The organism is Isoptericola croceus (genome assembly GCF_029382255.1).
Taxonomy (GTDB): Bacteria; Actinomycetota; Actinomycetes; order Actinomycetales; family Cellulomonadaceae; genus Isoptericola; species Isoptericola croceus.
In genome coordinates, this window is record NZ_JARLLG010000015.1 from 1 (window position 1) to 46,877 (window position 46,877).

A 46,877-nucleotide genomic window follows, 5' to 3' on the forward strand; every position below is an offset into this window, starting at 1 on the left:
GTCCGCCCCTGCCCTCGCAAGCTCGCTCCGGGTCAGCCCTCGGGTCCGATGGTCGGTCCGCCCCTGCCCTCGCAAGCTCGCTCCGGGTCAGCCCTCGGGTCCGATGGTCGGTCCGCCCCTGCCCTCGCAAGCTCGCTCCGGGTCAGCCCTCGGGCCTGATGGTCGGTCCGCCCCTGCCCTCGCAAGCTCGCTCCGGGTCAGCCCTCGGGCCTGATGGTCGGTCCGCCCCTGCCCTCGCAAGCTCGCTCCGGGTCAGCCCTCGGGTCCGTCGGCGTCGGCGGACTCGAGGAGCGCCACCAGCTCGGCGTGCCGTGCGGGCGTCCCGGCGACGGTCATGAGGTCCGTCGCCGGAGCGCCGCGCAGCCCGGTCAGCGCGGCCCCGGCCTCCGTGGCGACCAGCCCGCCGGCGGCGACGTCCCACGGGTTGAGGCCGCGCTCGTAGTACAGGTCGAGCGATCCCTCGGCGAGCAGGCACAGGTCGATGGCGGCAGCACCCAGCCGGCGGATGTCCCGCACCTGGGGCAGCACGCGGGTGAGCACGCGAGCCTGGTGCGTGCGCCGCTCGACCCCGTACCCGAACCCGGTGCCCACCAACGAGGTCGCCAGGGACGTGGCCTCACGCACCCGCAGTGCGCTCCCGTCCCGGTCGGCCCCCTGCCCCCGCCCGGCGGTCCACGTGGTGCCGTCGACGACGGAGTGCACGGAGCCTGCCAGGACGGTCCAGGTCGCCGGGTCTGGCTCCCCTGCCACGACGGCCACCGACACCGCGTACGACGCGATGCCGTACAGATAGTTCACCGTGCCGTCGATCGGGTCGATCACCCACGTCAGCCCGCTGGTGCCGGCGACGTCGTCGCCCTCCTCCCCGAGGATGGCGTCATCCGGTCGCCGGGCGGCCAGCCGACGGCGCAGGAGTTCCTCCGAGGCGCGGTCCATCTCGGTCACGGGGTCCACCTCGCTCGACTTGGTCGCGGCGACCTCGACGCGGGCGGGGCGGCCACCGCGCACCATCGCCCCGGCTTCGAGGGAGAGTGATCGGGCGAGGGCGCGCAGGTCGGCGATCTCGGAGGCGGACGGAAGGCCGGGGAGCGAAGTCACTCCTCCATCTTGCCCGACTGCCGACCCCATCGGCCGGTCCACCCGCCGCCGACGTGCGGTACCACCCATCCGAGCGCGAGCGACAACAACCGGAACCCGAGGACCAGCACCACGACGCACAGCGCGGACCACCACGTCCACCAGCCAGTTTCCCAGAGCACGACGACGGTGGCCGCCCCGAGGATGGCGGGGACGGCGTAGAGCTGGCGGTCGGCGAAGATCAGCGGCACCTCTCCCACGAGCATGTCGCGCAGCACCCCGCCGCCTACCCCGGTGAGCACCCCGACCACGAGGGAGGCGAGGGGCCCGGCGCCGAGGTCCAGCGACTTGCTGGTGCCCTGGACGACGAACAGCGACAGCGCCGCGGCGTCCAGCACGACGACCGAGCGGCGCAACCGGGTCAGGCCCGGGTGCAGCACGAACGTGGCGAGGCCTGCCGCCAGCGCCGCGACGACGAGCTTCCAGCTCGAGATGCCGACCGGTGGGGTGTCTCCGATGAGCAGGTCGCGCAGGATCCCGCCGCCGAGCCCGCAGACCCAGGCCAGCACCAGCACGCCGAACAGGTCGAACCGCTTGCGCACGGCCGCCAGGCCACCGGAGACGGCCGCGACGAAGACCGCCGCGACTTCCAGCACGTTGACTCCGGCCGCCAGGTTCTCCACGCCCGCCATCCTTGCCAGCGCTCGCGCCGCGAGCAACCGAGAATCCACGGCACACCGACGCGCCTGCGCCAGACCGGCCCTCCCGGGTGGCACTCTCGAACGAGCAGGCCCGCCGCGCGGGCGGGCGTGAGGAGGAACCATGGCCGAGCTCGAGCTCGTGACGCTGCACGAGGACGCCGAGCGCCTGGTCCTGCGCGGCCCGGACGGCGTCGAGCACACCTTGACGATCACCGAGGCCCTGCGGGCCGCGGTACGCCGCGACCGGCCGCGGACGGAGGCTCTGCAGGCCGAGTCCGCCGCGACGCTGCGCCCGCGGGAGGTGCAGTCCCGGCTGCGCGCCGGCGCCACGGCGGAAGAGCTCGCCGAGGCGTCCGGCCTGCCGCTGGAGCACGTGCGCCGCTACGAGTGGCCGGTCATCACCGAGCGTGACCACGTCGTCACCCAGGTGCGCAACCACCACGTGGACCCCGAGGGCAAGATCGAGCTCGGACGGCTCGCCGACGCCCGGCTGGCCGCGCGCGGCGTCCCGGAGGGCGAGGCGACCTGGACCGCCCGCCGCGAGGGCAACGGGCCGTGGAAGGTGGAGGTCCGCTTCACCGCCGGCGAGCGCGAGCGCAACGCTCGCTGGTCGTTCGACCCCAAGGGTCGCGTCGTCGTCGCCCTGGACGACGAGGCACGCTGGCTGGGGCAGCCGGACGACCCCGTCCCTCCTGAGACGCTGGGCGTCCCGGGGGTCGTCGACCGGCGCCACCGGCCTTCGTCCCGGCCCGACGCCGCGGCCGAGGCCACAGCACTCCTCCTGGACGACCTCGCCGGACGCCGGGGTCAGCGTCCGCCGCAGCGGCCCCGGCGCGCGGAGCCCGGCCCTCAGGACCAGGAGCTCCCGCTGGATCTCGGGGCACCTGACGACGCGGACGACGGCGCGAGCGTCGTCGATCTCGGTGCGCGGCGTGACGCCCACCGCGTGGCGCAGTCGGCGGACCCGGGATCGAGCGCGGCGGCGGCGGCGGGCACGGGAGACGAGCCCCCGGACGGTGCCGAGCCCGCTGCTCCGGACGACGGCGGCCCCGAGGCCCGCCCTGCGGCCTCGGACGAGGCTCCGCCCGCGACCGACGTGCCCCCGACGGACGCGCCCACGGCCGATGCTGCGCGCGCGGCCGCATCGCCGCCGTCGGACGACGACGGCGGGCAGGACCCGGACGTGTCCCCCCGTCCTGAGCCGGCGACTGCCACACCGGCTTCTGCTCCCTCGGCCGTGCTCGGTGAGGTAGCGCCGCCGGGCAGGGGCAAGAGTGGCCGGCGGTCGCCGCGCAAGGGCCGGGCGCAGGTGCCGAGCTGGGACGAGATCGTGTTCGGCGGCGCGCGCCCCTCGCCCTGAGGCCGGATGCGTCAGCGCACGTCGAGCAGGGCGTCCGTCGACGGCGCGAGGCGGCGCGCGGTGTCCGCCGTCATGCGTCGCATGTGATGGCGGCGGCACAGCACCTCGTAGGCGATCTCACCGGCACCGGAGCTGACGTCGCCCACCACGACCTGGTCGCCCTCGACGACCATCACCCCGTCGATCGTGCGGGCGTTGTGAGTGGCGCGCGCCCCGCACCAGCACAGTGACTGCACCTGCAGCACCTCCATGCGGTCGGCGAGCTCGACCAGGCGGGCCGAACCGGGGAACAGCCGGGTGCGGAAGTCCGCGGTGATGCCGAACGCGAAGACGTCCATCTCGATCTCGTCGACGAGGCGGGCGAGCTGCTCCACCTGCAGCGGGGAGTAGAACTGCGCCTCGTCGCACACGAGGTAGTCGACCACGTGGCCGTGCTGCCGCTCGCTGGCGATGACCTGCCAGAAGTCGGTCTCCTCGGTGACCTCTCGGGCGTCGACCTCGAGCCCCAGCCGGGACGACAGCCGGGCGGCCCCAGCACGGTCGTTGCGTGTGAAGATGATGCCGTGACGGCCGCGGGCGCGGTGGTTGTGGTCGGTTTGCAGGGCCAGCGTCGACTTGCCGCTGTCCATGGTCCCGGAAAAGAAGACGAGCTCGGCCATGCCCAGATCCTGTCAGACGGCGGTGTTCAGTAGGAGACGAGCAGCGGGACGAGCATCTCGGTGGGCGTCAGCGAGCCGTGCACGCCGGGCATGCGCCGCGCGTTCTCGGAGTGCAGCCGGGAGTCGACGACGGTGGCTGTCCCCCGTGTGGCCACCAGCACGTCGCCCACGGCCGGCAGCACGTGGTCGGCCACGGGTCCGAGCCATCCGGCGTCGATCGCGGCGTCGCGCAGCACGACGACGGCGTCGTCGCCGAGGGCGCCGGCCCACCGTGTGGCGATCGCGGCCGGGTCCGCACCGGGCGCGGCGTAGACGTGGGTCATGCGGGGCTCGCCGCCGAGCAGCGCGACGTCGCGGTCGAGCTCTGGCTCGACCGCGACGTCGTGCTGGTGGGTCATGTCGGTCGTGACCTGGCCGTGGTCGGCGGTGACGAGCACGAGCGTTCCCGCCGGGACGCTCGCGACCAGGCGGCGCAGCTCGGCGTCCGTGGACTCCAGGGCGTCGCCCCACTGCCACGAGTCGGGTCCGTGCTTGTGCCCGACGGAGTCGACCTCGCTCTGGTAGAGGTACACCAGCCCGTCCTCGCGCAGGGCCCGCAGGGTGGCGTCGACGCGGTCGGCGAAGCTCTCGGCGACGACGTACCGCGGTCCGCGCAGGGCGGCCCGGGTCATGCCGGAGTCGGCGAACTTGGCCGGGCCGGGCGCCACCACACTCACCCCGGCGCCCAGCGCCTCGAAGACGGTGGGCTCGCGCTGGAGGTCGGCCGGGTCGGTGCGCAGGGGCGCGGACGTCTTGGGGCCGGGCCGGTAGGGGTCCGACTGCTCGTTCCAGGACACCATCGTGGCCAGCCCCCCGGTGGCGGGGTTGCGCTGGGTGTACCCGAGCATGCCAGTGAGGCCGGGCGAGGTACCGGTGGCGAACGTGGCGAGGGCGGTCGCCGTCGTCGACGGGAAGCTGGTGAGCAGCGAGCGCGCGTCGGGCAGGAGCCGGCGCAGGAACGGAGCGTGCCCGCCCCGCTCGGCGAGGTTGTGCATGCCCAGCCCGTCCACGAGGACGACGACGACGCGGCGCGCGCCGGGCAGGCCGAGCGCGGCCGCGCAGTCGATCGAGCGCAGGCCCGTGCTGGTGGTGACGTCGACGCCGAGTGCTCCGGCCGCGGCGGGCAGGACGGCCGCCAGGGAGTCGCTGCCGTAGGACGGCGCGACGAGGTCGTCGGGCAGCGGGACGGGCGTCATCGGGCGGTGCGTCCGCCCACCCCGGTGGCGGCCGAGAGCTCGCGGGCGAACGCGGCGGCACGGCGCACGGCGCCACGCCCCTCGGCGGCGTCGCTGACCCGTACCACGATGTCGTCGGGCGTGATCTGCCCGGTCAGGCCGTGGTCGGCCTCGCAGTTCGGGTCGGGGCACTGCGCGGGTTCCAGGTCGACGCGGGACACCGCGCCCCAGCCGATGGCCAGGGTGAGCTCGGCGGCGCTGTCGCCCGGGCGGTGGTTCGCCGGCTCGGCCACGATGTGGGTCAGCGCGACGGAGCGGACCTCGTTCAGCGGCACCGCCTCGGTGGTCGCCGCCGCGGACGAGGGGTTCGCGACGTCGCCCTCGTGGTCGTCGACGTGCGCGGTGACCAGCCGGGTAGCGGTCAGGGCGAGCACCGTCAGGTGGCGACGGATCTGGCTGTCGAACGTCGTCTCGGCCTGCACGAGGTGCGCGAGGACCGGCTCGTCGGCGAGCGCGACGTCGATGACGTCGTTGACCAGGTCCGGGTAGTACCCGGCCCGGAACACGTGGGCGGTCAGGTCGTCACGAAGGTTCTTGCGAGTGGTCGCGGAAGGCACCGGACCATCTTCCCACTCCTTGCGGCCCGACGGCACCGGCTGGGGATTGCCTTACTCATGGTCAAGGAATCATCCCGGGAGTAAGGTGTTGAGCATGCCCACAGCCACCGTCACCTCCAAGGGACAGATCACGATCCCAGCGGCCGTCCGCCGCGCCCTCGGGCTGCGTACCGGCGACCGCGTCGAGTTCGTCGCGCTACCGGACGGCCACGTGGAGATCGTGCCAGCCACGCGGTCCGTGACGTCGCTCAAGGGCTTCTTCGGCCCGCAGCCTCCGCAGGTCGTCAGCCTCGAGGAGATGGACCGGGCGATCGCGGACGCCGCTGGGCAGGCCGAGGCATGATCGGTCTCGACACAAACGTCCTGGTCCGCTACGTCGTGCGGGACGACGGAGCTCAGGCCCGGCAGGCCGACGGGCTGATCGACGCGTTGACCCCGGACGCCCCCGGATTCGTACCGTTGGTCGTCCTGGTGGAGTGCTGGTGGGTGCTCGACCGCGCCTACTCCTACCCGCTGGACCGCCGGCGCGCCTTCGTCGAGGCGCTGCTGGCCACGCAGGAGCTCCGGGTCGAGCAGGCGGACACCGTCCGCGCCGCCCTGCGCCGGACGGACGACGGTGCCGACCTCGCCGACGCCCTCATCGCCGTCGGCGCTGCCGAGGCCGGGTGCGACACCGTGATGACGTTCGACCGCCGCGCCGCACGCGTCGCCGGGATGACCCTGCTCACCTGATCCGACGTCCCGGGTGGCATCAGCCCGGCAGCGCCCGCCGCAGGGAGTCGGCGCGGCGTCCTGCGGGGCGTAGCCGGACGGTCGCGTGCAGCACCGAGGCACCCTGCTCGGCCACGGTCACCGGGTACAGCTCCAGCGCGGCGAGCTCGGGCAGGTCGTCGGCCATGACGGACACCCGGGCGAGCACGTCCTCGAGCGCGTCGACGTCGGCCGGCGGCGCTCCCCCGTACCCGTACAGCCGGGGCGCGGCCCGCACGGTGCTCACCAGGGCCGAGACGTCCACGTCCGTGAGCGGGGGGATGCCGTGCGCGACGTCGTCGAGCAGGTCGACGGCGTCACCCGCCAGCCCGAACGAGACCATCGGTCCGAACAGCGGGTCCTCGGCGCAGCGCACCACGCAGGACACACCGACCGGTGCCATGGACTGGACCTCGAAGACCGGGTCCTGGCCGCCGAGGACCGTGGCCGCGTTGTCCCGCATCCGGGACACGTCGGCCCGCAACTCGTCGGCGTCGGCGATGTCGAGCCGCACTCCCCCGAGGTCGCTGCGGTGCCGCAGGGCGGGCGAGGCGCTCTTGAGGGCGATGGGCCAGCCCAGCTCGTCCGCGGCCGCGACGGCCTCGTCCGCCGTGCTGACCTGCCGGGCGGGCCACAGCCGCAGCCCGTAGCAGGCGAGCAGCTCGGCCGCCTCGTCGGGCTCGAGGTCGCGGGCGTCGGTGCCGGCGAGCCACTGCGCCACGAGCCGGCGCGCCCGGCGCGCGTCCACGCCGTCGGGCATCACGAAGTGGCCGCGCTCCTCGGCGCGCGAACCGGCGTGCTCGACGACCTTGCCGAGCGCGACGACGGCGTCCTCCGGCGTGGAGAAGGCCGGGATGCGCACGGTGCGGCCGTCGGGGGCCTCGGCGGTGAGCTCGTCCGGCATGCCGTGCAGCCCGAGCATGGAGGCGACGGTGGTGCGCCCGGTGCGGGCGGCCGCCTCGGCCACCGCCCGGGCGATCGCCCCGGTGCGGGGCTGGACCACGGGCACGTCCACGACGACGACGGCGTCGCACGCGCCGGGTGCGTAGAGCGCGTCGACGGTCTGGGCGATCTGAGCCTCGCCGGCGTGCGGCAGCAGGAAGTCGCTGGAGGCGGCGACGGCCAGCCCGGCCGACGCCGCGGCCTCCGCGACGAGGGCCGCGAGCGCCGCCGACGACGCGAGGATCCCCACGCGTCCCCCGGCCGGGAGCGGCTGGTGTGCCAGCACCTGGGCGATGTCCATGAGCTGGTGGGTGTTGGCGGCCTGGATGACGCCGGACTGGCGCAGCAGCTCGTCGAGCAGCCGACGCGGCGCGTGCGTGGCGCGCACGGCGTGTCCCGGTGGGACCACCTGACCCGACCGGCCGGCGGTGGCCACGACGACGGGCTTGACGGCGGACAGCCGCCGGGCGATCCGGGAAAACTTGCGCGGGTTGCCGATGGACTCCAGGTAGAGGCACACGACCTCGGTGGTGTCGTCGTCCTGCCAGTACTGCATGAGGTCGTTGCCGGAGACGTCGGCGCGGTGCCCCGCCGAGACCATCGACGACACCCCGAGCCCGCGCCGTTCGAGGGTGGCCGTCAGTGTGACGGCGGCCGCGGCGGACTGGCAGAACAGCCCGACGACGCCGGCCCGCGGCGGGTGTAGCGCGAGGCTGGCACGCAGGGCGGCGCCCGGCGTGGTGGTGAGCACCCCGTAGGAGACGGGCCCGACGACGCGCATCCCGGCGGCGTGCGCGACGCGCAGCAGGTCGCGGCGCCGTTCCACGCCGTCGGTGCCGGCCTCGGCGTACCCGCCGGACAGCACGACGACCCCGCGCGCGCCGGTGGTGGCGAGCCGTCGCACGGTCTCGACGGCGTCGTCCGGCACGACGGCCAGCAGGGCGAGGTCGACCTGCCCGACGGCGTCCCACCCGGGTGCATGCTCCACGCCGTCGGGCACGTCGCCGGGCGGGTCGAGGACGACGAGCTCGGTGTCACCGGGGTCGTTGCGCTGGGCGTCCAGGACGCGGCGGGCGAGCAGCGCCTCCGGGGCGCCGCCGTCGTCCCCTTGCTCCCCTCGGCCCGGCCCGACCAGGAGGACGCGGCGCGCGGAGAGCAGGCTCGCCATGGAGCGCGCCTCGGCGCGGTGCTCGCGGTCCGCCATGACCGCACGGGAGCGGTCGGTGGGATCGAGGTCGATGCCGACGGAGACGATGCCGTCGTCCAGGTGTTGGCTGATCTCGTAGCCCGCGTCGCGGAAGACGCCGAGCATCGAGCCGTTCTGCGGGAGCACCTCGGCGGTGAAGCGGCGCACGCCGCGCTCGCGCGCGGCCGCGGCGACGTGCTCGAGCAGCACGGAGGCCAGCCCCTTGCCCTGCACGGAGTCGGCGATGTTGAACGCGACCTCTGCCTCGCCGTCGGTGATGACGTCGAAGCGGGCGACGCCGAGGACGTCCTCGCGCTCGGTGCCCTCCTCGTCGTGGCCGGGCCGGACCGCCACCAGCGCGACCCTGGCCTGATGGTCGAGGTTGACCAGGCGGGCGAGCTCACGGTCCGTCAGCCGCTTGATCGGCGCAAAGAACCGGAAGTACGCGGACCGCTCCGACTGCCCCTCCTGGAACCGCTGGATCGCGTCGGCGTCGTCGGGCCGGATCGGGCGCACGTGCATCGTGGTGCCGTCACGCAGCACGACATCGGCCTCCCACTCGACGGGGTAGGGGGCGGGGCGCTGATCCTCCATCCGAGCAGGCTATCCGCTGCGTCCGGGACGCACGGGCGTCTGTGCTGTGCTCCCTGCCTCCGGGGTGTGCGTAGCAGTGGGGGTAGCATCATGAGTATGAAGGTGAGTGTGAGCCTCAGGGAGCAGGACCTGCGCTACCTGGATGCCTACGCCGAGCGGGAGGGGCTGCCGTCACGCTCGGCCACGATCCATGCCGCGATCAAGGCGTTGCAGGCCCGCGACCTCGAGGCGGAGTACGCCGAAGCGATCGAGGAGTGGGCGGACTCGGACGATGCGGAGGCGTGGGACCGGACCGTCGGCGACGGGCTGGACAGCGATGCGTCGCGGTGAGATCTGGCTCGCTGACCTCGACCCGTCGCGGGGCTCCGAGTCCAACAAGGTCCGGCCGGTCGTCATCGTGTCCAACGACGCGCACAACAGGGTAGCGCGGCGGCTCGGACGCGGCGTCCTCACGGTCGTGCCGTTGACGAGCAGTACTCGCCGGGTGCTGACATTTCAGGTGTTGATCGAACGAGAGTCGTCCGGACTACCGCGAGACTCCAAGGCGCAGGCAGAGCAGGTTCGGGCGCTGGACGTCTCACGACTGGTCGAACGTGCGGGTTGCCTCACACGCGAACAGCTCGCGGCCGTCGATGACGCGCTGATGCTGCATCTCGACCTGAACTGACCGCGGCGGGTCAGCGACGCCGCCCTAGCAGGTACCAGCACGGAGACGTGGTCCTCATCGGCCAGTGCAGGCCCGCGGTGTCCGCCGCGTCGACGGAGAGCACCTCTCACCCAGGGAAGGCCTCGACGACCTCGCCGGCCGACACCCCGCCGATCTGCGACCGCCACCGAGTCACGCCGAAGGCCAGGATCAGTACCACCGCGCCCTCGCGAGCCGAGGCCGTCACCCCGTGCCCCATCGCCGCCCTCTGGTCCGCGTCGAGCCCTTGGAAGCACCCGATGTCCAGGAAGAGGTCGAAGGCCCCCAGGTCGGCAGCGCCGAGCGCCGTGACGTCAGCGACCGCGAACTCCGCGATGCCGGCCCGGTCGCGTCGCCGCGCCTCCTCGACCGCCCGGGGCACCAGATCGACCCCGACCGCCTGCCAGCCTCGCCGCGCCAGCTCGAGCGTGTACAAGCCACGCCCACAGCCCAGGTCCAGCGCCCGGCCGCGGGCGCCAGAGCGGGACCCCTCCACCGCGTCGAGGTGCGCATCGATGCTCGTCGCAGCCGCCCGCGGGTACTTCTCCCACGGGCGTATCCCCCACCGGTACATCCACTCGTAACGAGCCACCTACGACCTCCTGCCCGCCGACACCATCATGCCGCGGTCAGACGTGCCCGCAGGTTCGCCCTCGGGCCGAAGAACCGGACATGGCCCGCACGTCACGCCACCGCACCGGAGAACTCACAGGTGTTCGGCAGGTCCGGCCCAGGTGGCCGGCGCACGGTGAACGCAACGGCACGGCACGGGGCTGGGCCGGTGAGGAGGAGGATCATGCGCAGGTGGATCGCACGTGCGGTGGCCATGGCCGGAGCCTTCGGGCTGGTGTCGTTCGGGGCGGGGACGGCGTCCGCCGCGGTGACCACGCAGGAAAGTGCGCGGACGGTCGTCGCGGAGGACGGCCGCGACGTGACGCTGGGCGACTTGGTGCGACTCGATGCTCTCGACTCGTGGGACCTCGCGGGCGCCTCGGGTGCCATCGGGGGCGGCGAGGTGCCAGGCGAGATCATCGACCTGTCCGCCGCCGCTGCGGCTCTCGGGGTGTCGCCCGCCGAGCTCGACGTCGCGCTGCAGCGCGAGGGGGCCACACTCGCCGGCGTGGCCGCCCGGCACGGAGTGGGGTCGCAGGAGCTGGTGGACGCCTTGGTCGCGGATGCCGCCCGGCGGCTCGACGCCGCGGTGCTGACCGGCGGGGTGGACCCCGTCGACGCGGCGGAGCGTCGCAGCGCCCTGGAGGACGTCGTGCGGGACGCCGTCGAGGCCGACCGGTCGGTGCAGGCGGCGTAGCCGGCGGTCACGGGGGACATGCGGAGAACTCAGTCGCCAGTGGCCCTCTCCGTAGCGTCCCCCTCGTCCGCCCGCAGTTTGCGTCGGCCAGGCGTGCCTCGCGAGGCGGGATCAACAAGGAGCCCTGGCCAAGCGAACTCCTGCTCGATCCAGCCCCAGAAGATGAGAACCGCGATGGCCGCACCGGGAACCACCCAGATCCACGGACCGTAGTCCGCATAGCGCGCGCCCAGTAGCCCCATGACGATCAGCCAAAGTCCACCAATCACGAGCACCAGCGAGTACTGAAATCGCGCCCTCATCTCCACACGCGCGCTCAGAGAGTCACCGTTGTGCATGGCAATATGCCATTCGGTCACAGGGTCGCGACCCATGCCAAAAAGTCGACATATCGATCGAACAAGATGCGTTCCGAAGAAGCTTGCAGCAAACATTCCTGCGGCAATGCTTGTGGCCCTTAAGCCCATGCTTGGCGCGAAGCCAGCAACTTCCGTCACCAATTCAACCAACCCTTTCCTGCCAGGCGGCCACTGACCTCCCTGATAGTGCGCTCACCGCGTTACCTCCACATCAGGCGCCGGCTACCCCTCTTCTGGCGATGAGCCCCTAGTAGGTGTCCTCACCAGGCCGGATGAGGTGATCGGCGCGACGACATGCAGGTTCGCAGGGTTTGGCAGCAGCGGGACCCCCGGACCAGAAGATAGTCGCCAAACACACATACCGGACGCCTGGCCCCTGCTTCATCACTTACGCGCCACCCTCGACGTACCTGCTCACACCCTGCACCGTTGCTCTAGGCAATCGGCGTGCTCGCGCGCCGCGCCGCGAGCTGCATCACATCTCTGGCCTTGATAGCCGTTGAGCAAAGTTTACGAGAACTATCGCGCGTCACCGAACAAGCCTACTGCTGTCTGAACTAGACCTATCAGTAGCGCTCCACCACCGACAATCATCATTCTTCTTGGCATGTCGAGCCCAAACGCGGGGTAATTCATGTTCCGGAACGCTTCTTCAGGAAGGTCTTTCCTGGCGACTCGCTCAAACCACTGACCGACCTGCTTATGAAAGGCCATCAATAGAATGCCGGTCAGCGTTGCAGCGACCCCCACTAGAACCAACCCGACAGTCATTCAGATCCTGCCTCCTAGATCCCCTAGCACATCCCTCGCCCCGCATCGGCGCCGTGACCGGTGACCGCCTCGAGCTTGCCCTCAGCATCCCAGCCCGGCTCCTGCGCAGCCCTTCCGGGCCTGGGCGTCGTCGTGGTGTTGCCCGCCTCGTCATGCCTATACATGGCCACGTGCTGGCACCCCCCCCAGACGCTCATCGATACCCACGGCCGCGATCGCATGCGTACCACCCTGCCCCGCGCGCATACTCCGCAGCGATCCCCTGCGCATCCCGCTCCGTCACACCCGTCCGATTACCCAGCTCATCGAACGCGTACGAGTTCCAGTACGCACCCGGACCCCCGAGCGTCACCGAACCAGTCGGCGCATCACCACACGCAGCCACCGACGGCGTCCGCGCCTCCGTCAAACGACGCAACCCGTCATACGCAAAACACTGCGCATCAACGATGCGACCCCCAGGACGACGCATCTACGAGACCACACCGTCGATTGCAATGGAACCCAATCCAATGAGAATGAACCCGACCCCGACCATCGCAGTCGTTCGGCGCATGTCAATGCTGAGAGGCGCCTTCTTCACCGACTCTTCCAATGGGCGAGGCAAGCATCGATCCGAAGGCCAAGCCAATATTCTACTGATTGCACGGCGAAACACCAAACAAGCAAGACCCAACAAGACCATTGCAGAACTGGCGACCAGTACTGTTGTGCTCATATTGCAAACCTACCTCTAGCCCTGAGTCACCCGGTCGTCATCCGCAAGAATCGTGCGGGTTCGCGTCTTGACCATATCCGACTTCAGCATTTCGGATCCTCGCGGCCGGACATCGCGGAACCGTGATTGCACCTTCGCACACGGATCCCGATTGATGGCATCTCGGGGCCCGAGGGCGCAAGGATGCACCCGCTCAGCGACAGAACTGCGATTCTGGTGGCCCGCCCAGATCCCGGTGAGGCTCACGAGGACGGCTGGGCCAGAAAAGGCTCAGTGATATGCACCACCCACTCTCGCCGGGGAGAACGACAGCGGCATGGCGTGGCAACTGCCGAATCCTTCCTGTTTCATGAATGCACTAAGTGCAACCATAAGACGTCTAGTGCTACTCAAGCACGTAGGCGGCCACGAGCATTGCTACTGCACCACCAAAGAAGAGAATGAGTACATTTCGCTTCATTCTGCCCAACTCACCAGCAGTCGGGCCTTCCGTGGGTTCCTCTTCGCCATCAGAAACTTGGGCCTTGTCGGCCTGGACTTCACTAGCCTCTTCGTGAGGTTCTTCCTGATCATAGAATGCGATGAGCGTCGGGTTCAGCCGCGAGCCAATCAGTATCGACAGATTCAGCCAGGACCCTAGCAGCCACCCAATGTCGGGATGATCCTCCAATAGATGGAAACGAAGAGCGCCGAGCTGCGCAAGCGGCACCAGCGTCAGAAACATCCAGATGCGCTCACGATGAGGATCCCCACGCGGTGGCCAAGCAGCGATGACCAACAAAGCCACGAATGTTAGGGCATAGAACCATGGCGTATTGAAGAACACTAGTCGGCGCCTAGCTTGTAGCTTGCGCCATTGACGAGCGCGTTAGATTTCGTGTGCAGAATGGTTCAACACGCCTTTCCGTCGTCGCCCCGGGATGCCTCCGAAGCCCGCACCAGCGCACCATTGACCTTACCAGTATTCCCCACAGTATTGCTGCACGTTTGCGCCGCGCGACCGACAATGGCTAGTGCTTCCTACCGCAGCCTTGCTCGCTACACTCACTTGGCGGTGCCCCTCACTAGCTTAGAGCAGCATTTTGGCTCCGGCATGAACTGACAGGAGGATTCCAACGCCAAGCGCAAGACATCCAACACGGTGAACCTCACGTAGGTCCAGCATGAGATCGGCGTCCGCGTTCCGCATCTTCCGTGACGAGATCCAGACCTCACCAGTTCCGACTGCGATAAGACAGAGGCCAAATATCGCTGGCATCCGTAAGTCCGTTGCTCCAAGGGGAGCAAATCCCGCGATGAGACTGAAGAGCGCGCCCAACCCTCCACCCAATAGCCCGGTGAATGTAATAGCCTCAGCGGCAACTCCCCGGATGACACGAAATCCCACCAGTCGCGCCAGTCGGAGCCCCCTCAATGCAAGCGTGAACGATATAACTGCCAACGACAGGCCGAACAGCATTGATCCAAACCGCAGGAGTTCCACTTTACTGGATCCAATTCGCGTCAGTCGTCGCCATATATCCTGCGCCGAGGTGCCCGCTGAATCGACTTACACTCGTTCCAGCCCGGTGGTTCAGTGCCTTTTCCCAGGTCAGGTTGATCTTCTGGTCTGGATCCCTTACTCTGCGGGCATAGTCCGAGAGAGGGCCGTGCCTCCCTTGGCGCATTATCTGCGTACGACTAATCTCTCTTGCGCCCGGAATTCGCCCAACAGTAAGGTCGATCGCAAAGTTGCCCGCCGCTTGGCCGACCGTCTGATCGCCTCGATAGGCAAGAGTCGCATTGGTTGCAGCTGAAGCACCCAGGGCAACCGCGCCCGCTACAAAGCACGCGCCAGCTGTCGCGACGATACAAGCACCAGCTGCCGCTACGCCTGCAACTGTCCCTGCGATCTTCAGACCCTTGGCAAACTCTTCGGATTTGAGAAAATCATCGGTTGCTTCTAGTGCACCCACGGTCCATTCTTTCGCCTTGGCTAGCCTCTCCTTGAGCGAGGGCTTCTTGGGCGGACTTGGTGTGACCGCGGGTGGTGGTGACGCTGGCGTGACGGTCGGTGGCTTGCCTCCGCCCGAGGCTCCTCCGCTCCCGCCATTGCCACCACTTGAACCTCCGGTGGTCTCCGGCGGCGCTGGCGGCTTGGGAAGTCCAAACATGATCGGATTCACAGGCTTTATCACGAATAGGCCAGTAGGGTCGTCCCAGGTGACCGGGTTGTTGTTCGCGTACGCGTAGCCGTGCCACTGCTGAGGGTCGGTCAGGTCCATGATCGGGTCGACGGAGATGAACCGGCCGAGGAGCTGGTCGTAGTAGCGGGCACCGACCTGCGTCAGCCCCGTGCTCTCGTCGACCACCTTGTTCATCAACCCACGACCCGCCGGCGGCGCCCCACCGCCACGGAGGTTGCCGAACGGATCCGTCAACGTCTTGACCAGCTGGCGAGTGGTGTTGTGCACCCGAGCCAACACCGTGCCGTGATGACCAGTCACCAACGACTCCACACCACCCAGACCACCCTCGGTACGAAGAGCGACCGTCACACCAGCGAACGAGTAGAACCGCGTCGCCTCCACCGTCCCGCCCGTGGTGACCGTCGCCTCCTGCCCACCCGGCAGATACACCGTGGTCTCACCGCCCTCGGTGCGCACCACCCGGTCACCGTCAGCGGTGTAGACGAACTCCGCAGCGGTGCCGTCACCCGTGACTGCTTCGAGCCTGCCCTCGCCGTCCCACGCCAGCGACTGAGCACCGCCGTCCGGGCCCGGGCGCGTCGTGGTGTTCCCCGCCTCGTCATAGTCGTACGACCACGTGCTGGCACCCCCGAGACGTTCGGTCACGTCCACGGCCGCCGCGACCGCATGCGGCCCAAGCCGCCATCCCGGCAACCGCCGTCATCACAAACGCCGACGCGAGGCCAGGCTCAACGCTGGATAAGGGGCTCATCCGCGCACACCTACCGACACCCCGACAAAACACATGTCAATCACCACGCCCTTTTCTCCAACGAGCGGCTTCTCGACAACCGGGCTGAGATCGCATTCGCTTCGGAACCATAAACTTCGGCAGATTGAAATTGATAATCATCCACTCAATCAGTAATCCAGCGAGCAACAGCCCTCCCCCTCCGACGCCGGCGATAACTAGAGCCAACTCGTACTCAGACGACACACCTTGATGATTTCCCAGAGCGCCCGTCAGGCTCGCAATCGTGAGGCCCCAGACCGAAATGCATATCCCAATGGATCCCCGCAGGATCCCAGCTCTTTTATCGTCATCACCCGAAAAGGCCTCGCTGGCTTCCTGCAGAATATGAACGATCCGCTGGTTTCCTCGCCAGAACATTGCGATGAGCCAGGTGAGAACTATGCTCATCACGAGCAATAATAGCGCACATACCAACAGTACGCCGGGAACTTCGTGTAACCTCATTGTTTCCTGCCCCAAATAGCGCCGATACCTCCGTTGACCAAGGATCCAATCTTTGACCCTCCCACCGCACCTATCACCGATCCCAGTCCGGCACCGATGACCGCGCCCGGCACTGCACCGATCCCTCCGAATGCTGCCCCAATGGCCGCCCCGACAATAGCGCCGCCCTTAGCTCCAGCTGCAGCTCCAGCCATGGTCGCGCCGAGATCAATCGCTGCCTGGCCTGCCGCAAGCGTTTCGTTGCCACCATTCTCTACGGCGTAGTCAGCCCAACTTGCGCCATATCCTAGAACAGCGCCTGGGACGCCAGCGCGCCGAACCAACGGGTTTCGTCCGAGTTTCGTGACTTGACGAATAGATTTGCTGTCTTTAATTTGTCGGAGAGTTTTGCGGTCGCGATCTTTTCTGGCGGGGTCTCCACTATTGATTTTTAGCTTGGACTTGAGAGAGAGTTTCTCCTTATATGCGTCATTGACTCCGCCAACGGAATTTCCCGTCGCGTCTACCCAAACTTTTCCTTCCACTAAGGCCTGCACAACGGGCCTCTCGCCAATGGCAGGTGCGGGTCCAGTGCCGCCCCCGCCTGCGGAACTTCCCCCGCTCCCTCCGGTGCCACTACCTCCGCTAGAAGTGGACGTTCCTCCACTTGTGGAGGGTGATGCGGGTTGACGCCTGTGGCTGTCGGCGCGGGCACGCTCGACGTTTGCTTGCACCTGTTCGCGGTGTTGCCAGTCAGTTGGTTGCGGACGACTTGTGCCAGCCTTGGATGCGGCGGGGCTGGCGAACATGCCGTCGATGAGTTGGGGGATGAGCCCGGTGGGGTCGTCCCAGGTGACCGGGTTGTTGTTCGCGTACGCATAGCCGTGCCACTGCTGCGGGTCGGTCAGGTCCATGATCGGATCAACAGAGATGAACCGGCCCAGGAGCTGGTCATAGTAGCGAGCACCAACCTGCGTCAGCCCCGTGGTCTCGTCGACGACCTTGTTCATCAGCCCACGACCTGCCGGCGGCGCTTCGCCGCCACGGAGGTTGCCGAACGGATCCGTCAACGTCTTGACCAGCGCACGAGTGGTGTTGTGCACCCGAGCCAACACCGTGCCGTGATGATCAGCCACCAACGACTCAACACCACCCAGACCACCCTCGGTACGGAGAGCGACGGTCGCACCAGCGAACGAGTAGAACCGCGTCGCCTCAACCGTCCCGCCCGTGGTGACCGTCGCCTCCTGCCCACCCGGCAGATACACCGTGGTCTCACCGCCCTCGGTGCGCACCACCCGGTCACCGTCAGCGGTGTAGACGAACTCCGCAGCGGTGCCGTCACCCGTGACTGCTTCGAGCCTGCCCTCGCCGTCCCACGCCAGCGACTGAGCACCGCCGTCCGGGCCCGGGCGCGTCGTGGTGTTCCCCGCCTCGTCATAGTCGTACGACCACGTGCTGGCACCCCCGAGACGCTCGGTCACGTCCACGGCCGCGACCGCATGCGGACCACCCGCCGCATCGTAGGAGTACGCATACTCCGCAGCGATACCCTGCGCATCCCGCTCCGTCACACCCGTCCGATTACCCAGCTCATCGAACGCGTACGAGTTCCAGTACGCACCCGGACCACCAAGCGTCGTCGACGACGACGGCGCATCACCACACGCAGCCACCGACGGCGTCCACGCCTGGGTCAAACGACGCAACCCGTCATACGCAAAGCACTGCGCATCGAGGGTGCCGATCCCCGGCGCGTCGACCATGGAGGTCACGTTACCCGCGGCGTCATACGAATAGGCCAGATCCACGTCCGAGCCCGACGTGCGCTCCCGACGCAGGCTGATCCCCGCCAGACGCCTGGTCGCCTCCTCATACTCATACGAGACATAGGTGCCGTACGTGTTCCCGACGTCCAACAACTGGGTCTCGCCCATCGGGGTGTACCGCGAGTTCGCGACATACGTCCCCCACCCGAAGCCGCCACCGGCCCACTGCGGCATCGACGCGTCGTCGTAGTACGTCGTGACCGTCTCTCCACGCAAGTTCCCGACCTCGGGCACCTGCTGGGTAGCCACTTGGCCATCCGCCGTGTACGCCACGGCCGTGGTGTAGGTCTCGCCGGCAAGATCGCCGAAGCGGTCATCCTCCGGCAGCGTCAGGTACTCCTCAGTCGCGCGCCCTCGGGAGTCGTACGCGCTGACGCCAGTCCGGATATCGCCCACCGCCTCATCGTGGCGCACGGAGTACGACAACTGACCCGGCCGGACGGTGTCATAGACCCGAGACGTCAACTTCTGGGTCGTCGCACCGTCGACCTCGTACGTGGCAGTCACACGGTCCAGCGCGTCATAGGACGTGCGCACCGTCACCCCACGGGCATCGGTGACCTCAAACAGTTCGCCCGTCGGGGTATACGTCGTCGTGGTGGTCCCAGCATCCGGATCGTCCTCGGAAATCTCACGGCCCAGGATGTCGTAGACATACGTCCACTCGTTGCCCTCGGGGTCGGCGACCTTGGTCAGGTTCCCGGCCCTGTCGTGCGTGTACCGGGTGGTCAGGTCTCCATGGGTGTCCGCTCCGGTGTGCTGCGTCAGGGACACCACCCGGCCCTGAGCATCCTCGACGGTCGTCGACGGCGTACCACCCTCCGGAGGTGTCACCGTCGTCGATACGCCGTCGTACTCGGTGACCGTGGCCCAGCGCAGGTCCTCGGCTTCCAGGAAGGCCTCACGCGTCACCCGACCCGCGCCGTCGTACGTCGTGTCGGTCTGCGACGGGTACGGCGAAGCACCCACGGCGAGGAAGGTGTCACGCACCTGCTCGGTCGAGAACCACGGGCCGGACTTGGTCACGGCCCGTCCGGCCTTGTCGTACCGGGTGTCCGTGGCGACGAGGCCCGGATGCCTGGCCGACTTCGACTCGGCCTGGGCCTGCACCTGACGCCCCAGTCCGTCGAAGATCGCCGACGACGCGTGGTAACCGTCTCCGGCCGCGTTGAGGGTCTTGGACACCACGCCAGAGACCGAAGCCCGCACCCGGTAGGTGTGCTCCATCGACGGCGACTCCGCCGTCGGCCGATCCGGCAGCCACACCTTGCGCAGCCGCCCCATGCCGTCGTAGGAGGCGGTCGTGACACCGCCGGCCACATCGGTGACCTTGGTCGGCACGCCCCACGCCGGGTCGATCCCGGTCGACTGGACGTGCGGGGACAGCTCCCCGCTCCCGTCCGGGTCGGGGCTCGTGACCGTGGTCTTGGTCGCGGCGCCTGTGGCCGGTGTGTAGGCCGTGGTGGTCTTGTTGGCGTTGGTGTCCCACTGCCCGGTCACACGCCCGTACGCGTCATATGCGGTGCGTGTCTCGAGCACCTCGTCCAGACCATGCACCGTGCTCCGCGTCGCCAGACCCTTCGTCGGCGCGGCGCTCAGCGACGAGTTGCCGTCGTAGAAGGTGCGCTCGTCGCCCAGCAGCTCACCGGAACCGTTCGCCTGCGTGCACGACGACGTGCCGCGTTCCAGGACCCGAGAGACCCGGTCCAGCAGATGCTTGGAAGCGTTCTGGGCGTAGGTGTACGTCGTACAGATGTCATCCGTCGACGTCGAGATGTCCCCAGCATCGTGGACACGCTGCACCAGCCCCGACGAGCCGTCGCGCTCAGTCGTAGTACGCGTCGTGTGCACGGGGTCGCCGGAGGCGTCGTACGTCGTGGTCTCCTGCACGCGGGTCGCCGCCAGCGACGCCTTGACGCCGTCGGAGTTCTCGCCGGTCACCGACCGCCAGGGCGTGCTGACCGTCCGGGTGACCGGGGTCTGCCCGTTCAGCTGGGTGACCTCCCGGGCCATCCCCGCGAACCGCTTGCGGTCGGTAACGCCGTCGATGTCGCCGCCCATGCCGCGGAAGTACCTCGTCGACGTCCTCTCCGCCGACGATCCTTCCCCGGTGGTGACGACCACCTCTCCGTAGCCGCGGAAGTCCGCGAACGTGCGCTGCTTGGGCCGCAGCAACGCACCCGACGTCTTCGCCCAGGCTGCGCCGCCCTCGTACGAGTAGGTGGTGCGCACCGCAGGGTCCGGCGTCGTGACGCCCGGGCTCTCGCTGATCGACGTGGTGACGTACTTGTGGAACCAGTCGAAGTCCCCTTCCCCGTCGACGTCGACCGGGAAGCAACGCAACGTGTTGCCGTCCGGCTCGAGGTCCTTCGTGTTCGCGCGGGTGCACTCCGGGTCGGAGTACTTCACGTTGATCACACCACCGAGCTCCGTACGGATCGTCTCGACCCGGTACCGGTTCAGCGGAGGCTTGCCGTGCCCGACATCGATCCGGTTGGCCAGCGGCGTCGCGAACCGGAACTGCACCTGCGGCAGGTTCTCCTCACCGGTGCCAGCACGCTGCTGAACGGAGTTGAGCCACAGCACGGCGTTCGTGGAGTCCTCGTTCTGGGGGAACCTGTGCCTCAGATCCCAGGCATCGACCGCCCGCCACGACGATCCGTCACGCACCTGCGTCGTGACGGTCAGCAGCCGCTTGGTGGTGAAGAACACCGGCGCCTGCACGTCCGCGCACGACGTGTCCGAGCTGCACAGCAGGTCCGTCGGCACGTCCGGCCACTTGTTCGCGTTGTCCTTGCGCTTCCCGGTGCAGTCGAAGGCGTCGTTCGGCAGGCATCGCTCGACCACGTCGAAGAGCACCCTGGCCGGAGCCGCGGCCGAGTTGCCAGTGTTCGTGCCGTACTCGATGCGCTGAAGATACCCGCCGCGGTCGTACGAGATCGTCGAGGAGTTCAGGTTGCGGCCGTACCTGTTGGTCTCTGCGGTGTAGAAGTAGTGGATCTCGTTGCCTGTGGGGTCCACCACCCGGTCGAGATTCCAGCGCCATCCCTGCCGGCTCGACGAGCGCGCGAACGTCTCGTCGTAACCTGGCTCGTCCGGGTGGTTGCCGTACACCGGCACGGTCCAGGCGGAGTCCTGCCCGGCGTCCTCGCGCCCGAAGTAGTAGCGCACGCCGTCGGTGGTCGTCACCTCCCAGTACTCGCCGTCGGCCGTGCCGTTCGACCCGCCGGTCTTGACCTCGATCCGGGTGCCGTCGTCGTCACGAGGCATCCATGCCCCGGTCGCCTCGTCACGGATCAGCTCCGAGGAGAGTCCGCCGAACGAGATGGTCGCGTTCTCCGGGCCCCAGCAGAGGTCGGCGGTCTCGCGAGTGGTGTTGTTCGGCTTCACGCCGTCCTTCGCGCGAGTGTCGTCCACGCACGGCACGTAGGACCGTTCGATGAAGCCGGGCCACATCTCCCAGCCCTCACCGATCCACGACGTCTGGTTGTTCGCGCCCGCCGTGCGACCGTCCACCGAGGCCGCCGAGTACGACAGCGCCAGGTCGGGCTCCAGCCCACCGGGCGCGGGCGGGACCCGCATCGGGTACTGCCACGTGAAGCCCCCGGTCGCACCCGAGACCGCCCACTCGGACGCCGAACCCAGCGAGGTGGCCGACCAGTCGCCGGCGTCGCCGGCCACATCGGCCGTCACAGCGAACCGGTCCCCTCCAGAGGTCGCGGCGGCCGACATCGTCGCCAATGCCGGCTCCTCGGCCAGCCCCTGCATCGACGACAGCTCCGACTCGACCTGCGACTGCTCCGGCTCCGATTCGGCAGCAGCGATCTCGACCGTGGCGGACAGGTGGCGGTCCTCCGTGTCGTTGACCGACTCGACCGGTGCGACCTGGCAGCCGTCGGCCTCCGGCGTGACCTCGAAGCACTCCGGGATGCGCACGAGCTGCAACCGTGAGGCCCAGTCACCACCCGAGGCTGCCGCGAACTCCGTGTAGTCGATGCCGAGCTGCACCGTGCGTGTCTCGCCAGGTTCGCTCGTCAGGGCCAGCGGCTGGAGTTCCCCGGCGCCACCCGCCTCCTCCGGTTCGGAGGCGTCCGCGAGGTCGAGAACCAGCCCCGTCAGGCCGAGCTCCTCCGACTCGCTCTGGTCGGCCAGCGTGACGGTCACCTGCTCGGGAGCGGGGGCGTCAGGGACCGCGGCCACCGACATCGGGACCCCGCCGAGGTCGAACTCGGTCCCGCCGGTCACCACCGGTTCAGCATCGTCACCAGCGAGAGTGCTGGGCTGGGCGGGTGCCGGCGCCACCGGCACCGTCTCCTGGTCCGGATCGGGCAGGGTCGCCGCGACCAGCAGGTCCTCGGCCGGGTCGGCGAGATCCACCTCGTCGGTCGCGGCGGCCGTCACCGCCATCTCGTCGAGCTCCGCCAGGTCGGCCTCAGCTTCTTCGAAGCCCGTCTGGCGGGCCTCCAGGGCATCGCGTTCGGCCTGTGCGGACAGCACGAGCTGTGCGGTCGGCTGCCCGGCGGTGGCGACATCGAGGCCGACGACCAGGGCGAGCGTGCCGGCCAGCAGCATCGTGGCCGCCGAGGCGGCCGCGCTCCGGCCACGCAGGAACATGGTGGTGGTTCGCATCGGTGCTCCCCGGCTCAGTCGTCGATCTCGATGGTCGGGTTCAGCGCACCGTCACCGGTCGCGAAGTCGTGGGCCTCAGCGCCCTGGCAGATCCGACGGATCTTGGCCTCGGCCACGACCTGGCCCTTGAACACCCGCACGTTGTCGAGCTGCCCGTCCCAGAAGTCCTGCTCGTTGCCGGACACCTTGCCGCGACCCACGGTGAACGGCCCCGAGGCCTTCCAGTCGATGGCTCCCACCTGGGTCGGTGCAGCCTTGACCGGCTCGCCGCGGGCAGGGCGATCGGGAGTGCCCGCCTCGCACACCCACAGCTGCGCCTGACCGGTGCCGGCGTCGTACGCCCCCGTCAGGTGCACCCACTGGTCGGTGCGCACCGGGACGTCGGAGTAGACATACGTCGTCCCCGCACCGTCAGAGGTGTTCATGCCGAACAGCCAGCAGCCCGTCGCGTCGGTCGGACAGGCCGCGCTCGGGGGTCGGTACCCCAGCCGGAAGCCACCGGACCTCGTCCCGTCCTGCGACAGGGCTGTCCCCCAGTTGCCGGCCGCGTCGCCGTCGAGGAGCACGTGCGCGCTGATCACGAACGACTCACGGTTGTCGATCACCGGTCCGTCCGACGCCGCCACCGACGACGACCCGTTGCCCTGGAACGCTCGGTCACCGTCCCGCGAACCGAAGGTCTCGTGGGGACCCGACAACGCCCGCTCTGCTCCGCCCGTCAAGGTCAGGTCATCGCGATGACCATCGATGCTCGAGGAGTCCAACGCCTTGCCCGCGACCTCGTCGAACGTCCAGATGCCATCCTCGCGTGCCTCGGCGACGACGATCCGGTGCGAACGGCCGGAGCTCTTCCACCCCGCGCGGTCGACCGCCCGTACGTACAGCGTCAGCGTGCCGGCCTCCGTCGGCGTGTAGGTGATCGTGGCCGATCCGCCTTGCGAGGACGGCGTCGCCGTCTTGTCGTAGGCGGCAGTTCCAAAGCTGTACTCGTACTTCGTCGTGTCCGACGATCCGTTGGCCCCGAACGTGAACCTGCCCGGAACACCGACGCCCCCTGTCTCAGCGTCCATCAGATACTGCGCGTGACCCGCCTGTGGGGTCGTCGCGGTGATCGTCGGGACGTTCGGCTTGACCGTGTCGACCTTGAACGTGCACTCGTAGGCGTCGCCCGCCAGGCCGTACTGGTCCCGTGCTCGCGTCACCCACCGGTACGACCCTCCGTCGGCCAGTACGCCCGAGGGAACATTCACCGTGGTCTTCGACCCCGTCCCCGAGGACAGCAGGCTCTGGTAGCCCGACGCCCAGAGGCGCGTCGAACCCTGGTAGACCGAGAACGCCAGCTCGACCTTCTGTCCGTCAGGATCCGTGGCGTACGCACCTAGCGTCGGGGTCGCCGACCGGTACCAGGCGCCACACGTCATCGCCGGCGACACACCCGAGGCAACCGGCACGTCGGGGGCGTCGTTCACCCGGACCTTGCAGGTTGCCACCGGGCTCGACGCCTTGTAACCCGGCTCGTACGCATAGACCTTCCAGGTATACGTCTTGCCCGTCTTGAGCTTCCCCGCCGGGACGCGCACCACATGCTCCGAACCCGAGGACTTCGCCGACGTCCGTTCCGGGTTCCAGATCCGCGTCGATCCGTCGAACAGCTCGAAGTCGCCCCTGAGCGACTGGCCGTCCGGGTCGGAGAGCTTGGCCCGCAACTGCGGCGTCGCGCCGTTGATCCACGCCGTGCCACCGCACGACCCGGCTGCAGGCGACGGATCTGTCACCCGCAGCCCTGTCGGTGCCGACGGCGCACGGTCGTACTCCACCTCGAGCCGGCCCGCGATACGATAGCGCCGCCACGACGTCATGGAGGTCTCCGTGGCGGCCTTCAACCCGAGGAAGACCCGGCCGTACTCACCGCCGGTCGACTGGCGCACCGCCTTGGTCGCGTCCCAGTACTGGTAGCCCTCCTTCTGCGCGCAGTTGGGCCGATGCGACGGATACTGCGAGTCGGAGCGCTCGAATCCCATGGGCTGGTTGTTCCACGTGGTGCCAGCCGTTAGGCCCTCAGTGAGCTGCCAGAGCTGAAGGCTCCAGCCTGAGCAGTCGTGCGAGTGCACTCCATACAGCCGGAAAGACGCGTTGAGGACCTCAGACTTCTTGAGGTCCTTCAGGACCGGCATCTCGTTGAAGTTCCACAGGATCCGCTGGACGTTGTAGCGCTCGCACGCAGCATCCCAGGTCGGGTCACACATGCCCACGCCCTGATTGCCTGTCACGTTGTAGAGAGCCGACGACGTCGGCCACCCGCTGCGCACCGTCGTCCACTTGTTCCGGTTGCCCACCACCGACGGATCGATGTACACCGGAAACACCGTGTCCGGATCCGCGAGGACCTCCAGATCGGCGCTCACCCGCATCACGGCGCCGTCCACCGATGTCGGCATCTCCGAGACCCGATCCCCCGCCACCGGCGCGACCAGACGATCCGACTCGTCCCACAGATGCTCGAAATCGCCGACACCGTCGGACTCCGGGACCCCGACGAACCACTCTTGCTCCGTAGGGTCCACGACCTCGGCGTGAGCATCAGTCAGTGCCGACGCCTCCCCCACGCTCCGCGGCTCGGCGACCTCTGGTTCGACGTCGCCGGGCTCACCGGGCTGCACCAGCTCACCGGCCGCCGAGTCCCACTGCAACGCCGTCGGGACGACCAGTACAGGGTCCGTAGCATCGGCAGCCATCACGTCGAATCCCGCAGCGTCCTCACGCTCGACGAGATCCAAGCCGTCACCGACCACGATCTCGAACCCGGGCACTGCTGACGCCGCTTCCGCAACGATCTCGGCTGCTGCGTCGGCATCGGCCACCTGCAGCACGGGCGTCAAGCCCGTCGCATCCGGGTGAATCCTCACCACCAGCTCGGCACCAGAAACCGGCACGCCGTCCGCATCCAGCACCGGATACGTCGCGCGGTTCTGCTCGACGCTCGCCGATCCCAGGCCCCACGGCACCGACAGCTCGACCGTCCCGGCTTCGGTGGCGACCTCCGCGAACGGCTCGCCACCGGCCGCGTTCTCGGCCAGCCACATCTCCACCACGGGCGCGGCCACCGTATAGCCGCCCGCCGTGTCGTCGGCCACCAGGGTCGGGTCTACCGGCAACCACTGCCCCGACACGTGCGCACGCACCGCATCCGACGTCGTGGCCACCTTGTAGCGGCCCTGAGCGGTCGCATACGGCGTGTCGTACTCCGTGACCTCATCGGCGATCAGCACGTCGATGTCGCACTCAGCCGCGATCCAGAACGCCTCCGCCGCCGAGGCCGCCTCGTCCACGCACTCCGGTGGCTCCAGCGGCTCGTCCCACTCCTCGGCGTCTTCGTCGACATCGGGCGCGTCGGGCCCCTCGTCCTCCACGTCAGGCAGCACGCCGAGCATTCCTTCGACGACACCGTCGAGGACCTCGCCCACCGAGGAAGAGTCCGACTCGACCCATGGCATGTCCGCGGCCTCCGGCTCCGGGACAGATGCGCTGGCATCGGTGGCGACGAGGGCCAGCACCACCCCGATCGCCGCTCCCTGCCACCATCGCGAACGTGGCATCCGCACCACTTGCCGTGAACCCGCCATGCCGTGCTGCACTGCACACTCCGGTCTTTGTGGACGAAACAGTCACCCCGCTGGGAGGTGAAGGTAACGACTTGACCAGATCACGTCAAGTTTTCGTTCAGGTTCTGCTCGCTTTTCGCCCCGGATGGCGGTGCGGCCGCGCCACACCCCCGATCCGGCCCGCCTGCACGGCGCCACGGTGCGGTGGCGCTACGCTGCACTCGAACGTCCGTACGTGGCCGGTGCGCCGCCGTCGGGCACCAGGAGCCGTACACCACGAGCATTCATTCAGGGAGCCGCACCGCATGGCGCGCAAGAAGGCCGCAGCCGTCGCCGACGAGCCGTTCGACGAGAAGATCGTCGACATCGACGTCGCCTCGGAGATGGAGACGTCGTTCCTCGAGTACGCGTACTCCGTCATCTACTCCCGCGCGCTCCCGGACGCGCGCGACGGGCTCAAGCCGGTGCAGCGCCGCATCCTGTACATGATGTCCGACATGGGGCTCCGCCCCGACCGCGCCTACGTCAAGTCCTCGCGCGTGGTCGGCGAGGTCATGGGCAAGCTCCACCCGCACGGCGACGCCGCGATCTACGACGCGCTCGTGCGCCTCGCCCAGAGCTTCTCGCTGCGCCTGCCGCTGGTGGACGGCCACGGCAACTTCGGTTCGCTCGACGACGGCCCGGCGGCCCCCCGGTACACCGAGGCCCGGCTCGCCGCGCCGTCCATGGCGATGACCGCGGGCCTGGACGAGGACGTCGTCGACTTCATCCCGAACTACGACAACAAGCTCACCCAGCCCGAGGTGCTGCCCTCGGCCGTGCCGAACCTCCTGGTCAACGGGGCGTCCGGCATCGCGGTGGGCATGGCCACGAACATGCCGCCGCACAACCTCGTCGAGGTCGTCGCCGCCGGCCAGCACCTGCTGGCCAACCCCGAGGCGACCCTCGAGGACGTCATGCGGTACGTCCCCGGCCCGGACCTGCCCACGGGCGGCAAGATCGTCGGACTCGACGGCGTCCGGGACGCCTACCGCACCGGCCGCGGTTCGTTCCGCACGCGCGCCACGGCCCGCATCGAGAACGTCACGCCGCGCCGCAAGGGCATCGTCGTCACCGAGCTGCCGTACACGGTGGGCCCGGAGAAGGTGATCGAGAAGATCGCCGACGGCGTCAAGAACAAGAAGATCCAGGGTGTCACCAACGTCCAGGACCTCACGGACCGCTCCCACGGCATGCGGCTGGTCATCGAGGTCAAGACCGGGTTCGACCCGGAGGCCGTCCTGGAGCAGCTCTACCGGACGACGCCGCTCGAGGACTCGTTCGGCATCAACAACGTCTCGCTCGTCGAGGGTCAGCCCCGCACGCTCGGCCTGCTGGAACTGCTGCGGGTATGGGTCGAGCACCGCATCGACGTGGTCCGCCGCCGCTCCACGTTCCGGCTGCGCAAGCGCAAGGACCGCCTGCACCTCGTGGAGGGCCTGCTCGTCGCGATCCTCGACATCGACGAGGTCATCCAGGTCATCCGGACGTCCGACGACGCCGCGACCGCTCGCGAGCGCCTGCAGTCGGTGTTCGACCTGTCCGAGCCGCAGGCCACGTACATCCTGGACCTGCAGCTGCGCCGTCTGACCAAGTTCTCCCGCATCGAGCTCGAGTCCGAGAAGTCCGAGCTCGAGAAGGAGATCGCGGCCCTGGAGGAGATCCTCGGCGACGAGGCCAAGCTGCGCGGCGTCGTCTCGGACGAGATGGGTGAGGTCGCCTCGACGTATGGCACCCCGCGCCGCACGGTGCTGCTCGACTCGGCCGGGGGGACGGCGTCGTCGGCTGCTGCCACCCCGGCCGCCCGCGGGCGCAAGGCTCCCGCGATCGACCTGGAGATCAAGGACGCCCCCACCCGCGTCCTGCTGTCCGCGACCGGGCTGCTGGCCCGCACGTCCGGCGAGGGCGCGGAGGCTCCCGTCGAACGGGCCGGACGGCGGCACGCGCACGACGCGCTGCTCGGCGACGTCGCGGCCACGACCCGTGCCGAGATCGGTCTGGTCACCACGGCGGGCCGGCTGCACAAGATCTCCGTGCTCGAGCTGCCGTCCATCCCGTCGACGGACGGCCCGCCGTCGCTGTCCGGCGGGGTGCCCGTGCGCGAGATGGTCTCGCTGGAACCCGGCGAGGAGGCGCTGGCCGTGGTGTCCCTGGCCGAGGACGCGCCGACGCTCGCCCTGGGCACCCGCCAGGGAGTCGTCAAGCGCCTCGCGGCGGGCGACTCCCCGCGCAACGGGGACGTGTGGGACGTCATCACGCTCAAGGACGGCGACGCCGTGGTCGGCGCGGCACCGTCCGCGGACGACGACGAGCTCGTCTTCGTCTCCTCCGACGCGAGCCTGCTGCACTTCGACGCCTCCGCCGTGCGCCCCCAGGGCCGCTCGGCGGCCGGCATGGCCGGGATCCGGCTCGGGGCCGGCCAGCGGGTCGTGTTCTTCGGGGTCGCGCGGGCGGCCACTCGCGACCTGCACGCCGTCGTGACGATCGCCGGTGCCGCTGACGCCCTGCCGGGCACCGGGGCCGTCTCGGCCAAGGTCACGCCGTACGAGCTCTACCCCGGCAAGGGGCGTGCCACGGGCGGCGTGCGGGCGCACCGTTTCCTCAAGGGCGAGGATTCCCTCGTCCTGGCGTGGGTGGGCGAGGGCCCGGCCCGTGCGGTCGGTTCCGGTGGCCAGCCTGCCGAGCTGCCCGAGGAGAGCGTGCGCCGCGACGGCTCGGGGACACCGCTGGCCGGCCCTGTGGCGGCGATCGGCTGACCTCGCCGAGGCTCGACGTGCCGAAGGATCAGACCGAGATCACAGAGAGCGCGTCAAGCTCGGTCAGGGGCGTGAAGTCGTCGTCCTGCGTGACGACCGCCAAGTCGTTGGCGAGCGCGATGGAAGCGATCCAGAGATCGTTGACGTTGATCCTTCGCCCTGCCTCGGCGAGCCTGACACGGAGACGGGCCCATTGCGATGCGGCGGTCGCATCGACCGGGAGAAGCTCGAGGTGGGCGATCGAGTCCAGCGTCGCAAGCCGGCGGGCGCGGGTCTCGGAGTCCTTGGCTGCCAGGACACCTGCCTGAAGCTCTGCCCGGGTGATGACCGAGACGAACGACTCGTCCGGGAGTGCCGCGCTGTCGAGCGCCCTGCCGGACTCGGAGGCGATGAAGACGCTGGTGTCGAGCAGCCCCCGCGGCCTTGGTGCCGTCACGGAAGAGGCCCGAGCTCGTCGCCCGTGCTGTCGGCGAGCGCAGCCAGGTCCTCACGTAGGCCGGCATCGGCCTGGACGGTGCCGAGAATCTTCAGCAGCTCCGCTCGTCGTAGCGAGTGGGCGCGTGTCGACGTGGCAGGACCGATCTCAGCCACCGGCGCTCCGTGCTGGGTGACCGTGACGTGATCACCTTCGGCGACGCGCCGCAGTACCTCTGCTGTGTGGTTCCGCAGGTCGCGGCTGGCGATGGTCGACATGTGCGCAAGTGTAGCGCGCAGCGCACAACCACCTGGTTCCATGGACCGATCCGTAACCTCCGTCAGCGCAGCGCCGCGGCGATCGCCCCGCCCAGCTCGACAGGACGGGTGAACATCGGCCAGTGGCCCGTGGGCAGGTCGACGATCTCGTAGTCCTTCAGAGTCTTGAGTTCGCGCACGAACGGGTGGTCGTGCGCCATCAGTTCGCGCAGGAGCTCACTCGGAAGCAGGCACGCGATCACCGTAGCCGGGATCGCCCGCCGGACCTCCGCGTCACCGGTCAGCTGGTGCGGTTCGCGCGCGGTAGCCGCGGGTTGTGGGACGGCCCGCTCCCGGAACCTGGCCCGCTGATCGTCGGTCAGCCCGGTGGGCTCCCCGTCCTCGAACTCGTCCCACCCCGGCAACGGCTGGTCGACGACATCGCCCGGCAGCTCCGAGTTCACCGCCTGACCGTCCGCGAACGGACCGCTGTCGACGTAGATGACTCGCGCCACGCGGTCGGGGCGCCGGTCGGCCGCCGCATAGACCAGGCCGCCGCCGGCGGAGTGACCCACCAGCACGACCGGACCGTCCGCGGCGTCGATCGCCCTGACCACCGCGTCGACGTGGTCGCTCAGCGTGACTCCCGAGCGACCCGCGTCGACCGACTCGAGCCCGGGAAGCGTCACTGGGCGCGGTGTGTGGCCCGCCTGGGTGAGTACCGGCGTCACCTCGTCCCACGCGGCGCCGTCGAGCCAGAACCCGGGAACAAGGATGATGTCCATGTTCCGAACGTAGAACGAGCCACCGACACCCGGAGGCTCGATGACCGTCCCGCTCAGCGCGAGACGGCCGCGGCGATCGCCTCGCCCAGCTCGACAGGACGGGTGAACATCGGCCAGTGGCCCGTGGGCAGGTCGACGATCTCGTAGTCGCGCAGCGCCGCGAGCTCGGCCGTGAACGGTGAGCCCGCACCGATGAAGTGGCGGTACATCGAGCTCGGGCTGTCGAAGCCCTCGAACGCCTCGCAGGCGATGACCGTCGTCGGAATCTCGTAGCGCCGTTCGTCGCCCAGGGTGATGCGGTCGGTCCCCACCCGGACGGGCGTCGGGATCGCGGCGGCACGGAAGCTGGCACGCAGGTCCTCGTCCAGGTCCACCAGATCTGGCTCGTCGAAGACCGACCAGTCCGGCAGCGGGATCTCGCCATCGACCACCGGCAGCTCGTCGTTGATGACGCCACCATGACCCAGGGGCAGCGCGTCGACGTAGACGTTGCGGGCGATCCGATCGGGACGGCGGTCCGCGACGGCATGGATGACCGCTCCCCCGCCGGAGTGGCCCACCAGCACCACCTCGGCGCCGTCGTCCAGTGCGTCGACTGCCGCGACGACGGCCTCGACGTGGTCGTCCAGCGCGATGCCGGACCGGTCGTCGTCGACCGATGCAAGGCCGGGCAGCGTCAGCGGGTGCACGGTGTGCCCCGCGGCGACGAGGGGCGGGGTGACGGCGTCCCAGGCGGACGCGTCGAGCCAGAAGCCGGGTACCAGGATGATGTCCATACCGGCGAGCCTAGGAGTGACCTCTGACACGGTCGCCGCTAGGTTGATCGCATGCGCCTGAGCACACTCGACCAGCTCCTCGACCTGCTGGACGGTGTGGTCGCCGCTCACACCCGGGGTGACCGCACCTCTCGAGCATCGGAGCCGTTCTGGCAGGCGATGCTGACCTCGCCCGGCCATCCGCTCACCACCCGCCTTCCCGACGAGCCGTTGGTCGACTGGCTCGACCGCGGCCTGCTCGGCGCTCTGGACGGCGCCCGCGCCCTCCTCAACGCCGCGCTCTTCCGTCGCGAGAGCTGATCCCGAGAGGGCTCGCTGAGGTCTCGGATCACATGATGAGAGCGCCCCGGTCGGCCTGGCGCATCGATGCTTGGATCGGCACGTGCCCGACTACGAGTTCTCCGCCGACCCGGCCCGCATCGACGCCGGCCGCGTGCACCACCTGTTGTCCGAGCACGCGTACTGGGCAGCCGGGCGCCCCCGAACCGTCCAGGACGCCGCGATCGCCGCATCACGCAACTACGGGGTCTATACCGCGTCCACCGGCGAGCAGGTCGGCTACGCCCGCGCGGTGACCGACGGCGTCACGTTCGCCTGGCTGGCCGACGTCGTCGTCGATCCAGGCCACCGCGGACGCGGCCTTGGTACCCGGCTGATCGACGGCGCCCTGGCCGATCTCGACACCCTCGGGCTCAAGCGCGTGCTGCTCAAGGCGTCGGCCGAGGCGCGCGAGGTGTACCTGCGGGCAGGGTTCGCCCGGCTGGACGAGCCCGAGGCCTGGCTCCAGCGCCCTGGTCAGCGCTGAGCGCGCGCCCCCTCGCGGCCAGGCGCGCCCCGGCGTGACGCCCTACAGCTCGATCGAGAGCATCCGCGAGGAGTGGGTGACCTCGAAGCCCAGGGCCGCGTACATGCCGTGTGCACCGGAGGGGTTCGCGGTGTCGACGTCGAGGCCCGCGTACTCCATGCCGTCGGCGGCGAACGCTCGCATGCCGGCCGCGAGCGCCGCCAGGCCCGCCTTGCGGCCTCGGTAGGCGCGGCGGGTGCCCAGGAGCTCGGTGTACCCGAACGTGTACCCCTTGACCGGGAAGTCCTCGTCGTACCGGGCGGCCATCTGGTAGGCGACGACCACGGGCTCTCCGGCACGCAGCGCAGCCGCGGTTTCGACGTCGGTGTCCGGGTCGGCGAGCAGCGCCTCGACGTCCGGGGCGTCGTCGACGACGAGGGACGACCACTGCGGCACGAACGCCGTCCGCCCGCTGCGCCACTGCTCGACCGTGCGCGGCTCGCTGCCCCAGTGGTCGCGGAACGCGTCGTTGTGCGCGAGGCGTGTGGCGTCGTCGTACTCGTCGCCGAACGGCACCAGGCGCAGCGAGCCGTCGAGCGTCACCTCGGGCAGCGGAGCCGCCTGCAGGTCACGCAGGTCGCGGCGCATCTCGGTGTAGAAGCGGCGCGTGGCGAACCCTGCCCGCTCGAACAGCCGCAGCTTGGCGGCCGGGCCGTTGTCCTCGGCCATCGTGGCGAGTCGCGCCGGCAGCTCCTTGCCGGAGGCTGCGAGCACCTGTCGTCCACGGGCGACCTGCCAGGCGAACAGCTCGCGGCCCACGCCCTGCCCGCGCACGGCGGGGTGCACCCCGCCGAAGAGGAACGCCCGCACCGTCCGGGTGTCACCGGGCATCGACTCGACCATCCCGTAGGCCCGCAGCCGCCCCTCGCCGTCGAGCCCGACCAGCGAGTCGGTGTCGAACCGTCGCCAGGGCGCGTCGAACAGGTCGGTGATCTCCTCGAGGGTCTCGCGGTACGGCTCGGCGTCGACCTCGGCGATGGTGTTGCGCAGCTCCAGGAGCGCCGCGGCGTCGTCCGGTGTGGCGGGCCGCCATGTCAGGCTGCCGGCGGTGATCTCCGGGAGGGTGGCGGGGGCCGCCGCCCGCTCCGCGATGGGGGCGAGGGCGCTGCTGGTGCTGGTGCTGGTCATGCGTTGAGGGTAGGTCTCACCAGTCGTACGGCGCACGCTGATATGGCTGGCCCGCGGCTACGCTGGTGCGGTGACCTCGACGCTCGATCTCTCCGCTGCCGACGCCCGCTCCGCTGCCCTGCGGGAGGCGCTGCACACCCGCGTGGTCGTGGCCGACGGCGCCATGGGCACGATGATCCAGGCGGCCGACCCGAGCCTGGACGACTACGAGCAGCACGAGGGCTGCAACGAGATCCTCAACGTCACGCGCCCGGACATCATCGACGCGGTGCACGACGCCTACCTGGAGGTGGGCGTCGACGCGATCGAGACGAACACGTTCGGGGCCAACTGGTCGAACCTGTCGGACTACGGCATCGACGACCGGATCCGTGAGCTCGCGCGTGCCGGCGCCACGCTGGCCCGCCGCCGTGCGGACGCCTTCGCCACGGCCGACCACCCGCGGTGGGTGCTGGGTTCGATGGGCCCGGGCACCAAGCTGCCGTCACTCGGCCACACGACGTACGACCACCTGCGCAAGACGTTCGCCGAGCAGGCCGCCGGGCTCCTTGAGGGGGGCGCGGACGCGCTGCTGGTCGAGACCAGCCAGGATTTGCTGCAGACCAAGGCCACGGTGACGGCCTGCCACGACGCGATGGCGCCGGTCGAGGAGGGTGGCGTCGGGCGCCGCGTCCCGGTGATCGCGTCGGTCACCGTGGAGACCACCGGCACCATGCTCATGGGCTCCGAGATCGGCGCGGCCCTGACCACCCTGCAGGCCGTGGGCGTCGATGCGATCGGCCTGAACTGCGCCACCGGACCGGACCAGATGAGCGAGCACCTGCGCCACCTGGCCCGGCACGCCGAGGTGCCCGTGACGTGCATGCCGAACGCGGGCCTGCCGGAACTCGGCCCGCACGGCGCCGTCTACCCCCTCACCCCCGCGGAGCTGGCGGCCGCGCACACGCAGTTCGTCACCGAGTTCGGCCTGGGGATGGTGGGCGGCTGCTGCGGCACGACGCCGGAGCACATGCGTCAGGTGGTCGAGGCCGTGCGCGGTCGTGAGCTGCCGCCGCGCGAGGTGGAGCGGGAGAACGGCGTCGCCTCCCTCTACTCGCACACGGACCTCAGCCAGGACGCCTCGTACCTGGCGATCGGCGAGCGCACCAACGCCAACGGGTCCAAGGCGTTCCGTGAGGCGATGCTCGAGTCCCGCTGGGACGACGTCGTCGACATCGCTCGCGCCCAGACCCGCGACGGCGCCCACCTGCTGGACGTCTGCGTCGACTACGTGGGGCGCGACGGCGTGGAGGACGTCCGCGAGGTCGTCTCCCGGCTGGCCTCGGCGTCGACCCTCCCGCTCGTGATCGACTCCACGGAGCCGGAGGTGATCCGCGCCGGCCTGGAGCTCGTGGGTGGGCGTGCCGTGGTGAACTCGGTGAACTTCGAGGACGGCGACGGGCCGGGTTCGCGTTTCCAGCGGATCATGCCCGCGGTCAAGGAGCACGGGGCCGCCGTCATCGCCCTGACCATCGACGAGGAGGGTCAGGCCCGCACCGCCGAGAACAAGGTGGCGATCGCCTCGCGACTCATCGACACGCTGGTGGACGACTGGGGCATGCGGGTGGACGACATCATCGTCGACACCCTCACGTTCCCCATCGCGACGGGCCAGGAGGAGACGCGCCGGGACGCCATCGAGACGATCGAGGCGATCCGCGAGCTCACCCGCCGGTACCCCGAGGTCCACACGACCCTCGGCGTGTCGAACGTGTCGTTCGGGCTCAACCCGGCAGCCCGCACGGTGCTCAACTCGGTGTTCCTGCACCACTGCGTGCAGGCCGGGCTGGACTCCGCGATCGTGCACGCCGCGAAGATCCTGCCGCGCACCGCCATCCCGGACGAGCAGTGGGAGGCCGCGGACAACCTGGTGTGGGACCGGCGCGTCTACGACGACGAGGGCAACCTCACGCACGACCCGCTGTCCCACCTGCTCGAGACGTTCTCCGGCGTGGACTCCGCGGCGCTGCGCGACCAGCGCGCGGCCGAGCTCGAGGCGTTGCCCGTCGGCGAGCGGCTCGAGCGCCGCATCATCGACGGCGCCCGCAAGGGCCTGGAGGGCGACCTCGAGACGGCGCTGGCCGGCGGGATGAAGGCGCTCGACATCGTCAACACCCACCTGCTGGGCGGGATGAAGGTGGTCGGCGAGCTGTTCGGGTCCGGGCAGATGCAGCTGCCGTTCGTGCTGCAGTCAGCCGAGGTGATGAAGGCCGCCGTGGCGCTGCTCGAACCGCACATGGAGAAGGTCGAGGGAGCCGACGAGCAGACGAAGGGCACGATCGTGCTCGCCACCGTGCGCGGCGACGTGCACGACATCGGCAAGAACCTCGTGGACATCATCCTGACCAACAACGGCTACACCGTGATCAACATCGGCATCAAGCAGCCGATCTCGGCCATGATCGAGGCGGCCGAGGAGCACGATGCCGACGTCATCGGCATGTCCGGGCTGCTCGTGAAGTCGACCGTGGTCATGAAGGAGAACCTCGCCGAGCTCGAGTCGCGAGGCTTCGCGAAGAAGTGGCCGATCCTGCTCGGCGGCGCTGCCCTGACCCGCACCTTCGTCGAGGACGACCTCGCCTCCGCCTTCCCCGGCGTCGTGCGCTATGCCCGCGACGCCTTCGAGGGCCTGCGGCTCATGGAGCCTCTGGTGGCGGTGGCCCGCGGCGCTTCGCCCGACGACGTCGGGCTGCCCGCGCTGCGCAAGCGGCGCCACAACGTCGTGAAGGTCACCGAGACCGCTCCCGAGGACCTGCCGGCGCGTTCCGACGTCGCCGCCGACAACCCGGTCCCCGACCCGCCGTTCTGGGGCACGCGCGTGGTCAAGGGCATCCAGCTCGCCGACTACGCGGCGTTCCTCGACGAGCGCGCGACGTTCATGGGCCAGTGGGGCCTCAAGCCCGGTCGTGGGGACGACGGCGCCTCGTACGAGGAGCTGGTGGAGACCGAGGGGCGTCCGCGTCTGGCCGAGTGGCTGGCGACGATCCGTCGGGACCAGATCATGGACCCCACCGTGGTCTACGGGTACTTCCCCGTGTGGTCCGAGGGCGACCAGATCGTCGTCGCGCATCATGGACCCGGGCTCGGCGGGCCGGCTGGAGAGATCGGCGCGCCCGACGGCGGCTCCGGCGGCGAGCCGGGGACGGAGCGGTTGCGCTTCACGTTCCCGCGCCAGAAGCGCGACCGGCACCTGTGCCTGGCGGACTTCATCCGGCCGAAGTCGTGGGTCGAGGAGACTGGACGCTACGACGTGCTGCCCATCCAGCTCGCGACCGTCGGTGAGCCCGTCTCCGCGTACACGGCGACGCTGTTCGAGGCGAACAAGTACCGCGAGTACATGGAGCTGCACGGGCTGTCCGTGCAGCTCACCGAGGCGCTGGCCGAGTTCTGGCACTCGCGAGTGCGCTCCGAGCTCGGGTTCGCCGACGAGGACCCGGACGACGTGGACGGGATGTTCAAGCTCGAGTACCGCGGATCGCGGATGTCGCTGGGGTACCCGGCGTGTCCTGACATGGAGGACCGGCGGAAGGTCGTCGAACTGCTGAAGCCCGAGCGGGTCGGTGTGGTGCTCAGCGACGAGCTGCAGCTGCATCCGGAGCAGTCGACGGACGCGTTCGTGTTCCACCACCCGGAGTGCAAGTACTTCTCGGTGTGAGGTTCCGGGTGGGGCGGGTGCTCAGGGAGGGCACGGGGACTCGTTGCACGAAATGGGGGCTGCGATGCGTGGCCTGATGGGCGAACTTGCGGACACCGGCCATTCGCATCTGCGCGAACTCCAGGCTCACGTCGTGCCCGTCATGCCACCGGAAGCGATCCGGACGCTGCCGTTCGGCACCGGGCTGGTTCGATCCGACGCCCGATACGCAAACAGCACCGGCTGGAGCGGCTCGACCAGGTGCGTTCGGCGCTGGGCAGTCTCGGGCTGCCCGATGGCGGAGACTCCCCGGCCGTCGTCGAGGCGGTGACGCGGCTGGTCTACGCGGACGTGGACGCTACGGTGCTTCCCGCGACCCGCCCGACGGTCACGGCGCAGCTCGCCTACCAGGCGGACAGGTCGACCGCGGGATAGCCCTGCGACGGCACGACTCCCGTGCCAGAGTGGCAACGAGGAGGTGCAACGATGCTGCTTCGGCTGAGCGCGATCGCGCTGCTGGCGGGTGCCTCGTTCATCGTCGCGGCGGCGCTGCCGATCTCCTGGCGGGTCTTCCCCGAGCCGTCCTCCGACAGGAAGCTGGAGCACATCCTGGCGTCGGCGACGCAGTGGACCGTCGCGAACGTCCTGTTCGGCGTGGGGGCCGCAGTCGTCGTCGCCGGCATCGTCATCTTCGCGCTCGGCGTCGACGTTCTTGGCGCACGAGTTGTCGCCCTCGTCAGCGGAGTGCTCGCGCTCGCAGGTCTGGTGCCGTGGATCGTGCACCTGGCTGCGCGGGTGACGGACCCGGCAGCCTTCGCCCGGGGTGACCTTCCGTCGTGGTGGCTCTGGACCTACTTCATCCTCACGCCGGTGGCGATCGCGCTCTTCGGGGCCGCGCTCCTCGCGAGCGGGCTGCTCGCGGCCTGGGTCGGCTGGACCATGATCGGCGCCATGGCGGTCATCGTCGTGGCCACCTTCATCGCCGGCGACATGGTGCCCGCGGTCTATTACCTGGTGACCCTGCTGCCGGGAACGATGCTCCTCATCGCTGCGGCGCGGGCGTGAGGCTCTTGCCGATACGCAAATCCTCTGCCTCGGGATCGGAACTCAGCACGATATGTCCACCACGCGGCACCCACGGCAGGCTTCCGGTTTCTCGAGCCACCGCCACTGCGGACGTTTCGTCGATGACGCCGTAGAGGTGCGCGCTCTCGGTCGCGAACCAGTCGTCACGGCGCACTGGGTCTTGACCAACGCATCCACGACACTCTCGAAGAGCCGAAGTGAGGGGACTGCTGCACAGATAGGTGACACGCTGGTGGTCGGTGTTCGGCAAGAAGCGCGGGACCAAGGGCGGCAAGAGGCCGGGCCCGCCCGCGCACGACGACCTGGTGCGCCGGGACTTCACCGCGACCGCGCCGAACGAACGGTGGCTGACCGACATCACCGAGCACCCCACGAGCGAGGGCACGGTCTACCTGTGCGCGATCAAGGACGTGTACTCGAACCGGATCGTGGGGTACTCCATCAGCGACCGCATGAAGTCCTCGCTGGCTGTGGACGCACTGAACTCCGCCGTCGCCAGACGCCGAGTTGAAGGCGCTGACGTGGCCAGATGCATCGTGCACTCCGACCGCGGGTCGCAATTTCGATCCCAGCGATTCCTGGCAGCGCTGCGTCGCCACGACCTGCGCGGATCCATGGGCCAGGTGGCCTCCGCCGGCGACAACGCCGCCATGGAGTCCTTCTTCGCACTGCTCCAGAAGAACGTCCTGGACCGGCACCGCTGGACCACCCGCGAGGACCTGCGCATCGCGATCATCACCTGGATCGAACGGACCAACCACCGGCGCCGCCGCCAGACCCGTCTCGGACGATTGACCCCCATCGAGTACGAAGCCATCATGACCACTCAGGTCGCACTCGCCGCCTGAGAACCGCTGTCACCTATCCGTGCAGCAGTCCCCTTCAACGCTCTACTCCCTTGAAGGCGAAATGCTATATAGGTGGCGTCAAGGTAGCCCCGCTTCACGGGTCTACCGCTGGACCCTGCGATCCTCAGCGCTGGGCGAACTGGACCTTGGTCGGCTGTACGACGTCCGCCCGCACGGCGAGCCCGCTGACGGTGAGCCGTTCGCCGTAGATGTCGGTGATCCTGATCGGGCCGCCGCACCCGCTGCCGTCCTCGGAGCGGAAGTAGTTGTACTCGGTACGTGTCAACGGCCGCCAGCCGCCCCCGGTCTCGACCTCCAGCTTCGCGACCGGGTTCCGGTGGTCGATTACCTGGATGGCGCACCAGTACTGGCTCGATCCGTCCTTGTACCGGATGGAGATCGTGTCGGTCGTACCGGGGCTCAGCAGGCTCCAGGTGATCGGGATCCGGCCGAGCATTGGATCGGCGAGCTCGGCGAACGCCTGCTTGCTGAGGTCGAGCTGCCCGGGTGCGCAAGGAAGGGGGCACACGTTGGTGATGCGCACCGTGACGGAAGCGCCGTTCGCCGCTTGGACGAGCACGTGTGCGCCACACGCCTTGGAGATCTCGTAGTCGGTCTCGTTCATCGCCGCGATCATCATGTCGTCGCTCGGGCCGAAGAGGCAGGCGCCGTTGCCGTCCGCGGCCTCGTAGTGGGTGGCGTCGCCCTCGTACGTGGTCCCGGGACGAATCCGTCCTGCAGACGCGGCCGTGGTCGACGACTCCCGCGGGGGGGTGGGCGACGGCCGCGCCGACGGGGCGGACACGCTGGCCGTCGGAGTCGGGGTATCTGTGGGGGTCGGGGTTGCCGTGGGGGTCGGCGTGCCCGTCGGGGTGGGGGTCGGGGTGCTCACCTGTGGGGTGGTGGCGGGGGCGGCCGCGGTGCGGGTGGAGTCGTCCGCGCCGTCGGAGAATGCCGCCATGACCGGGTATGAAAGGCCGCCCACGACGGCCACCGCGACCACGGCGCCCCACACGAGCCGATACCAACGCCCGCTCTGCCGCGCGGCGTGCCTCACCGTCTTCATGTGGGTCCGTTCGGAGGATCGAGTCGGCGGCGCGCAGCTCAATGACCACAAGCCGCACAAAGGGTACCAAAGCTTCATCAACGGCCGCGGCTCCCCCACCGCCGACGACGACCGGCTGTTCAGCGTGCCGCGGTCCGACCGAGCCGGCCGACCAGATCCGGCTGCGCGCCGTCGCGGGCGAACACCGGAATGACCTCGATCGGAGTGTCGACGGTGAGCCACTTGCCGCCGTCGTACGTGGTGCCCGACCAGAGATCGGTCCAGGTCGCGCCTTCGGGCAGGTACACGCTTCGGCTGGTCGCATGCGGCTCCACGATCGGCGCGATAAGGAGGTCAGGCCCGAACATGTACTGGTCCGCGAGATCCCAGCACGTGGCGTCGCGGGGAAACTCGTGGAACATCCCGCGCATGACCGGCTGGCCGTTCGTGTGCGCCTCCGTCATGAGCCGGCGCGTGTACGGACGCAGCGCCTCCCGCATGCGCGTGTAGCCGACAAGGATCTCGTAGACCTCCTCGCCGAAGCTCCAGAGCTCGTTCCCCGCTCCTGAGCGGGCGCGGGGAGAACCATCAGCGCTCGTGACCTCCTCGTAGGGCTGGCGGTCGCCGTGCATGCGCATGACGGGGCAGAACGTGCCGAACTGGAACCAGCGGACGAGCAGGTCGCGGAAGTCCGGGTCGTTGACGTCACCGTTGTGGAACCCTCCGATATCAGTGGTGAACCACGGGATCCCCGCGACCCCCATGTGGAGGCCCGCGGTGATCTGCCGGCGCAGGTCCGTATAGCTCGAGTGGATGTCGCCCGACCAGACGAGGGCGCCGTACCGCTGGCTACCTGCCCAGGCACAGCGCAGAAGGTTCACGACCTCGTCCTGGCCCGCCGCCCGCTGGCCCTCGTAGAACATCCGCGCGAACGCCTGCGGGTAGATGTTGCCCACCTGCAGGTTCGAACCCTGGTGGTAGCGGTAGTTGTCGAAGTCGTAGACGCCGTACTCAGGCTCGGCCTCGTCGAGCCAGAAGAGCTGGATACCCAGGTCGTGGTAGTTCTGGCGGCAGATCTCCCACACCACCTCCCGGGTGCGCGGGTTCGTGGGGTCGAGGAACATGCTGGGTCCCTGGAAGTTCATCTGCACGTCGAGACCCCGCTCGGTCCGGACGAGGAGGTTCTCCTTCTTCAGACGTGCGAAGTTCTCCGACTCGACCGAGACCTGCGGCCACACCGAGACCATGAGCTCGATGCCCAGCTCGCGGAGCTCGGCGACCATGGCCGCCGGGTCGGGCCAGAACTCCTCCTCGAAGCGGAAGTCGCCCATCTTGGGCCAGTGGAAGAAGTCGGCGACGATCACGTCGAGGGGTAGGCCGCGACGCTTGTGCTCGCGCGCCACCTCCAGGAGTTGTTCCTGGTTCCAGTAGCGCAGCTTGCACTGCCAGTAGCCGAGTCCGTACTCGGGCATCATCGGTGCGTGCCCCGTCGCGTCCGCGTACGCGGCGCTGATCGCGGCCGGTGAGCTGTTCACGGTGATCCAGTAGTCGAGCTGCTGGGTCGACTCCGCGACCCACTCCGTGCGGTTGGCGGCGAAGGTGGCCTGCCCGATCGCCGGGTTGTGCCAGAGGAAGCCGTAGCCGGCGCTGGACATCACGAATGGCACGCTGGCCTGGGAGTTGCGGTGCGCCAGCTCGAACGTCGATCCTTTGATGTCGAGGATCTCCTGCTGGTACTGCCCCATGCCGTAGAGCTTCTCGCCGGGGACCGGCTCGAACGCGGCGCGCAGCCGGTGGTCGCCGCCGACCACCGGCCGGAACTCACGAGCCTGCAGCTTCAGGGAACCGCCCTCGTCCAGCTCGCGCAGGACGGTCCTCCCGGCGGCGTCGCGGAACTCGACAGTGCAGCGGAACACCTGGTACCCCGCCTGCTCGTCGTAGAAGTCCCTGGCCCGGAGCACTGCCGTGACGTCTCCGTTGGTCAGGGTCGCGACGCTGCCGTCGACCGAGACCGTGACGGGTACCGTCTCGGGCTCGAGCAGGGCGAAGTCCGTGTCGAACACGTCCGAGGCCGGAGCGCTGCGCACGCGGAGCGAGTTGCTGCCCCAGGCCTGGACCTTGAGCGTCTCGCCGTCGCCTCGCCAGGTGACGTGGTCCGGGCCGGTCTCGAATGTGTCCATCGGGTCGAATCTCTTTCGTGTCTGGTTTCCTGGTATCTGGCCGCTGGGTCAGCGGCCGGATGCCGGGCTCGGGTGCGGGCGGGAGGGGGCGGCCGGTGCCGTCAGTCCTTGACGGCTCCGGCGGTCACGCCTGCGGCGATGTACTTCTGGGCGACGACGAGCAGCGCCGCCGCGGGGATCGAGGCGACCACGGCTGTGGCCATCATCGGACCCCATTCCTGGTTCTGGGCGCCGATGTAGTTGTAGATGCCCATCGTGATCGGGCGCAGCGATCCGCCCTCCCGGTCGAGCGTGGAGGCGAACAGGAAGTCGGACCAGGCCCACAGGAACGCGAAGAGGGCGGCTGTGATCATCGAGTTTCGTGACATCGGCAGGACCACGGACCGGAACGTCCGCCATGCCGACGCGCCGTCGAGCTGTGCGGCCTGCATGAGCTCGCGAGGGATACCGGTCATGAACGCGGTCACGAGCATGACCGCGAACGGCACCGCGATCGTCGAGTCCGCCAGGATCAGGCCCGGGACGGTGTTGAGGAGCCCGATGCGGCTGTAGATGGAGTAGAACCCGAGCGACATGACGACGGCGGGAACCATCTGCGCCACGATGAGCATGAAGTTGAGCAGCCTGCGTCCGGGTACCGCCAGCTTGGCCAGCGCGAAGGACGCCGGCGCGGCGACCAGGAGGGTGACCAGCACAGTTCCCAGGCCCACCAGGAGGCTCGTGCCCAGGTACGGCAGCTGCTCCCGGAGCACTACCACATAGTGCTCGGTGGTGAAGTCGAACGGCAGGAGTTCGCCCCGGCGGATGCTCTCGCGCCGCGTGAGCGAGACGTTGACCATCCAGTAGACCGGGAAGAGCATGATCGCGGTCAGCAGGACTGCGACGGCGATGGTCCACCACGAGCGGTTCATGTCAGTCCTCCTGCTTGCGCTGGACGGCGATGTAGACGAACCCGAACACCAGGGCGGCGAGCAGCAGGATCGTGCCCACGGCCGACGCCTCGGAGTAGCGGATGACCGCCGAGGTCCCCTTGCCGAACGCCATTCCGTACGACCACGTGGCCAGGGTCTGGGAGCTCCCCGTGCCCGAGGTCATGATCCAGATGATGTCGACGACCTTGAGCGTGTAGACGAGGCCGAGCAGCAGCGCGATCAGCGTGACGGGCCGCAGCAGCGGGACCGTGATCCGCCAGAACGACTGCCACGGGCCGGCGCCGTCGAGCGCGGCGGCCTCGTAGAGGTCGGCCGGGATGTTCTGCAGGCCGGAGTACAGGATCACGAGATTGAACGGCACGCCGAGCCAGATGTTCGCGATCGTGACCGACAGCAGGGCGTTGTCGGCGTTCAGCCACCACACGGGGTCGGCACCGAAGATCCCGAGGAACGCGTTGAGCACGCCGGTGTCGGGGCTCATCATCCACTGCCAGGTCGTTCCGGAGACGATCACCGGCAGCAGCCAGGGAATCAGGTAGAGCCCGCGCAGGGTGGCCGACAGCCGGAACCGGCTGCGATGGAAGAAGGCGGCGAGCGCCAGGCCGATCGCGTACTGCAACACGATGGACGCCGTGGTGAAGATGACGGTCTGGCGCACCACGACCCAGAACCGCGACTGCGCCACCACTTCGGCGTAGATGTCGAACCCGACGAACGGCGCACCGCCGTTGACGAAGCTGAACCGGTCGAAGCGATGCAGGCTCATCACGACGTTCTGCACCAGCGGGTAGGCATAGAACAGGACGAGGTAGATCACGAGTGGCGCGACGAACGCGACGGCTGTCCACGTCGTCTTGCGCCGGGAGCGTCGGCCGTCCACGGGCGGGGCGGTGCGCGTGCCCTGTGGCGCGGCCAGCTCGGGAGTCGTCAGCAGGCTCATGGAGAACTCACCAGGTCTGGAGTCGGAGGGTTCGGGTGCGCCCGCTGGCGCGGGCGCACCCGTGGAGCGTCAGTAGCCGGACGCGTCCTGGAAGGCGGTTTCGACGCCGGAGGCGTCACCCGCGGCGTTGAGTGCGCCCTGCAGCGCCTCGGACAGCGAGGCGGAGACGTTGACGTACTCGGAGCCGAGCTCGGTCGTGCGCCCCTCGGCGCCCTCGATCGGTGCGACCCACGGCTCCCAGAGCGGGTTGGCCGCGACCTGCTCGGCGCGCACCTCGGGCTTCGCGTGCAGGTAGCCGAGCGTCTCGTTGGTCGTGAGCGCCGCCTCGCCCTCGGTCAGGCAGGCGATCACGGCCGCGGCATTCGCGTAGTGGTCGGAGGCGTCAGTCGTCTGGATCGGGGCGACGGCGAACTCACCCCCGGTGGGCACGGGGGCGACGCCGCCGTCCTTCGCCGGGATCGGGATGACTCCGGTCTTGAAGTCGGTGTCCGCCGCGGCCGAGGCGAACCATGAGCCGTTCTCGGCGAACGCGTAGTCGCCGGTGAGGAACAGGTCCCAGGCCGCCGACTGGTTGTCCGTGGCGGCGGAGCGCGGCGCCCAGTCGTTGCCGATCCAGCCCGACAGCAGCTGCCCGGCGGAGACCGCCTCGGGCGTTCCGATGTCGGAGAGGTCCGCGCCGGATCCCCAGAACCAGGGCAGGAACTGGAAGACGCCCTCTTCGCCCGCGATGCCGGAGAAGGTGATGCCCTTGCCCCCGGCCGCGACGGTCTTCTCGATGGCCGCGTCGAGCGAGGCCCAGTCGGTGATCGCCGCCGGGTCGACTCCCGCCTTCTCGAGCTGGTCCGCGTTGTAGTAGAGCCCGAGCGCGTTGGAGCCGAACGGGACGCCGTACTCCACGCCGTCGACGACGCCAGGTCCCATGAGGTTCTTGTCGATGCCTGCCGTGGCGATGCCGGCCTGCTCGGCGGTCGCGAGCAGCTGGGCAGCCGCTGCCTCCGGCATCATCGGGTTGTCCAGGACGACCACGTCAGGTGCCGTGCCCTCCTTGACCGCGGTCGTGAGCTGGTTGAGCAGGTCGGTCTGAGGCGCGCTCGTGCGCACGATCGTCGACCCGTCGGGCGCGCACGACTTGACGTGCTCGTCCCACGGCGTCCCCTCCGTGTGCTGGGGGTACGGGTCCCAGAAGGTGATCTCGGCCGTGGTGGAGCCCTCGGACGCGTTGCCGCTGGCACCCGGCTCCGGCGTCGAGCCGCCGGCACATGCCGCCAGGCCGAGACCTGTCGCCAGGGCAATGCTGAGGCCGAGGCCCCGACGCACCCTTGTCGTCGTTGTCATCGCACGTTACCTCTCCGTTGAGACGGACCGTTTCGGTCCTCGTGGTCCGCGGGGCGCCCGGCATTCCTGAGCCGCTGCTGCCCCTGACGGGGCATTCGACGACACCGCTGCCGGTCTTCCGCCGCTCTCGGCGAACCGGTTCGCTGATCATGCCAGCGCGAGCGAGAGAGGTCAAGGCGAACCGGTTCGCTGAGGTAGCGACAAGACCCGCCGGATGCCATCGGCACACGGCGGGACCCGTTCTGCGGCCGAACCGCTACGCGACGGTTGCGACGCTCCCGCGCTCGATGAGCCGGGGAGCGACCAGCCGCGCTTCCGCCGGGGCGTCCGGAGAATCGATCCGGCGCACGAGCATCTCGACGGCGGCATGCGCGACGACGTCCGGGCCGGACTCGACGGAGGTGAAGGGCAGGGCGTAGAGCCTGGCGAGCTCGGCGGAGTGCAGGGAGACGACGCTGCGGTTCTCGGGGACGGCGAGACCCGTGTCATGGAGTGCGAACTGGAGCATCGCGGAGGCCGCGTCGTTGTGGACGATCAAGGCCCTCGGCCCGTCCGCCCGTCCCAGCTCGTCCCGGAGGGCCGCCCGCACCTGTTCGGGAACCACCGAGCACGAGAGCGGTTCGAGACGCATGCCGCGCTTGCCTGCCCGTTGGACGGCCGCACTCGCAAACCTGATCGCGTAGGTGCTGCCCGCGGCGTACAGGTCGTCGGGCCACCGGACGAAGGTCGCTTCGCGGTGGCCGCGGTCCGCGAGATGGTCGACCAGGAGGCGGGCCGCGGCGGCGAAGTCGAGGTCGACCGAGTCGATCCCCCGCGCGTCCTCGGGCATCCCCACGAGGACCGCTGGATATCCCGACTCCGCGATGGGCTCCAGGCGGGGGTCCCCTTCGACGACGCTGAGCAGGACGAGCCCGTCGACCTGACGGCCCGCGATGGCCTTGCGGACCGCCGCATCGCCGTCCGGCTCGGTGAGGAGCACGACGGCGTACCCGCTCTCGCGCGCCGCGTCCGAGAGCGCCACGAGATAGGTGGCCAGCGCCGGGCTGAACTCCGCCTCGTGGAAACGCACCACCACACCGAGCGTCATGGTCCGTGCGGTCGCCAGAGCGCGGGCACCGGCGTTCACCGAGTAGCCCAGGTTGGTGATGGCCGCCTCGATCTTCTCGCGCGTCTCCGGGGAGACGAACTTGCGCCCGGTCAGAACCGAGGAGACCGTGCTGCGCGACACCCCGGCCTCGCGAGCCACGTCGCCGATCGTTGCCAATTGAGTGCCCCTTTCCCCCAGGGCGATCCCACCCCGTCCGGCGAGCGTACCGGTTCGCCACGTCCACCTCGTGCAAGGCGGCCGACGGCGATTCGCCGTCGGCCGCCCAGGTCAGACGGGGACAGCCGTGGCCCCGGGGACCCGCCCCCGGGGGCCCGCCCGGTGTG

General features: G+C 69.3%; 36 protein-coding genes and 1 pseudogene. 13 read left to right on the forward strand and 24 right to left on the reverse strand.

All coding sequences use genetic code 11. The annotated features are described in order from the left end of the window. Window positions 1-252: 252 nt before the first annotated feature. Window positions 253-1,128 (reverse strand): inositol monophosphatase family protein, encoded by an 876-nt coding sequence (locus tag PZC42_RS20180; protein WP_438802978.1) that lies wholly within the window; start codon window positions 1,126-1,128, stop codon window positions 253-255. Next, window positions 1,095-1,760 (reverse strand): trimeric intracellular cation channel family protein, encoded by a 666-nt coding sequence (locus PZC42_RS20185; protein WP_277213792.1) that lies wholly within the window; start codon window positions 1,758-1,760, stop codon window positions 1,095-1,097. Before PZC42_RS20185 ends, PZC42_RS20180 begins: the two co-directional genes overlap by 34 nt. A gap of 139 nt (window positions 1,761-1,899) precedes the next feature. Here PZC42_RS20185 and sepH point away from each other — a divergent pair, with 139 nt between their 5' ends. Then, a complete protein-coding gene (gene sepH, locus PZC42_RS20190) occupies window positions 1,900-3,138 on the forward strand; it encodes a septation protein SepH (protein ID WP_277213794.1) in 1,239 nt (412 codons plus the stop codon). A gap of 11 nt (window positions 3,139-3,149) precedes the next feature. On the opposite strand, the gene PZC42_RS20195 is transcribed toward sepH, so the two are convergent. From PZC42_RS20195 to PZC42_RS20205, 3 genes are read right to left on the reverse strand one after another with little or no spacing between them, the layout of a single operon-like run. Beyond that, window positions 3,150-3,797 (reverse strand): thymidine kinase, encoded by a 648-nt coding sequence (locus PZC42_RS20195; protein WP_277213796.1) that lies wholly within the window; start codon window positions 3,795-3,797, stop codon window positions 3,150-3,152. Between the two features lie 26 nt (window positions 3,798-3,823). Next, the gene (locus PZC42_RS20200) at window positions 3,824-5,032 is read right to left on the reverse strand and encodes an alkaline phosphatase family protein (protein WP_277213798.1); all 1,209 of its coding nucleotides are present in this window, start codon (window positions 5,030-5,032) and stop codon (window positions 3,824-3,826) included. Then, window positions 5,029-5,628, reverse strand: a complete 600-nt coding sequence (locus PZC42_RS20205; protein WP_277213799.1) for a DUF5998 family protein — start codon at window positions 5,626-5,628, stop codon at window positions 5,029-5,031. The genes PZC42_RS20200 and PZC42_RS20205 overlap by 4 nt, the downstream gene beginning before the upstream one ends. A 94-nt stretch (window positions 5,629-5,722) precedes the next feature. Between PZC42_RS20205 and PZC42_RS20210 the strand changes: the two genes are divergently transcribed. Both PZC42_RS20210 and PZC42_RS20215 read left to right on the forward strand, forming a co-directional pair. After that, on the forward strand, window positions 5,723-5,971 hold the full coding sequence (locus PZC42_RS20210) for an AbrB/MazE/SpoVT family DNA-binding domain-containing protein (protein ID WP_277213801.1): 249 nt from the start codon (window positions 5,723-5,725) through the stop codon (window positions 5,969-5,971). Beyond that, complete coding sequence (locus tag PZC42_RS20215) at window positions 5,968-6,360, forward strand: type II toxin-antitoxin system VapC family toxin (RefSeq protein ID WP_277213803.1); 393 nt, start codon at window positions 5,968-5,970, stop codon at window positions 6,358-6,360. Before PZC42_RS20210 ends, PZC42_RS20215 begins: the two co-directional genes overlap by 4 nt. Window positions 6,361-6,379: 19 nt before the next feature. Here the strand turns inward: PZC42_RS20215 and PZC42_RS20220 are convergent, their stop codons facing one another. Continuing rightward, window positions 6,380-9,100 carry a GNAT family N-acetyltransferase gene (locus PZC42_RS20220; protein ID WP_277213805.1) on the reverse strand — a complete coding sequence of 907 codons (2,721 nt, stop codon included), beginning with the start codon at window positions 9,098-9,100 and terminating at the stop codon, window positions 6,380-6,382. A gap of 96 nt (window positions 9,101-9,196) precedes the next feature. On the opposite strand from PZC42_RS20220, the gene PZC42_RS20225 reads away from it, so the two are divergent. Beyond that, window positions 9,197-9,430: a DUF8778 family protein gene (locus tag PZC42_RS20225; RefSeq protein ID WP_306575908.1), complete on the forward strand. Its 234-nt coding sequence runs from the start codon at window positions 9,197-9,199 to the stop codon at window positions 9,428-9,430. Beyond that, a complete protein-coding gene (locus PZC42_RS20230; protein ID WP_277213809.1) occupies window positions 9,417-9,767 on the forward strand; it encodes a type II toxin-antitoxin system PemK/MazF family toxin in 351 nt (116 codons plus the stop codon). The genes PZC42_RS20225 and PZC42_RS20230 overlap by 14 nt, the downstream gene beginning before the upstream one ends. 106 nt (window positions 9,768-9,873) lie before the next feature. On the opposite strand, the gene PZC42_RS20235 is transcribed toward PZC42_RS20230, so the two are convergent. Further along, window positions 9,874-10,377 carry a class I SAM-dependent methyltransferase gene (locus tag PZC42_RS20235; protein ID WP_277213810.1) on the reverse strand — a complete coding sequence of 168 codons (504 nt, stop codon included), beginning with the start codon at window positions 10,375-10,377 and terminating at the stop codon, window positions 9,874-9,876. Between the two features lie 204 nt (window positions 10,378-10,581). Between PZC42_RS20235 and PZC42_RS20240 the strand changes: the two genes are divergently transcribed. Continuing rightward, window positions 10,582-11,094: a hypothetical protein gene (locus PZC42_RS20240; protein WP_277213812.1), complete on the forward strand. Its 513-nt coding sequence runs from the start codon at window positions 10,582-10,584 to the stop codon at window positions 11,092-11,094. A 29-nt stretch (window positions 11,095-11,123) separates the two neighbouring features. Here the strand turns inward: PZC42_RS20240 and PZC42_RS20245 are convergent, their stop codons facing one another. From PZC42_RS20245 to PZC42_RS20270, 6 genes are all read right to left on the reverse strand, one after another. Beyond that, a complete protein-coding gene (locus tag PZC42_RS20245; RefSeq protein WP_277213814.1) occupies window positions 11,124-11,468 on the reverse strand; it encodes a hypothetical protein in 345 nt (114 codons plus the stop codon). 1,859 nt (window positions 11,469-13,327) lie between these two features. Continuing rightward, a complete protein-coding gene (locus tag PZC42_RS20250; protein WP_277213815.1) occupies window positions 13,328-13,768 on the reverse strand; it encodes a hypothetical protein in 441 nt (146 codons plus the stop codon). A 658-nt stretch (window positions 13,769-14,426) separates the two neighbouring features. Next, window positions 14,427-15,782: an RHS repeat-associated core domain-containing protein gene (locus tag PZC42_RS20255; protein WP_277213817.1), complete on the reverse strand. Its 1,356-nt coding sequence runs from the start codon at window positions 15,780-15,782 to the stop codon at window positions 14,427-14,429. Window positions 15,783-15,918: 136 nt separating this feature from the next. Beyond that, window positions 15,919-16,311: a hypothetical protein gene (locus PZC42_RS20260; protein ID WP_277213819.1), complete on the reverse strand. Its 393-nt coding sequence runs from the start codon at window positions 16,309-16,311 to the stop codon at window positions 15,919-15,921. 53 nt (window positions 16,312-16,364) lie between these two features. After that, the gene (locus PZC42_RS20265; RefSeq protein WP_277213821.1) at window positions 16,365-22,805 is read right to left on the reverse strand and encodes an RHS repeat-associated core domain-containing protein; all 6,441 of its coding nucleotides are present in this window, start codon (window positions 22,803-22,805) and stop codon (window positions 16,365-16,367) included. A gap of 14 nt (window positions 22,806-22,819) precedes the next feature. Further along, window positions 22,820-26,401, reverse strand: coding sequence for a LamG-like jellyroll fold domain-containing protein (locus PZC42_RS20270; RefSeq protein WP_277213822.1), 3,582 nt, complete (start codon window positions 26,399-26,401; stop codon window positions 22,820-22,822). 311 nt (window positions 26,402-26,712) lie between these two features. Between PZC42_RS20270 and PZC42_RS20275 the strand changes: the two genes are divergently transcribed. Further along, the gene (locus tag PZC42_RS20275) at window positions 26,713-29,202 is read left to right on the forward strand and encodes a DNA gyrase/topoisomerase IV subunit A (protein ID WP_277213824.1); all 2,490 of its coding nucleotides are present in this window, start codon (window positions 26,713-26,715) and stop codon (window positions 29,200-29,202) included. 28 nt (window positions 29,203-29,230) lie between these two features. Here the strand turns inward: PZC42_RS20275 and PZC42_RS20280 are convergent, their stop codons facing one another. The 4 genes from PZC42_RS20280 to PZC42_RS20295 form a co-directional block, all read right to left on the reverse strand. Then, complete coding sequence (locus PZC42_RS20280) at window positions 29,231-29,638, reverse strand: type II toxin-antitoxin system VapC family toxin (RefSeq protein WP_277213826.1); 408 nt, start codon at window positions 29,636-29,638, stop codon at window positions 29,231-29,233. Further along, window positions 29,635-29,895 (reverse strand): type II toxin-antitoxin system Phd/YefM family antitoxin, encoded by a 261-nt coding sequence (locus PZC42_RS20285; RefSeq protein ID WP_277213828.1) that lies wholly within the window; start codon window positions 29,893-29,895, stop codon window positions 29,635-29,637. Before PZC42_RS20285 ends, PZC42_RS20280 begins: the two co-directional genes overlap by 4 nt. Window positions 29,896-29,957: 62 nt before the next feature. Continuing rightward, a complete protein-coding gene (locus PZC42_RS20290; protein ID WP_277213830.1) occupies window positions 29,958-30,659 on the reverse strand; it encodes an alpha/beta fold hydrolase in 702 nt (233 codons plus the stop codon). A gap of 53 nt (window positions 30,660-30,712) precedes the next feature. Further along, the gene (locus PZC42_RS20295; protein ID WP_277213831.1) at window positions 30,713-31,435 is read right to left on the reverse strand and encodes an alpha/beta fold hydrolase; all 723 of its coding nucleotides are present in this window, start codon (window positions 31,433-31,435) and stop codon (window positions 30,713-30,715) included. A gap of 51 nt (window positions 31,436-31,486) precedes the next feature. Here PZC42_RS20295 and PZC42_RS20300 point away from each other — a divergent pair, with 51 nt between their 5' ends. Then, complete coding sequence (locus PZC42_RS20300; protein WP_277213833.1) at window positions 31,487-31,735, forward strand: hypothetical protein; 249 nt, start codon at window positions 31,487-31,489, stop codon at window positions 31,733-31,735. Window positions 31,736-31,817: 82 nt separating this feature from the next. Then, on the forward strand, window positions 31,818-32,240 hold the full coding sequence (locus PZC42_RS20305) for a GNAT family N-acetyltransferase (protein WP_277213835.1): 423 nt from the start codon (window positions 31,818-31,820) through the stop codon (window positions 32,238-32,240). Between the two features lie 42 nt (window positions 32,241-32,282). Here PZC42_RS20305 and PZC42_RS20310 read toward each other — a convergent pair whose 3' ends face one another. Continuing rightward, on the reverse strand, window positions 32,283-33,407 hold the full coding sequence (locus PZC42_RS20310; RefSeq protein WP_277213837.1) for a GNAT family N-acetyltransferase: 1,125 nt from the start codon (window positions 33,405-33,407) through the stop codon (window positions 32,283-32,285). Between the two features lie 70 nt (window positions 33,408-33,477). On the opposite strand from PZC42_RS20310, the gene metH reads away from it, so the two are divergent. The 4 genes and pseudogenes from metH to PZC42_RS20330 all read left to right on the forward strand — a co-directional run. After that, the gene (gene metH / locus PZC42_RS20315) at window positions 33,478-37,101 is read left to right on the forward strand and encodes a methionine synthase (protein WP_277213838.1); all 3,624 of its coding nucleotides are present in this window, start codon (window positions 33,478-33,480) and stop codon (window positions 37,099-37,101) included. Window positions 37,102-37,341: 240 nt separating this feature from the next. Continuing rightward, window positions 37,342-37,515, forward strand: coding sequence for a hypothetical protein (locus tag PZC42_RS20320; protein ID WP_277213840.1), 174 nt, complete (start codon window positions 37,342-37,344; stop codon window positions 37,513-37,515). A 51-nt stretch (window positions 37,516-37,566) separates the two neighbouring features. Then, window positions 37,567-38,145: a hypothetical protein gene (locus tag PZC42_RS20325; protein WP_277213842.1), complete on the forward strand. Its 579-nt coding sequence runs from the start codon at window positions 37,567-37,569 to the stop codon at window positions 38,143-38,145. Window positions 38,146-38,399: 254 nt separating this feature from the next. Then, window positions 38,400-39,014: pseudogene (locus PZC42_RS20330) on the forward strand (IS3 family transposase); the annotation flags it as partial. 124 nt (window positions 39,015-39,138) lie between these two features. Here PZC42_RS20330 and PZC42_RS20335 read toward each other — a convergent pair. The 6 genes from PZC42_RS20335 to PZC42_RS20360 all read right to left on the reverse strand — a co-directional run bounded on the left by PZC42_RS20335 (window position 39,139) and on the right by PZC42_RS20360 (window position 46,692). Continuing rightward, window positions 39,139-40,080, reverse strand: a complete 942-nt coding sequence (locus tag PZC42_RS20335; RefSeq protein WP_277213844.1) for an expansin EXLX1 family cellulose-binding protein — start codon at window positions 40,078-40,080, stop codon at window positions 39,139-39,141. 119 nt (window positions 40,081-40,199) lie between these two features. Then, window positions 40,200-42,239 carry a glycoside hydrolase family 31 protein gene (locus PZC42_RS20340; RefSeq protein WP_277213846.1) on the reverse strand — a complete coding sequence of 680 codons (2,040 nt, stop codon included), beginning with the start codon at window positions 42,237-42,239 and terminating at the stop codon, window positions 40,200-40,202. 101 nt (window positions 42,240-42,340) lie between these two features. After that, window positions 42,341-43,150: a carbohydrate ABC transporter permease gene (locus PZC42_RS20345; protein ID WP_277213848.1), complete on the reverse strand. Its 810-nt coding sequence runs from the start codon at window positions 43,148-43,150 to the stop codon at window positions 42,341-42,343. Window position 43,151: 1 nt separating this feature from the next. Then, the gene (locus PZC42_RS20350; protein WP_277213849.1) at window positions 43,152-44,111 is read right to left on the reverse strand and encodes a carbohydrate ABC transporter permease; all 960 of its coding nucleotides are present in this window, start codon (window positions 44,109-44,111) and stop codon (window positions 43,152-43,154) included. Between the two features lie 69 nt (window positions 44,112-44,180). Continuing rightward, complete coding sequence (locus tag PZC42_RS20355) at window positions 44,181-45,446, reverse strand: ABC transporter substrate-binding protein (RefSeq protein WP_277213850.1); 1,266 nt, start codon at window positions 45,444-45,446, stop codon at window positions 44,181-44,183. A 256-nt stretch (window positions 45,447-45,702) separates the two neighbouring features. After that, window positions 45,703-46,692 carry a LacI family DNA-binding transcriptional regulator gene (locus PZC42_RS20360; RefSeq protein ID WP_277213851.1) on the reverse strand — a complete coding sequence of 330 codons (990 nt, stop codon included), beginning with the start codon at window positions 46,690-46,692 and terminating at the stop codon, window positions 45,703-45,705. Window positions 46,693-46,877 lie beyond the last annotated feature (185 nt).

Bases quoted from the DNA above. Each gene is read 5' to 3' on its own strand.
- PZC42_RS20355 (WP_277213850.1), bottom strand. From the start codon at position 45,446: ATGACAACGACGACAAGGGTGCGTCGGGGCCTCGGCCTCAGCATTGCC.
- PZC42_RS20180 (WP_438802978.1), bottom strand. From the start codon at position 1,128: ATGGGGTCGGCAGTCGGGCAAGATGGAGGAGTGACTTCGCTCCCCGGC.
- PZC42_RS20295 (WP_277213831.1), bottom strand. From the start codon at position 31,435: ATGGACATCATCCTGGTACCCGGCTTCTGGCTCGACGCGTCCGCCTGG.
- PZC42_RS20195 (WP_277213796.1), bottom strand. From the start codon at position 3,797: ATGGCCGAGCTCGTCTTCTTTTCCGGGACCATGGACAGCGGCAAGTCG.
- PZC42_RS20260 (WP_277213819.1), bottom strand. From the start codon at position 16,311: ATGAGCATAGTTCTCACCTGGCTCATCGCAATGTTCTGGCGAGGAAAC.
- PZC42_RS20340 (WP_277213846.1), bottom strand. From the start codon at position 42,239: ATGGACACATTCGAGACCGGCCCGGACCACGTCACCTGGCGAGGCGAC.
- PZC42_RS20240 (WP_277213812.1), top strand. From the start codon at position 10,582: ATGCGCAGGTGGATCGCACGTGCGGTGGCCATGGCCGGAGCCTTCGGG.
- PZC42_RS20350 (WP_277213849.1), bottom strand. From the start codon at position 44,111: ATGAGCCTGCTGACGACTCCCGAGCTGGCCGCGCCACAGGGCACGCGC.
- sepH (WP_277213794.1), top strand. From the start codon at position 1,900: ATGGCCGAGCTCGAGCTCGTGACGCTGCACGAGGACGCCGAGCGCCTG.
- PZC42_RS20290 (WP_277213830.1), bottom strand. From the start codon at position 30,659: ATGGACATCATCCTTGTTCCCGGGTTCTGGCTCGACGGCGCCGCGTGG.
- PZC42_RS20275 (WP_277213824.1), top strand. From the start codon at position 26,713: ATGGCGCGCAAGAAGGCCGCAGCCGTCGCCGACGAGCCGTTCGACGAG.
- PZC42_RS20220 (WP_277213805.1), bottom strand. From the start codon at position 9,100: ATGGAGGATCAGCGCCCCGCCCCCTACCCCGTCGAGTGGGAGGCCGAT.
- PZC42_RS20200 (WP_277213798.1), bottom strand. From the start codon at position 5,032: ATGACGCCCGTCCCGCTGCCCGACGACCTCGTCGCGCCGTCCTACGGC.
- PZC42_RS20215 (WP_277213803.1), top strand. From the start codon at position 5,968: ATGATCGGTCTCGACACAAACGTCCTGGTCCGCTACGTCGTGCGGGAC.
- PZC42_RS20270 (WP_277213822.1), bottom strand. From the start codon at position 26,401: ATGCCACGTTCGCGATGGTGGCAGGGAGCGGCGATCGGGGTGGTGCTG.
- PZC42_RS20245 (WP_277213814.1), bottom strand. From the start codon at position 11,468: ATGGGTCGCGACCCTGTGACCGAATGGCATATTGCCATGCACAACGGT.
- PZC42_RS20345 (WP_277213848.1), bottom strand. From the start codon at position 43,150: ATGAACCGCTCGTGGTGGACCATCGCCGTCGCAGTCCTGCTGACCGCG.
- PZC42_RS20285 (WP_277213828.1), bottom strand. From the start codon at position 29,895: ATGTCGACCATCGCCAGCCGCGACCTGCGGAACCACACAGCAGAGGTA.
- PZC42_RS20210 (WP_277213801.1), top strand. From the start codon at position 5,723: ATGCCCACAGCCACCGTCACCTCCAAGGGACAGATCACGATCCCAGCG.
- PZC42_RS20300 (WP_277213833.1), top strand. From the start codon at position 31,487: ATGCGCCTGAGCACACTCGACCAGCTCCTCGACCTGCTGGACGGTGTG.
- PZC42_RS20335 (WP_277213844.1), bottom strand. From the start codon at position 40,080: ATGAAGACGGTGAGGCACGCCGCGCGGCAGAGCGGGCGTTGGTATCGG.
- PZC42_RS20230 (WP_277213809.1), top strand. From the start codon at position 9,417: ATGCGTCGCGGTGAGATCTGGCTCGCTGACCTCGACCCGTCGCGGGGC.
- PZC42_RS20325 (WP_277213842.1), top strand. From the start codon at position 37,567: ATGCTGCTTCGGCTGAGCGCGATCGCGCTGCTGGCGGGTGCCTCGTTC.
- PZC42_RS20265 (WP_277213821.1), bottom strand. From the start codon at position 22,805: ATGCGAACCACCACCATGTTCCTGCGTGGCCGGAGCGCGGCCGCCTCG.
- PZC42_RS20310 (WP_277213837.1), bottom strand. From the start codon at position 33,407: ATGACCAGCACCAGCACCAGCAGCGCCCTCGCCCCCATCGCGGAGCGG.
- PZC42_RS20225 (WP_306575908.1), top strand. From the start codon at position 9,197: ATGAAGGTGAGTGTGAGCCTCAGGGAGCAGGACCTGCGCTACCTGGAT.